Source organism: Halorubrum sp. 48-1-W (assembly GCF_003287355.1).
GTDB lineage: Archaea > Halobacteriota > Halobacteria > Halobacteriales > Haloferacaceae > Halorubrum.
In genome coordinates this window covers 1-54,293 of the sequence record NZ_QMIM01000004.1, presented here as the reverse complement: position 1 = coordinate 54,293, position 54,293 = coordinate 1, and the positions used below count along the sequence as shown (strand labels likewise).

Here is a 54,293-nt window from a genome sequence, read left to right as displayed (position 1 = left end):
TTGGAGACGCTGATCGACGCCGGGTTCCTGGCGCGCTACACGTACGAACCAAGTGAGGGAAAGCGTGATCTCCCCTCTCAATTCTACGGGTTCACGGAGCGGGGCGTCGAGGTCCTCCACGACTACAAGTATCTCCGTGGCCTCCCGGTCGCACGCGCCCTCTACGAAAACACGCGGAAGACCGAGAAAATCGAACGCCACGAATCGGCGCCCCGTCCGGAGCTTCCGGCCGCTGTCGCGGACGCACTCGCGTTCGACGAACCCGATCTCGACGCCGTGGATGGTGGTACAACCAAATAGTTCGTCGTCGAACAGCATCGTTCTCGACGCATGCGTATCGAGCGAATCCCGTTCGGGTGTGTGAACGCTTCTATGACGCTCTCGGTCGCTGGCTTGGGACCCAAGACGGTGGACATCGAACACGTCGTGGACCCCCGGCGGGTCACCGAGGCCGAGGCCGGGGAGGCGTGAGGTTCGGGACTGTGCGGTAGGGGCGCGTGGGCATTGGAAGCGTTCACCGCGCCGGCAACGCCGACTCGCCGAGCGGCTGGGACGTTGGCGGGAGTCCCGATCACGCCGACCCTTCTTCGACGATCTCGAAGTCGTCGATCGTCTTCGTCGAGCGGACGAGCCGCTCGCACACGACGAGCTTCTCCGTGCGGTCCAGCCGGTCCCACGCCAACTCCGCCGGCGGCGACTCCTCGAACGCCCGGAACCGCTCGAACACGCGTTCGTTGAGGAACCGCTCGAAGGAACCGCAGTTCGGGCAGGTCACCGAGAGGTGGGAGGTGTCGAACTCCCGCGTCACGACGTGATCGAGACAGGTCAGACAGCGGTACCGACGGGTTCGACTCATACGTGAACGAAGGCGTCGAACGCGCTAATACCTGCGGTTGCCGGAGAGAACGTTCGGGTCGCGGTCGCCGAGGATCGCAGTCGCCGGATTCGACGAGAAGTCGAACCGAAGGCTCCGTTGAGACCCGTGGTGAGTTACGGATACAGCACATCGTTCTCCCGCGTCTCAACGGTCGGACGGACACGGCGTATCGAACGCTCCTCGACGAACTCATCCGAATGTCTCGCAGTCGGAGCGCTATCGATCTCACCGAACCGCCCGCACCGTCAACACTGTCCGATCGGTCAGTACAGCGACTGTATTAGGCAACAAAACGCTTATTACAATTATCCTATACTTCGACCGTGTGCGAAGAAGAACCCTCCTCTCGTTGGCCGGCGCCTCCAGTCTGAGCGGGTTGGCTGGTTGCTCGTTCGCCTCGTCGTCTTCCTCCTCGCCGCCGATCCCCGATATTGAAGCAACCGAGATCACGGCTCGAGACCGCACCTGTAGCGACTCTCAGGAAGGAACCGCTACCGTTGAGTCGGAAGGCGACGACACGCTCTTGATAACCGGGCGGATCGCGGTTCCGCGAATCCGGGACGCGTTGTATATCGACGCAACGAACGGCGGTGAGTACCAAGACCTCGACGAGACGGCGATAGAAGCCCGCATCGATTTCGGCCCGTCCGACCCGCGCGCAGCTACGGACGTTCCCGAGTGTGCCGGCCGGATCGACTACCGCGCCGAACTAGCTGTGAGCGAGCTACCAACTGAGGTGGTCGTTCGGCATACGGTCGAGGACGAAGACGGCTTTCGACTAGGAACGATAGCCGAACAACCGATCGATTAGCACGTCGCGGAGAGTAGATTCCAGGAACACGAGGGTTCCAACGGAGCCGGACCGAAGGGAAGCCGTCGGGGTCGAAACGCCCCCGACGTCCTCAGAACGAGCCGGACGCCGCGATGACGCCCTCCGCCGCGGCCTCGGCCGCCTCGATGACGGGCCCGAAGCCGGGTAAGAGCAGGACGGTCGCGACCGCCGCGAAGACGACCGCCGCGTACAGCGCGGTCGGCCGCACGTCGATGGCGTCCAGCGCGCTCGCGGTCGCGGGGTCGTCGAGGAACATCGCCCGCACGACCCGGCTGTAGTAGTACAGCGAGATCACGCTGTTGACGGCGCCGAGCGCCGCGAGCCAGAGGAAGCCGTTCTCGATCGCTCCCATGAACAGGAAGTACTTCGAAAAGAACCCGGCGAACGGGGGGAGCCCGGCGAGCGAGAACATGAACACGGCCATCGCCGTACACGCCACGGGCGCGCGCTGTGCGAGCCCGCCGTAGTCCGCGAACGTCCGACCGACCCCCCACCGTTCGGCCAGCGCGACGAAGAGGAACGCGCCGGTGTTCATGAAGCCGTAGACGAGCAGGTGCGCCATCGCGGCGCCCATCACGGCCTCGTTCCCGGGGCTCCCCGACGAGAGCGCCGCCAGCCCGATCAGCGCGTAGCCGGCGTGGCCGATCGAGGAGTACGCCAACATCCGCTTGACTTCCTCTTGAACGGCCGCTGCGAAGTTGCCGAGCGTCATCGTCACCGCCGCGAGGACGGCGAACGCGAGCGCCCAGTCGATGCCGGCCGTGACCGAGGCCCCGAGCGGGAACGCCTCGGTGAACACGCGGAAGGCGACGACGAACCCGGCCGCCTTCGACGCCGACGAGAGGAACGCGCTCACCGGGGCGGGCGCGCCCTCGTACGCCTCCGGCGCCCAGAAGTGGAACGGGACGGAGGCCGTCTTGAACGCGACGCCGCCGACGATCATTACGATCCCGATGCCGGCGATCCCGGCGAGCCCGTCGAGCGACTCGATCCCGCTCGCGACGTCGCCGAGGATCAGCGAGCCGGTCGCCGCGTACACCAACGAGATCCCGAACAGGAACACCGCCGAGGAGAGCGCGCCGACGAGGAAGTACTTCAGCCCCGCCTCGACGCTCCCGCGGTTCTTCTTCAAGAACGCCACGAGCGCGTACGACGGCAGGGACACCATCTCCAGGGCGACGAAGACGACCGCGAGCGAGTTGGCGACCGCCAGAAGCGCCATCCCCGTCGCAGCGAACAGCGTCAGCGAGTAGAACGCCGCCGGCCTCGGGTGGTCGTGGAAGTAGTCGTGGGCGGCCACGACGACGAGCGCCGTCACCGACGCGAAGATCGCGGTGAAAAACAGCGCCAGCGTGTCCACCTTCACCGCGCCCTCGAGCAACGTGATAGCCCCGCCGGTGTCGGCGTGCCCCGTCCCGGCGACGACGAACCAGACGGTGACCGAAAGCGACGCGAGCGCGCCGAGCGCGCTCACGACGGCCATCGACGTGTTCGACCGCTCGTTCGGACGGATCGTGTCGACCAACAGCAACGCGAGGCCGGTGAGCCCGAGCAACAGCGCGGGCGACAGCGCGGACCACGCCGGAAGCGCGTTAGACATCGACGCTCACCCCCTCGACCACGGGCAGCGCGGCATCACGGATCATCTCGAAGAACAGGTCCGGCGCGACCCCGAGCACGACGATCGCCGCGAGCAGGACCGCGAGTGGCGCGACGTCGTGGAACGGGGCGCGACCGACCTCGTAGTCGGTCTCGAGCCGGAACGGCCCGAACAGCGTCTTCTGCATCGCCGACAGCAGGTAGCCGGCGACGATGACGATACCGAACATCGCGAGCGCCGTGAAGACGGGCGCGTACGGGAGCGCCGGCGCGCCGAACGCGCCGACGAAGATGAAGAACTCCCCGGCAAAACCGGCCATCAGGGGGAGCCCCATGTAGCCGAACGCGCCGGCGACGAGGATGCCGACTGTGACGGGCATCCGGTCGGCCATGCCGGCCATGTCGCCGACCATCCGGGTGTGTGTCGCGTTGTAGACGACGCCGACGGCCATGAACATCAGCCCCGAGATGAGGCCGTGAGCGACCATCTGGAACGTCGCGCCGCCGACGCCGTACTCGGTGAACACGACGAGCCCGAGGATGACGTATCCCATCGACGAGACGGACGAGTACGCGACGATGCGCTTGAGGTCCTTCTGTGCGAGCGCCAACATCGCGCCGTAGATGACGCTGATCACGGCGATCGCGGCGATCGGGACCGCGAGCGCGGACGCCTGCTCGGGTAGCATCGTGAAGTTGAACCGGAGCAGTGCGTACGTCCCCATCTTCAGGAGGACGCCCGCCAGGAGCACCGACACCGGCGTCGGCGCCTCGACGTGGGCGTCCGGCAACCACGTGTGGAAGGGAACGATCGGCACCTTCACCGCGAAGCCGGCGAAGGTCGCGAGGAACGCGACCATCGCGATCCGGCCGGGCGAGATCCCGAACCAGGGCTCGAGCCCACCGTCGGCGATCGCCTGGGTTATCTCGGGGAGCCCCAGCGAGCCGATCGAGTCGCCGAGCGCGAACGTCAGCGACATGAACCCGAGGAACATCAGGAGCGACGCCGCGTTCGTGTACACGAAGAACTTGATCGCGGCGTACTTCCGCCGGGGACCACCCCAGACCCCGATGAGGAAGTACATCGGGACGAGGACCGCCTCCCAGAAGACGAACCAGAGGAAGAAGTCGAGCGCGGTGAACACGCCGAGCAGGTTCGCCTCCATGAACAGCATCAGCCCGTAGAACTGGCTCTGACGGGTGTCGACGGGCGTCCACGCGCTGAGTATCGCGAGCGGGACGAGGAACGTGGTGAGCACGACGAGCGGCAGGCTGATCCCGTCGAGCCCGACGAACCACGACACCGTCCGGCCGCCGACCTCGACCCACTCGTACCGCGACTCGAAGGCGATCGTCCCGCCCGTGAGCGCGTTGCCGACCGCGTCGAACCGCGACCAGAGGTAGAGGCTACCGACGAACGGGACCGCGCTGAGCGCGAGCGCGAGCCGGCCCGCCCACGCGTTCGGCGCGAGGAGAACGACGAGCGCGGCGAGGAACGTGAACCCGATGAGCGCCTCGAGTATCACAGGAACCACCCCCCGTTGACGCCGACGAGGACGAGCAACGCGATCAGCCCCAGCGTGAGCATCGCGGCGTACTGGGAGACCAACCCCGTCTGTATCCGCCGAACGCGGCTCCCGCCGGCGAGGCTCACCGAGGAGACGCCGTTGACGACACCGTCGATGATCCCTTGATCGAAGACGTCCGCGCCGCCCGCGACGTCTTCGGTTCGATACGCGATCCAGACCTGGAGTTCGTCGAGGTAGTAGTTGTTGTACAACACGTCCTTGATGCCGCCGAGTTTCGCCGTGTGTTCCGCCGGCGACGCGACGTTGTAGAGCCGCCACGCGAGACCGAGGCCGGCGAGCGCCAGCCCGAGCGAGACCGCCGCGCCGACGAGCACCGTTCCGACCTCGCCGCCGACCAGGGAGCCGCTACTGTACGGCCCGATGTCGGCGTAGTGGTGCGAGGAGAGCCCCGCGATGCCGCCCCACTCGTTGTCGAGCCAGCGATGGAGGTAGTCGATGCCCTCGAGGCCGAGGACCTTCTGGACCGGAACCATGTTGATGAAGCCGGTCACGACCGCGAGCGTCCCGAGCACCGTCAACGGTCCCTTCACGTTCCACCGGACCGGTTCGGGGTCTTCGGCCAGGTCGGTCCGCGGCTCGCCGTGGAAGGTCAAGAACACCATCCGGAAGGTGTAGAAGGCGGTGACCGGCACCGCGAGCAGCCCCATGACGTAGCCGCCGAGGAGCAACGGCTCGTTCAGGCCGTGGACGAGCGCCTCGTAGAGGACCTCGTCCTTCGACCAGAAGCCGGCGAACGGGAAGATCCCCGCGAGCGCGAGCGACCCGGCGAGGAACGTGTAGTAGGTGACGGGCATCCGCGATCTGAGCCCGCCCATGTCCCACATGTCCTCGTTGTGGTGCATCGCGATGATGACCGAGCCGGCGCCGAGGAACAGAAGCGCCTTGAAGAACGCGTGGGTCGTCAGGTGGAAGACCGCGGCCACGTACCCGCCCGCGCCGAGCGCGAGCATCATGTAGCCGTACTGTGAGATGGTCGAGTACGCGAGCACCTGCTTCAGTTCGTCCTTCACCACGCCCATCGTCGCCGCGAACAGCGCGGTGAAGCCGCCGATGAAGGCGATGACCGCGAGCGTCGTCGGCGTCAGCGCGTAGAAGCCGTACATCCGCGCGACGAGGTAGACGCCGGCCGCGACCATCGTCGCCGCGTGAATGAGCGCGGAGACGGGCGTCGGACCCTCCATCGCGTCGGGTAGCCAGGTGTGAAGCGGGAACTGCGCGGACTTGCCGACCACGCCGCCGAGCACGAGCAGCCCGACGACCGTGAACCAGGTCCCGACGTCGAGCCCGCCGGGCGTCCAGACGCCGGCCCCGCCGTCCGCGGCCAGCGCCGCCTCGGCGAGCGCGGGGAACGACCCCTCGCCCGCGAACGCCGCGGTCCCGAACGTCGCGAACACGGCGACGACGCCGACGAGGAAGAAGTAGTCGCCGAAGCGGGTGACGAGGAACGCCTTCTTCGCCGCCGACGGCGGCCCGGGCTCGCGGAAGTGGAACCCGATGAGCAGGTACGAACAGAGCCCGACCAGCTCGAAGAACATGAACGCCATGAGCAGGTTGTCGGCGACGACGAACCCGAGCATCGAGGCCGTAAAGAGCCCGAGCCCGGCGTAGTAGCGCGGCAGTCCCGTCTCGCCCTCGTCGTTCATGTAGCCGAGCGAGAAGACGTGGACCAAGAGCGCGACGAGCGTCACGATGACGAGCATGAGCGCCGAGAGCGGGTCGACGAGCGCGCCGAACGTCAGCTCGAACTGGTCGCCGCCGGCCCACGTGTACAGCGTCTCGTTGTACGCGCGGCCACCGGCGACGGTCGCTGCGATCCACAGCGACAGCAGGAACGAGCCCGCGGTCGCAGCGATCCCGCCGAACGCGCCGCCCTTCGGGAGGTACTTCCCCGCCCCGAGCGCGACCAGGAACGAGAAGAACGGTAACAACACGACGGCCGGAACGTAGGCGAATGCGTCCACCATCTTACCACCTCATCTCCGTCGGAACGGTCACGTCGATGTTTCCGAAGTTGCGGTACAACACCAGGATGATCCCGATCCCGATCGCGACCTCCGCGGCCGCCAGGGCGATCACGAACAGTGCGAACACCTGGCCGGTGAGGTCGCCGTAGTACAGCGAGAACGCGACGAAGTTGATGTTCGCCGCGTTCATCATGAGCTCGACGCTCATGAGGAAGTACAGCGCGTCGCTCCGGGTGAGGATCCCGAACAGCCCGATACTGAAGACCCCGGCCGCCAAGAGGAGGTACCACTGCGGCGGGATAGACGCTGCCACCGCGGCCATCACCGCTCACCCCCGTCGCGTCCGCCGTCGGTGAGCGCCTCGCCGATCGCCGCGCTCACGGAGCCGCCGTCCTCGCGCCGTGCGAGGTAGATCGCCCCGTCGACGGCGACGTCGAGCGCGACCGCGACGATCAGGAAGGCGGCGAGGAAGCCCTCGGAGGGGATCGACGCCACCTCGCCCAGGTTGAACAGGGCATAGCCCACGTTGTGGACGATCGACTCGCCCTCCGGGAAGCCGGCCACCTCCCCGAAGCTCGCCGACAGGAACGTCACGGCCATCACCGCGAACAGCGCGCCGGCCGCGATCGCGGGCAGGATCCGGGTTCCGCCGGAGTCGTCGGTCATCCGCTACTCACCTCCACGTCGTCCGTTCTATCCGATCGCGTGAGCATCACGGCGAACGTGACGAGTATCAGAACCCCGCCCACGTAGACGAGGATCTGCATGGCGGCGATGAACTCCGCCTGTAACATCACGTAGTGCACCGCGACGCTCGTCAGGGCACCGCCCAGAAGCAACGCGGCGTGAAACACGTCGCGCGCCATGACGACCCCCAGGCTGAACGCCAGCGTGACCGCGGCGAACAGCGCGAACGCGATGGTGTCGTAAACCATTGTGTAACCCTCCAATCAGCGTCCCTTTGAAGATTTCGAGATACGCCCGTTACTGGTAGTCGATCTCGCCGTCCCCCTCCCCGATCCACGCGCCGCGATCGGGGTTCCGGGACTCCAGCGGGTCGATACCCTTGTACCACGGGACGTTCTTGAGCTGTTCTTTGTTGTAGACGAACTCGTCTTTCGAGTCCGCGGTGAACTCGAAGTTCTGGGTCAACAGGATGGCGTCGACGGGACAGACCTCCTCACACAGCCGGCAGTAGATACACTGCCCGATGTGGAGGTTGTACTGCTCGCCGTTGCGCTGGTCGTCCTGAACGATCTGGATCGTGTCGTTGGGACAGACGTTCTCACACTGCCGACACCAGATACACCGCTCCTGGCTGAACTTGTGAACCCCGCGGAACCGCGGGCTCACGTCGGGGGCGTCCTCCGGATACTCCACCGTGAAGGTCGACCCGTCCAGTGCGTGTTTCATCGTCGTTGCCATCGATTTCATGAGTCCGATCATATCAGGCGATCACCCCCACGATTACGGCCGTGAGCACCAGGTTCGCGAACGATAACACCAGCATTCCCTTCCAGCCGATCTCGATCAGCTGGTCGATACGGACGCGCGGCAGCGCCGAGCGCGCCCACTGCGTGAACAGGAAGAAGCCCCAGATCTTCACCACGAACCAGAGGAAGCCGATGCTCTCCGGTCCGGGGCCGGCCGCCCCGCCGAGGAACGTCAGGGCGAGGATCGCCCCGCCGAGGAAGATGTGAACGAACTCACCCAGGTAGAACAACACGAAGTACGCGGAGGAGTACTCGGTCTGGTACCCCGCGACGATCTCCGTCGGCGCCTCCGGGATGTCGAACGGGTTTCGACCGATCTCCGCCATGTTCGCCGTGAGGAACAGGACGAACGCGAACGGGTTCACGAAGGCGTACCACGTCGGCACGTCGAAGCCGCCGACGCTGAAGAGGACGTCAGCCTGCGCGGCGGCGATGCCGCTGGTCTGGAGCGTCCCCGCGAATATCACGACGGACATCGCGGTCACGATGAGCGGGATCTCGTACGCGAGGTTCTGTGCCACCGCGCGGAGTCCCCCCAACATCGAGTACTTGTTGTTCGACGCGTAGCCCGCCATCACGAGCGAAACGGACGCGATGGACGCGAACGCGAACACCAACGCCAACCCGACCTCGGGGTCGGCGATCTGGAGGTTCACCGGGCCGAGCCGACCCATCGGGATCACGGCGAACCCGAGCAACGCCGACGCGGGCAGGACGATCGGCGCGAGGTCCCACGTCGGCCGATCGACGCCCTCCGGGACGATCAGCTCCTTCGCGAGCAGTTGGACCGCCGACGCGGGAATGATGAGTAGCCCGAACGGCCCGACACGGTTGACGGCGATCCGGTCGGTGAACGCGGCCGTGATCTTGCGTTTCGCCCACGGGCCGGCGACGCCGGTGAACGCGAGCACGATGTTGCCGACGACCGCGGCGGCGACGAGCGAACCGACCACGTCGCCGAGGACGCCCGACAGCCCGAGCGTCTCCGAGACGAACTGGGGGAAGAGCTGTACCGTTCCCATCAGCGGTCCACCTCCCCGAGCACGATGTCGAGGCTACCCAACGCGGCGATCACGTCGGGGATGTACTCGCCGTTGGCCATCTCGGGTAGCGTCTGGAGGTTCGAGAAGCAGGGCGAGCGGATCTTGAAGCGGGCGGGTTTGTCGGTGCCGTCCGCGCGGATGTAGATGCCGAGTTCGCCCTTGGCCGCCTCGACGGCGCGGTAGATCTCGGTGTCGTCGTCCGGCCGCAGCGTCCGCGGGACGTTCGCCTGGATGGTTCGCTCGTCTTCGGGCCAATCTTCGAGCAGGTCGACGCACTGCTCGATGATCTTCGCGGACTCCTCGACCTCGCGCATCCGGACCAGCAACCGAGAGTAGTTGTCACAGCCGTCCTCGGTGACGACGTCCCAGTCCAGCTCGTCGTAGTAGCCGTACGGGTCGTCGCGACGCAGGTCGTAGTCGACGCCCGACCCACGGACCACCGGTCCGGTCGCGCCGTACTCCTTCGCCACCTCCGGCGGCAGGATCCCCGTGTCGATCGTTCGCATCTGGAATATCTCGTTTGCCGTCACGAGGTCGTGGTACTCCTCGACGGAGCCGGGGAGCTGGTCGAGGAAGTCCCGGGTCTTCGAGAAGAACTCCTCGCGGGGCTCGGGGAGGTCCCAGACGACGCCGCCGAGCCGGAAGTAGTTGAACATCAGCCGCTGGCCCGTCAGGTCCTCGAGGAGGTTCTGAACGCGCTCGCGGTCGTTGATCGCGTACATGAACGTCGCGGTGAAGTCGCCGTTCACGTCGAGCGCGAACGTCGCGAGCGCGAGCATGTGCGCTGCGATCCGGCACATCTCCGCGCCCATCGTCCGGATAACCTGCGCGTACTCGGGGACCTCGATGTCGGCGAGGTCCTCGGCTGCCCGCGCGTACGCCCACTCGTTGAGCAGGCCCCCACCGCCCCAGTCCCAGCGGTCGGGGTACGGCATGATCTGGTGGCGGTAGGTGCCCGACTGGGCCATCTGCTCCTCACAGCGGTGGAGGTAGCCGATGTCCGGCTCCACGTCGATCACCTGCTCGCCGTCGAGGATCGTCTTCAGGTGGAGCACGCCGTGGGTCGCCGGGTGGTGCGGCCCGATGTTGAGGAACATCGTGTCCGACTCGGCGTCGAGATGGTGCTCCTCGAGCGGGTTCGCGTGCGCCGGGAGCGTGGCGATCTGCGGGCGGTCCCTGTCGTAGTCCATCGACAGCGGGTGACCCTGCCACGTCTCGGGGAGGAGGATCCGTCGGAGGTCGGGGTGGTCGTCGTACTCGATCCCGATCAGGTCGTACGCCTCCCGCTCGTGCCAGTCGGCCGTGCGGAACACCGCCTCGCCCGACTCCGAGACCGGACGGTCCTTGTCCGCGGGGACGACGACGCTGACCTCCTGGGTCGGGTCGTCGAACTTCTTCAGGTGGTAGATCGACTCGTACCGGTTCTCGTACTCCTGGGCCGTGACGAGCGACAGGTGGTCGTAGCCCGCCGCCGATTTCAGCCTCGAGAGGGTCTCCTGGACCGTGTCGGGTCGGATCACGAACCCAGGTGCGTTCAGGTGGTCGTCGCGGTCGACGACGAGGTCGCCGAGTAGCGCCTCCAGCTCGTCGGGGGTGCGCTCGGGGACGTCGTCCGTCTCTGGGGTGTCTGGTGCTTCGAGGCTCATGGTGAATCGGCGAAGTTGTACCGCATGACGAGTTCGTCCTCGTCGATCTGGTCGGTTAGCTTCTCGACGAGTTCGTCCCGCTCGAGGTCGGAGAACTCCTCCAGTTCGTACGGCTTCACCGTCACGGGGGCGGCCTCGCCGTTCGCGACGCGCTCCTGGAGCTTGACGACCCCGTAGACGAGCGCCTCCGGACGCGGCGGGCAACCTGGGACGTGGATGTCGATCGGGATGACCTCCTCCGCGCCCTTGATCACGTTGTAGCCCTCCTGGAACGGGCCGCCGGAGATGGTACACGATCCCATCCCGACGACGAACTTCGGCTCGGGCATCTGGTCGTAGACGCGCTTCATCCGCGGGGCGAACTTCGAGACGATCGTCCCGGGGACGATCATCACGTCCGCCTGCCGCGGCGACGCGCGGGGGACCCCGCTACCGAAGCGGTCGAGGTCGTGTTTCACCGCGTACGTGTGCATCATCTCGATACTACAGCAGGCGATGCCGAACTGTAGCATGAACATCGAGGAGCCGCGACACCAGTTCAGGAACTTGTCGAACTTGGTGAGGATGAACGGGGAGGAGCCGAACGCCTCCCGGAGGCGGGAGTTGAACCGGTCACCCTGTCCCTCCATGCGGCTGTCGCGGGTCTCGGTTACCACGCGCGATTCGTCGGTGATGAACGGTTGATCGCTGCTCATGTGTTGAGGTCACGCTCCGTCTTTCTGCTGGCCGCACGGGAACTCCGGGCCCACTCGACGGCGCCGGTCCGCCACGCCCAGCCGAGCCCGATCGCGAGGATCCCGACGAAGGCCAACATCGGCCACAGCAGGTCGCTCATGGGGACGCCCGCCTCGATCGCCGGGCGGTAGATGACGGCCCACGGGAACAGCAACACGGTCTCGATGTCGAAGACGACGAACAACAGCGCGACCATGTAGTACTGAATGTTGAACCGGATCCGCGTTCCGCCCGTCGGCGTCTCGCCGGACTCGTATGTAGTTCTTTTACCGGTCTCAGGCACGCTCGGCCGAAGCAACGCCGAAACCGTCATCATCCCGACGGGGATGAGGAGGCCGACGGCCGCCAAGGCGCCGATCGCTATCCAATCACTCATATAGGTCTCCGTAACGTGCTGGGATTTGAACCGCCCCCTCATAAGCGTTGAGACTCGTGCGCGCGGGCGTTCCGAAGGCCGGTTTCCGGGCGCCGACCTCCGACCGGTCCCCGGGCGACGGCCGCCATCGGGTCTCCCCCGCGAGTACGGCGCGAGCTACGGCCGTGGCGCGCCTCGGGGCAAGAACAGACAACAGCCGGCAGCGGCGAGGGCGAGCGCCGACGACAGGAGGAACACCTCGTCGAAGAAGCCAGCGTCGGCGAGGGCACCGGCGACGACGGGGCTCCCCGCGCCGATGCCCATGTACCCGGTCCGGAGCACGCCGAGCCCGGACCCGCGGACGGTCGACGGGAGGGCCGACGTGAGATACGAGAGCGTCGCCGTCGAGTAGCCGAGCAGGGCGCTGAGCCCGAGCGTCAGAACGCTCAGCCCGGGGAGCGACCCCACGGAGGGGAGGACGGCGAGCGAGACGGTCGCGACCGCCAACACGAGGGGAAGCGTCCGTCGCGCCCCGTACAGGTCGTACGCGCGGCCGGTCACGGGCTTGACCGCGACGCCCATGGCGAAGAAGCCGCCGAAAAGCAGCGTCGCCGTCGTCGGCGCGAGCCCCTTCACGTCGATCAGGTAGGTGGGGTAGAAGCCGGTGAACGCCTGCCAGGCACAGTAGGCGAGCGTCTGGATCGTCGTCACGACGATCACGGGCCGGGTCCGGAGGGCGTCCGCGACGGTCCGGGCCGTCCCGACCGCACGCTGGAGGGACCCGCCCCCGGCCGTCGACGCGGTGTCGGCGGAGGGCGCAGACGGGTCGGCAGAGGGCGGGTCCGCGTCGCCCTCGCCGGCGCCGCCGTTCGGCTTCGGGAGCGTGGCGAACAGGCCGACCGCCGCGAGCAGGAATCCCGGGATCGCGAACGCGAACCCGAACTGCCAGGCAAACGTGACCGCGAGGAAGCCGGCGAACGGCGGCAGGAGGGTGTTCCCGAGGTCGCCGGCCGCCATCGTGACCCCGATCGCGGTCCCGTCGTTGTCGGGGTAGACCGCCGACAGGATGGTGAACCGGGAGACGCCGTACAGCGCCGTGCTCAGCCCGAACAGCGCCGTCGCGGCGAACAACAGCTCGACGACCCCGGCGACGACGACCAACCCGAGGACGGCCCCGGAGACGAGCGTGCTCGCCACGAGCACCGCCCGCTCGCCGAACCGGTCCGAGAGGACTCCGCCCGGGAGCTGACCGACCGCGTACGCCAGCCACAACACGGTGAGGAGGAGGCCGGCCGTCGAAAGCGATATCCCGTAGGCGGTACGGAGGTGCGGGATCACCGCCGGATAGACGAGCCGAACGCCGAGCGAGAGGAACCACCCGCCCGCGACGGCGACCAGGACCGGCGTCCGTGGGTCGTCACGGAGCCCGTCGACGCCCGCCGCGATCCGCCGAACCCGGGATATCACTGTGATTCGAGCGTGGTTAACGGTTCAGTCATAAACCTCGTCGGATCCCGGGGAACCCGGCCGGATTCGGTCGTCACTCCCCGTGTCTCTCGCGGAACCCGTCGATCCCCAGGTCGTGGAGGTCGGCCGAGACGTCGGCGACGCCGTCTTTGAGGTCCTCGTGGTACGCCACCAGCCGTTCTTCGATCTCGTCGTGTTCGCGTGCGAGCACCTGGCCGGCCGACAGCCCGGCGTTGAACGACTTGCCGGCGTCGACGGCGACGATCGGCGCGCCGGTCGGCATCCCGATCACGGAGTCCACGGACTTCTCCTGGACCGGGACGCCGATCACGGGGATCGGGTACGCGATGGAGGCGGTCATGTTCGGGAGGTCAGCCGACTTCCCGCCCGCGCCGGCGACGATCACGTCCAGTCCGCGGTCCGCCGCGGTCTCGCCGTAGGCGTACATGAGTTCGGGGGTCCGGTGTGCGGAGACGACGTAGCTCTCGAAGGTGAACCGCGCTGTCGGCTGCTCGGCGAAGTCGGTCTGCTCGGCGAACCCCAGCTCCGAGAGGGCGTCGTAGGCGCCCTCCATCGTCGGGAGATCGGAGTCCGACCCCATGATTATCCCCACGTCGGGGGTCGTCTCCGGGTCGGCGTCCGCCGCCGCTTCCGTCTCGAGCCGGTCGATGAGGTCCTGGACCGTGGGCATGGATCCGGGATCGACCGGCGGGATGTAAGTCGTTGCGGCTTCGTCCCGCCCGCGGTCGAGACGTCCCGATCACGACGACCCGAGGCGATAGTTTATCACGCGGGCGCTACCTGTCACGGGTATGACCGAGCAGGAGACGATCCACGTCGCGGACGTCAGCGAGGGGATCGGCGGCGACGCGACGGCGGAACCGGAGTCGATCTGCTCGTGAAATATTATGTAGGATAGCATGGAAAGTACTTGCCATGTACGGCACGAAACTCTTCGGACGATCGGGGCGTCGACAGTGACCGGAAAGAACCCTTGGCGGGACGCCGATCGACTCCGATCACTGTACATAGAGGACGACCTCACGACGACAAAAATCGGCGAAACACTCGGTTGTAGTCGAAAAACGATCGAGAATTGGCTAAAAAAACACGGCATCGAGAAATCACAACCGTGGAAAAGCGAGGATCGTCTTCGGTCCCTTCGTCAAAAGGGGATGAGCCAGAGCGATATCGCGGACGAACTGGATTGTAGTCAGGGGATCGTTCACGTATGGTTACGCCGATTCGGAATCGACACGAGTCGCATCCGAACGGACCAGCCGTGGCACGACGAAGAGACGCTTCGCCGGTTGTACGTCGAATCGGGACTAACGATGGCGGAGGTAGCAACAGAACTCGACTGTAGTCGACAGACGATCGAGAAGTGGATACATCGCCATGATATCGAAACACGCACGTACAATCCGGAAACACCCGCAGAGTTACAGACCGAATCGAAGCTCAGATCGATGTATCTCACGGACGGAATGAGCACGTACGAGATAGCGGAGCGGCTTGAGTGTGCCCCCTCGACCGTTCACGGCTGGTTGGGTCACCATGAAATCGAAACGCGTTCGGTCGGGTCACAACCCGGAGAGTTACATCACCGCTGGAAGGGAGGTGTAGACGAGTACTACGGCGATAACTGGATGTGTCAACGTCGGAAGGCCCTTCGTCGAGACGACTACGAGTGTCAGAGATGTGGAATCACTCAGTCGGAACACCGAGATCAGACCGACATCGGACTGGATGTCCACCATCAGCGACCGATCCGAACGTTTCAATCACCAGAGAGCGCAAACACACTCGACAATCTGATGACACTCTGTCGTTCGTGCCACAACACCGTCGAACCGCCGAATACGAAACAAAATGACTGACAAAAAACAAGAGATATCCGTCGGCGTCGATCAAAAGCAGAACGAGGACGTATCGCTCCCGGTGGTGGAACTTCTCACCGGTCGAGGATTCATAACTGGCAAATCCGGATCCGGAAAGAGCAACACCGCCTCCGTAGTTGCCGAGAAACTCCTCAATTCGGCGTTTGGACTCCTCATCGTCGACGTAGACGGGGAATATTACGGATTAAAGGAGGAATACGAGATCCTCCACGCCGGCGCCGACGACGAGTGCGACATCGTCGTCTCCCCCGAACACGCCGAGAAGCTCGCGAACCTCGCGTTGGAACAGAACGTGCCGATCATCCTCGACGTCTCCGGATACCTCGAGGAGGACGTGGCCAACGAGCTGCTCTTGGAGGTCGTCAAACAGCTGTTCGCCAAGGAGAAGCGCCTGAAGAAGCCCTTCCTGCTCGTCGTCGAGGAGTGTCACGAGTACATCCCGGAGGGCGGCGGGATGGACGAGACGGGAAAGATGCTGATCAAGGTGGGTAAACGCGGCCGGAAACACGGCCTCGGCATCGTGGGGATCAGCCAGCGTCCGGCCGACGTGAAAAAAGACTTCATCACCCAGTGCGACTGGCTCTGCTGGCACCGGCTCACCTGGGACAACGACACGAAGGTGGTCGGCCGGATCCTGGGCTCGAAGTACGCGAGCGCCGTGGAGGACCTGGGCGACGGCGAGGCGTTCCTGATGACCGACTGGGACGAGTCCATCCGCCGGATCCAGTTCCACCGCAAGCGGACGTTCGACGCCGGCGCGACCCCCGGGCTCGACGACTTCGAGCGGCCGGAGCTCAAGTCGGTCTCGAGCGACCTCGTCGGGGAGCTCCAGTCCATCTCCGACGAGAAGGCACGCCACGAATCCGAGCTCGCCGACCTCCGCCAGGAGCTCGAGAAGAAGGACCAGCGGGTCCGCCAGCTCGAGCGCGAACTGGAGGAGGCCCAGGACCTGAGCGACATGGCCGACCAGTTCGCCCAGGCGCTCTTGGGCAAGGCGGAGGCACCCTATCGCGGCGGTTCCGGCCGCTCGGTCGCCTCCGAGAAGCGGCGGGCGCAGTCGGGTCTGGAAGCCTACAGGGACGGGGACAGGAGGGAAAACGGAAGCCGGGACGAGGACGAAAGCCGGGACGAGGACGAAAGCCGGGACGAGGACGGAGCAGTCGACACCGATCCGCACGACCGCAGTGACGACTCGGACGACCGCGCTGGCGCCGACGGGAGGAACGACCGCGCCGACGCCGACGGGGCTGTACCCACGGGCGAAGCCGAAACCGGGCCCGGAACCGACGACGCCGAACCCGAGCGGTCGGCCAACGTGGACCCCGTGACGCGCGCGGACGTGGCCGAGGGCGCGCTCCGGTTCGACGACGCCATCGAACTCGGCACCCGGGAGGCGGTCATCGACGAGCTACGCGGGCGGATCGAGTCGCTCCTGGAGCTGTCGCGCGGGATGTTACAGCACTACCGACGCGAGGGCGTCTCCGATCCCGTGGCCGCCCACATCGACGCCGGCGGCGACGGCGACGCGGGTCACGCCTACAGCCGGCACCGCCCGATCCGGAAGGCCGGGCTGATCCGTCACGCCGGTCGCGGCCGCTACGCGTACGCGGTCCCCGACCTGATCCGCGAGGCATACGCCGACCGCCTCGACGAGGAGTCGGTGCGGGAGGTCGTCCGCGCGGTCGAAACCGCGTTCGTCCCGCCCGGCGAGCGGTCGTATCCGCCGGACGCGACCCCCGAGGAGGTCGGCGGGCGGGACGACGCGTCGACCGGGTCGGACCGCCGATACACGGGGGGCGATCGGGGGGACGGGGTCACCGGACGCGACGGAGACGACGAGGGGAACACGGGTCGGCCGGCGGAGTCGAAACTGAGCGAGGCGGCACGACGGCTCGCCGAACGGGGCCGAAGCGGCGACGAGTGAGCGAGGTCGGTCGCCCGGGAGGGAAGCTATCGATCGCCCCGGAAGAAGCTCGCGACCGCCGACCGGACCGCCGACCAGACGTCGTCCGTCGTCTCCGAGCGTTTCTCGGAGAGCTTTCGGTCCTTTTCCGAGAGGAGCCGTTCGTAGCGCTCGATCACGTACCGGAGGTGTCGGTCCTTGCGTTCGATCTCGGCCTCCAGCCGCTCGATCTCGACGTCGGACCGGTCCCTCCCGTCCGGGGAGCGATCCCCGCTGCCGGACCGGCTAGGGTCGCGGTCCGGGAGGAGGCGTTCCCTCCGATCCGACGGACCGGTCCGTCGGTCCACGGCACGTTCCCGGTCCCCCGGATCGCTTCGAGCCGCCGAGATCGGGTCGAGGGGGGTTCCAGGCGCGTGTCGCTCGCTACCGCTCGATTCGCCTCGATAGTGGACGTTCTGGACGGGGGGACCGAGGATCATGTGTCGAGATAGCATGTACCTGATCCACGGGGATAAATGTCAGTCAGACGAGCGTCATCCCCCCGTCGGATACGCAACCGCCCACCGTTTCGACGACCCTCAAGCGGGTTTTCGACCCTGCCGACGAGGTCCGCTCACGAGTCTCGGCGTCGTCGAGACGGCGAGTAGTGGCCGATGTCTCCGGGTCGATGGGCCGGCAGTTCGGAGGGGCCGTCCCGCGCCGACGGGAATCGACGGCAGATATTTTTCCGTAGAATTCCGAGTTGCGGTATGACCGATACCGTTCTCGTTCCGTTCGAACTCCCCGATCCGGAACCGGTCTCGCCCGTCCTCGTGGATGACTTGGCGTCGCTCGACATCGTGGTCATGGGTCACTTCGCGGTGCCCGAACAGACCCCGTCCGAGGCGGCTCGCGAACAGTTCGAAGCGGAGGCGGAGACAGCGCTCGAGGAGGTCGCGGAGCCGTTCCGTGCGGTGAGCCAGTCCGTTCGCACCCGCCTGGTGTTCGGGAAGGACCGGGCAGCCGCGATCGATCGGGTCATGATCGAGGAGGACTGCGCGGCGGAGCTCACCCCGGCGCCGACGGAGGGGATAGACCGGATCCTCGTCCCGGTGCCGGCGGTCCCCGATCTCTCCCGACTCCCCGCGTTCGTCAACGTACTCTGTGAGGACGCGACTCGGGAAGTCACGCTGTTCCACGTGGCCGAGGGAGGTGAGGCGATTGAGCACGCCGAATCGGTCGTCGCCGAGACGCGCGCGGGAATGATCGAGTCCGGGTTCGATACGGACCTGATCGACACCCGCGTCGTCGAGGGCGACGAACACGACGAGGAGATCCTCCGGGTCGCGGAGGAGTACGACGCCGTCGTCATGTACCAGGCGGAATCGCGCCTGGGCGACCGGATATTCGGGACGCTACCGGATCGGATCGCCGACCGAACGGGCGACCCGGTGATCGTGGTCCGGCGAGACTACGGAGACGACTCGGCGAGTCGAGACGAGCGATCGGCGTAACGGTGTGATCGAAGCCGGGACTGAACCCGGGGACGGACCCGCGACCCTGTCCGGACCCGCACGCGCTAGGAGGGAACGGAGTCCGAGAACGTGCTCAGCGCTTCGTCCTTGGGGACCCCCTGCGGGATCAGGGTGACGACGTCGTCGGCCTCGATGACGGTCCCGTCCTCGGGTTGAACGATCGCGCCGTCCCGTTCGATCGAGATCAGGATCACCTGTTCCGGCAGGAGGTCCTCCTCTCGAGCTGTCTCGAGGCTCAGCCCGACGATCGGTGCCCCTTCGGTGACGGCCACCTCGAAGACCTCGGTGCCGTCGCCGAGGGTCACGAGTCCGGTCGCTGTCGTCGACCCGGAAACGTCCTCGGGGCCGAACGAGGCGTACGGGCTCCGTATCTCCGTCTGAACGAGCTCCTCGTCTTCGATCCGGATGTCGAGCTCCGAGAGCGCGCGTGCGATCTCCCGGAGGTCCCTGGTGTCGTTACCGACGGCGACGACCTGGAGGTCGCGCCGCCCGGCCATCAGTACGCGGACGTTGATCACGCCCGGGATCGACTGAGCCGCCAACGCCAGTCGTTCGCGCTCGGCGGCAGGGACCGTACACATGTACAGCGACGTCAGTCGCCCGCCCGCCCGCTCGAAGTCGATGGTCGCGGTGTACCCCTGGATCACGCCGGCCTCCTCCAGCTGTTCGATCCGGTTCCGGACCGTTCCCGCGGAGACGTTCAATCCCTCGGCGATCATCGGCGCGGAGGTGTTCCGTGCGTCCTCCATCAGCGCGTGGATGATGCGCCGATCGATCTCGTCTAGCCGGTACGTCATACCTGGACCTCCACGAGGACGGCGCTTATCGGTTGTGTCTCAGGGATCGTCCGGTCGAGACGACCGACAGCGGTCGACCGTCCGGTCATTCGGGCTCCGTCGAGGCGAGTCCATCGTCCTTCTCGCCACGATACTCGTGGACGATCGTCCCGAGCGCGCCGGTCCTGTCGGTCCGGGAGCGCCCGTAGGCGAAGTAGATCAGGGTGCTGCCCGCGATGATCCCGACCGCGCCGAGGATCGGCACCGTCCCCATCTGTGTCAGGAGCCCGATCCCGGCCAGGAACCCGAAGACCTGGACGTACGGGTACCCGGGGGAGGTGAACTCGGGTTGATACGAGGGCACGTCGGCCTCGCGGAACGCGACCAGCGCCAGGTTGATGATCGAGAACACGAGGATCTGGAACGCGCTCGCCAGTTTTGCCAGTTCGACCACCGGTACGAACGCGATGAGGAGCACTAACACGGCGCCGGTGAGAAGCACCGAATTGCGCGGCGTCTTGAACCGGTCGTCGATCCGCCGAAGCCGTGGCGGCAGGAGGTCGTCGCGGCTCATCGCGAGCGGGAACCGCGAGGACGACAACACGCCGGCGTTCGCCATGCTCGTCAGTGCGACGACCGCGATGACGGAGATGACGACGACGCCGAACCCCCCGAAGAGCGCCCCCGCGCCGTCGGCCATCGGGGTCAACGACGCCGTACCGCCGGGACCGCCGGTTTCCAGCGTCTCCGGGTCGCTCAAGCTGATCACCGCACCGACTACGGCCACGTACAGGACGGTCATGATCCCCATCGAGCCGAGCATGGCCCGCGGAAGGTTCCGAGCAGGGTTCTTGACCTCTTCCGCAACGCTGGCGATCTTCGTGACGCCGGCATAGGAGACGAAGACGAACGCGGACGCGGTGACGATCCCGCTCGTCCCGTGCGTCGTGAAGGGAGTGAACCGACTCGTGTCGATCAGCAACCCGGCGTTGGTCGTGTACGCGGTCAGCCCCACGAGGACCAGGCTAACGACGAGGGCCTGGACGCGACCGCTCAGTTTCGTTCCGGAGACGTTAAGCACGATAACGAACAGGCCGAGTCCGAGCCCGACGTACGTTACCGCAGCCTGTGAGATCGGCGCGAAGAGCAGAAGGTACGCGCCGAGACCGACGAGGGCGAACGAGCTCTTGAACACCAGCGAGAACCACGCACCGATCCCGGCGATGGTGCCGAACAACGGGCCCAGCGCACGGTCGATGTAGAGGTACGTCCCACCGGACTCCGGCATCGCCGTCGCCATCTCGGCCTTCGACAACGCCGCCGGGAGGACGACGATCGCGGCGAGGACGTACGCCAGTATCACCGCCGGTCCAGCCTTCTTGTACCCGAGCGCCGGCAGGACGAAGATCCCGCTGCCGATCATCGCGCCCATGCTGATCATCATCGTCGGATACAGTCCCAGACTCCGATCCAGGTCGTGTCCGGCCATCGATACCGGTGATAACGGTCCTATCCTATTAGGTATTCTGATTCAGTAATATATGGCCCCTTATTTTTCGGTATCAGTAATACACGGGGCTCGAGAGCACCGGGACCGGATCAGTGGTGACGGGACCGGATCAGTGGTGACGGGACCGGATCCGTCGTGATAGAACCGAATCCGTCGTGACGGGACCGGGTTGTCGAGAACGCGGATCGGTCCGTTCGCGTCGGTCGCTCGGACGCGACGTCAACGCGAAGGGCGGGCCGTCCGGTGACTGTCGGTTCCCGAACGACGTTTCGAAACGTGACCGCAGGAGCGACCGTATCGGTCGGAGGGTGGCTACTCGGAGCGTTCCCGCTCCACGTCGGCTTCGGGGGGTTCGACCGTCGACGCGTCCGCTTCGGTCTCGGGATCCGATCGAGCGTCGTCCGCCTCGGCCGCCTTGCGTGCCCGATCGGCGGCGAGTTCGCGGTCGATGTCGTCTTCCACGTACGCCATCGATTCGACGGTGACGACGTTGCCGCCGCCGGGGTCGACGACCATCACCTCCTCGCCCTCCTCGATGGTCCCCTCGATCGAGCGGGCCGAGTAGTGCGGGTTGAAGCCTCCCCCCTCGAGTTTGACCTGCCCACCGCGGGGAGTCACCGTCTCCGAGACGGTCCCGAGTTTCCCCTTCAGGCTGTCGCTGTCGCTGGTCTGCGGCTGTCCCTTGCCGCCGTAGAGGTCGAACTCGCGGTAGCCGTAGAACGCGGCCGCGCCGACCACGAGAGTGAGCACCGCCATCACGAACGTGATGACCCCGCCGGCGAGGCCGAGGGTCGCCAGGAGCAACCCACCGAGGCCCGCACCGATGAGCGCGATGCCGACGACGATGAAGTTCGCGCCCGGCGCGATCGCCTCCGCCATCGCCAGCAGGAGCCCGACCGTCAACAGCAGGAGGGGGAGGGTGTCGGGACCGAACAGGTCCGCCTGCAGGAGCACGTCCATACCACCCCGTACGGCTGGGAGGCGGATAAGTTGTGGTACGACGGGACACGGGGTCGGTCCTCCGCAGCGTGAGCCGACCGGGGGGGGCGTTGGGACGGTCCCGACGATCTCCTGTCGACGAACCCCTGTCGACATTCCGTATCGACGACGTACACCCGGTTCAGAACCCGAACACGAACACGCCGACGACGAGCGCGACCCCGAGCACGACGAAGACGGCGTGTTCGACGTCGATCGACCCCGGCTCGATCGGCTCGCTCTCGGGCGTCGACGTGTCCTCGGTGATCCCGTCCGGCCCCACGTCGTCGAGGCCGAACCGCCACTCGCGGTCGTCCTCGCCGTCATCACGGACCTCGTTCGCCCGACTGCGGGTGTCGTCGCCGCTCATACCCGCGGTAGGGGCGTGCCAAATAAATGACTGGCGGGCGCGACTCGAGCGGAGGCGGCCCCGTCGGCTTACACTCGAGCGGACACGGCCCCGTCGGCTTACACTCGAGCGGACACGGCCCCGTCGGCTTACCGCCGACGGGCGGGCGCGATCACGTCGCCGTCGTACACGACGCCACGCTCGCCGTCGAGCGTCAGCGTGGTCCCGTCCGCCACGGAGTCGGGAAGCGTCACGCCGGAGACCATCGGCACGCCCAGCTCGCGGGCGACGACGGCGGGGTAGCCGGTCATCCCCGGGCGGGCGTCGACGATCCCGGCGATCCGGTCGAGGTCCCCGGTGAACTCGCCCTCGAAGTCGAGATCGAGCGCGACGATCGACCCGTCGGGGACCGTAGAGAGGTCGCCGTCGTCGCTTCGGTGGACCGGCGCGGCCACGCGGCCGGCGACGATCGCCTTCCCGGTGGCGATCGTCTCGGCCGCGATGTGGACCTTCAGCGTGTTCGTCGTGTTCGTCCCCTCCAGCTCCGTCAACATCCCCGAGAGGACCACGAGGGTGTCGCCGGAGGCGGCCGCGCCGGTGTCGAGCGCGGCGTCGACCGCGTTGTCGAGGACGTCCTCCATGTCGTGGGCGTAGTCGGTGGTGACCGGCTGGATCCCCCACGACAGCGCGAGCTGGCGGCGCACGCGGTCGTTCGGGGTGGTCGCGACGACCGGCACGCCCGGGCGGAACATGGCCGTCTTGCGGGCGGTGTAGCCGGACTCCGAGACCGCGACCACCGTCGACGCGCCGATGTCGCGCGCCAGGTAGCGCGCCGAGCGCGCAAGCGCCTCGGTCCGGGAGCCGGCGGCGGCGGTCGGCACCCGCTGTTCGCGCGTCTCCGCGTACTCCCCGCTGGTCTCGACCTCGCGGACGATCCGGTCCATCGTCTCGACGACCCGGATCGGATGGTCGCCGATGGCGGTCTCGCCGGAGAGCATCACCGCGTCGGTCCCGTCGAGGACCGCGTTGGCGACGTCGGAGGCCTCGGCACGGGTGGGTCGGCGCGAGCGGATCATCGAGTCGAGCATCTCGGTCGCGGTGATCACCGGGACGCCCTCGTCGACGCAGGTGCGGATGATCCGCTTCTGGATCATGGGAACGTCCTCCAGCGGACACTCGACGCCGAGGTCGCCGCGGGCGACCATCACGCCGTCGGCGGCGTCGACGATGCCCGTCAGGTTCTCGACGGCACCGGCGCGCTCGATCTTCGCTATCACCGGGACGTCGTCGCCGCCGTACTCCTCGAGACGGTCGGCGATCCGGTAGACGTCGTCGGCGTCGCGGACGAACGAGGCGGCGACGAAGTCGGCGTCCGCGCGCGCGGCGAGCCGGAGCTCCGCCTCGTCCGCCGGCGTGACGAGATCGACGTCGATCGCGACGCCCGGGAGGTTGACCCCCTTCCGGGAGCCGAGTTGGCCGCCGGAGACCACCCGTGCGACGACCGAGCCGTCCGCGTCGACCCGCTCGACGCGACACTCGATCCGACCGTCGTCCAGCAGGACCGTGTCGCCGGGGGACGCGGCACCGATGGAGTGGGTGAGCCCCACCCGTTCGGGCGTCGCATCCGACCCCTCGTGGAACGTCACTTCGGAACCCGTCGCGACCGTGATCGGACCGTCTATCTCGGCAGTGCGGACCTCCGGTCCCTTCAGGTCGACCATCACCGCGAGCGGGTCGTCGATCGCGTCGTCCACGGTGCGGACCAGCTCGATGACGTCCTCACGATGGGCCGTCGTCCCGTGGCTGGCGTTGAGTCGAGCGACCGACATCCCCGCGTCCGCGAGGCCGCGGATCGTGTCCCGGTCGTCCGACGCCGGACCCAGCGTACAGACGATCTTGGCGTTGCGCATACCGCCGGTTTCGGCGGAGGGGCGCAAAAAGGCACAGGGTTGAGTCGGAATCGAGTGAACGTTCGTGACCGTCCCGTTCGTGCCTGGCCGTCCGCTCCGCGATCCGAGCCGGTTGCTATCTCTCTACGAGGAGCAAATCCCGCCGTTCACGGCGGAGAGGATGTCACCGTTTTATTTCCTTCCACTCCTGACGGGAGGCAGATGCGCCGTCGCCGTCTCCTCGTCGCGACCGCGGCCGTCTCGCCGCTCGCCACCGCCGGGTGTAGCGACGATCCGGACGAGGAGATATTGGAGCCACGAGCGCGCGTCGTCGAGAGCGAGCTCGTGCGGGAACACGAGGGGACGGACGAGGAGACGGTCGCCGTCGAGGGCGTCGTCGAACGGACCAGCGACGAGCCGATCACGTACCTCGAGGTTCGGGTCCGCTTCCTCGACGCGGACGGCGAGGTGTTGGACAACACGATCGAACAGGTGCCGGACGTCTCCGAAGGCGACCGCTGGGAGTTCACCGTCGTCTTCCCCGACGTCGGTGAACGCGCCGCGCTCGTCGCCGACCACGAGGCGGAAGTCGTCAAGAATCCCTGAGATGGACCACGAGACGACCGCCAACGGGGTCAGACCGTTCCACGAGAAACGACTCGCGGGCCCGAAGTACGAGAACCGGCCCGTTGGCCCGAAGTACGAGAACCGGCCCGTTGGCCCGGGGTACCGGTCGTGACGCAGGGATCGGGGCCGGACGTGATCACGGACGACGGCGGGCGGCCGCCACCGGACCCGACCCCCTCGACAGAGGTGCGCGAGGACACGACCGACACGACGGTGCCGCCCTCGAACACGGGGGATCAGACGATGGCGGAGCAGGGCGGCGTCACGTTCGCCGGCGAACTGATCAAGAAGGGGTTCGGGTTCCTCGTCGTCGCCATGATAACCCGGCTCGTGAGCCCCGGCGTCTACGGGCTGTTCGTGTTGTCGACGTCGGTGCTCCACCTCACGCAGGTGTTCGCCAGCGCGGGGTTACACCGAGCGATCGACTACTTCGTCCCGCAATACCTCGAGCGTGGCGAGCCCGGTCGGGCCCGCGGCGTGACGGTACAGGTGTTCGGCCTCCTGCTTCTCACCTCGACGGTGACGGCGGTCGGCGTGTTCCTCGCCGCGGAGACGCTCGCGACGGCGTTCGACGAGCCGGGGATCGCGACGGGGCTCCGACTGCTCGCCGTCGCGCTCCCGCTGTTGGCGGTTTTCAACGGACTGATGGCGTCGTACAGCGGTATCAAGCGTCTCAGGTACCGCGTGTACGTCCGCGACATCACCAGGCCGACGGTGCGGCTGCTCGCGACCGTCGGCCTGCTCCTCGTCGGCTTCGGCCTTGTCGGGATCGTCGGCGGCTACGTCGTCGGCCTCCTCGTCGGGATCACCCTCGGGGTCGTCCTGCTGGTTCGACAGGACGTGCTGCGGGGCGGCGAGACGACGTTCACGCCCGTTCGCGAGGTCCTCTGGTACGGCGTGCCGCTCGCGCTCGCGGGCGTCATCTACGTGGTGATGGGACAGGTCGACTACTTCGTCGTGGGCTACTACATGTCCTCGGACGACGTGGGTATCTATCGGATCGGGTACATGCTCGCAGCGAACCTCCTCGTCTTCTTCTCGTCGCTCGCGCCCGTGTTCAAGCCGCTGATCGCCGAGCGACGGCACGACCACGACGCGGTGACCGAGCGGTATCGGACCGCGACGCGGTGGGTGCTCGCCCTCTCTTTGCCGGTGGCCGCCGTCCTCGTGCTCGGAGCCGAGGCGTACCTCTCGCTCGTGTTCACGCCGCAGTACACGGCCGCGAGCGGCGTCGTGCTCGCCTTGGTCGTCGGCTACCTGGTGAGCGTGACCGCCGGTGGTCCCGGGGGCACGCTCCTCCAGGGGCTCGGCTACTCCCGAATGGTCTTTCTCAACTCCACGCTGCTTTTGATCGCCAACGTCGTGTTCAGCGTCCTGCTGGTGCCGCGGTACGGTATCCTCGGCGCGGGGGTCGGAACGATGCTCGCGCTGATGCTCTCCGGGACTGCCGCACTCCTCGAGGTGTACTACTACCGGGGGATCCATCCGTTCACGCGCGAGCTCGGCCTCGTCGTCGCCGCGTGGCTTCCCGCGCTCGCGCTCGGCGCGCTGGTCGTCACGCTCGTGTCGAACGACCTGGTCGTGGCCGTCGTCCTTCCCCTCGTCGTCATCGGAACCTACGTTCCCGCCGGACAGGCGCTCGGCGTCGTCACTCCCGCGGACGTCGATATCGCCGAACGGATCGTTCCCCGGTCGGTCGTCGATCGGCTCCGGCGCGTCGCCGAGACGTAGCGGGGACGGGACGGCCGGCAGACCCGTCACGCCGACGGCGACTCGAGAGCGTGGTGTCCGGTACGACGGAACCGTTCAGTGCGCCACGGCGACCGCGATCACCGTCGAGAGGACCCCGACGACGAGGAACAGCCGGTTCGCGTGGGGGCTCTTCGCCGGCGTCAGATCGAGGGAGTAGTGTGCCGACGACAGGGGTCGAAACGGGCGGATCCCCATCGGTGTGATCGCGTCCCCGGCGATGTGAGAACACAGCGACAGCGTCACCGTACCGGCGACGAACGCGGGCGTCCACGCCGGGAGCGCCCGGAAAACGCCGCCCGCGGCGAGCGTGACGGCCGCGAGAACTCCCACGAGTAGTCCGACGGCGACCGCGAACGCGACGGTGTGTGTCGCCCCCCGATGCGGGATCGGGAGCTTGTGATCGGCGTCAGGCAACGTGGCGGAGGCGACGGCGAGACCGCCGCCGAGGAGCGTCAACCCGGGCTCGCCGATCGCGAGGGTGACCCCTACAGCCGGGGTGTACGCAAGCAGGGCGATGCCGACGTGCCCACGCCAGTACATGCCCCTCCTCCGTCGATATCGAATAAAAAGGCGTCGCCGGAGCCCGCGGGCGCGAGACGAGCCGCCACACAGCAGTAAGTGTCATTAGGAACGAAATATATATGGCCACACTACTACTTCGGACGGTCGAATGGACGGTTCCGCCGAGGTCTTCTCGCACGACGCGCTCGCGTTCTCCGTGCTCGACAGCGAGGTCAGGCTCGCCATCCTCGATTCGCTGTACGAGCGGACGGTCGCGTCCGGACCGCTGGCGGGCAACGCCACGTACTCGACGATCAAAGCCGACGTGGACGTCGAGGACAGCGGCCGGTTCAGCTACCACCTCGACAGGCTCACCGACCAGTTCGTCACGAAGACCGAGAGCGGGTACCGGCTCGCGGAGCCGGGTCGGGAGGTGGTCCGGCTTCGCCGAACCGGGGTCCTCACCGAGGACCCGACCGTCGAGGCCGAGCCGGTCGACGGTGCGTGCTACTACTGTGGGAGCGGTATCCAGGCCTTCTACCGCAGGGGCTACCTCGTGACGTGGTGTCCGGAGTGTCCCGGGCTGATCGAACACGAACTCGTCGCCGACGGGACGCTCGCGTCGCTCTCGTACCCGCCGGCGGGCGTGACGGGGGTCGACATCGAGACCGCGTTCGAACGCTCCCACCGCCGGGCGGCACAGGCCTTCAGGGCGATGGCCGACGGCTTCTGTCCGAACTGCGGCCACGACGTGACGGCGACGCTCCCTCCCGCGGAGGGCGGGGATCCGGGGGACGACGGATACGGGTTCCGCCACGTGAACCACGACGGGATGGTCCGGTTCGCGTGTACCCACTGCGGCCAGCGGCGCATCTCACACCCGCTCTACGCCACCGACGACCGGGGCCCGATGGCCGACTTCTTCGCGGCGAACGGGCTCGACCCGGGGTGGGACCGGATCGCCGCGGTGATGCCATGGTCGGTCACCGGCGACGGGGACGAACTCGTCTTCGAGGCGCCGGGCGGAACCCGGTTCCGCGTCGACGACGAACTCGAGGTCCGACGGGAGTAGCCACCCCGACACACGAGGAGTAGCCGTCCCGGCACGCCGGGAGCCCCCGCGGATCGCCCCGGCACTTTAGCCGGTCGGCGTCGAGGACCGCCCATGACCGGGATCGACGCTGCGGCGCACTATACGCGCCACGCCGGGTGCTACGACCGGATCGCGACCGACGCGCCGTTCGTCACGGGACTCCGTCGGCGGATCGTCGACGCGCTCGACCCGGGGCGCGGCGACGTCGTCGTCGAGATGGGGTGTGGCACCGGCGCGAACCTGGCGTTGCTCCGCGACCGGGTCGGCCCGGGCGGGACCGTGATCGGGGTCGACATCTCCGCCGGGGCGCTCGAACGCGCCCGTGACCGGATCGAGCGGGCGGGCTGGCGGAACGTCCACGTCGTCCACGCGGACGCGAACCGGCCGCCCCTGCCGGTCGAACGCGGGACCGACGACGACGTGGCGGACGTGGGCGGACGACGACCGATCGCGGGCGGACGACGACCGATCGAGGCCGACGCCGTGCTCGCGACGTTCCTCACGGGCATGCTCGACGACCCCGCGGGCGCCGTGGACGGGTGGTGCCGGCTCGTCGGCGGCGCGGGAGCCGAGGGTGGGCGTCGACGGCGACGGGGGCGTCTCTGTGTCGCGGGGCTCGCACGGAGCACCCGGCCGGTCGGTCGCCTCCTCAATCCGGCCTTCGCTCTGGCCGTCCGGGCCACAGCTCCGCCGGGACGGGACGGGGGACGCGACGACGGGAGCGGCCGCGACGGAGGGGTGGGGCGAAACCGCCGGGCGGTCGAGGTCCTCGACGAGCGGGCGCTGGCCGCCCACCGACGGGTCCACGAGCGGTGTTCGGACGCGACCACGACGCGGGCGCTCGCGGGGTTCGCGCGGATCACCGCGGGGACGGTCGACCGGAGGTGACGGGGGCCGTCGACTCGAGCCGATTCAGTCGTCCGCGGGGGCGGGCCGCGAGGAGAGCCGCACGTCGCCGGCGTCGACGCCGAGCTCGTCGAGCGCGGCCTGTGCGGCGCGCTTGCCGGAGACGAGCATCGCGCCGAAGGTCGGTCCCATCCGCGGGAGCCCGTAGGCCGTCGCGACCGCCATGCCGCTCGCGACGAGGCCGTCGTGGACGACGCCGGTGTGTTCGACGACGGCGTCCTCGCTCTCGCCGACCCACATCGAGTCGTGGCCCGGCGAGTCGTGGCCCGGCGCGCCGTACTCGTCGTCGCCCGTCGCGTCCATTCCCACGTCGTGTTCCCTGGCGTGTTCGATGCCGGGCGCGGAGAACACGCCCCGCTCGTCGAGCTTGCTGATCGCGACCGCGTCGTGGCCGGTGGCGTCGATCACGACCTCGGACTCCACCGCGATCGGGTCGACGCAGGTGATCTCCCGCGGGAGCGCGTGGACGGGCGTCCAGTTCATCACGATCCCGCCGACGCGGTGGTCCTCGCGGACGACGAGGTCGGTGAACTCGGTCATGTTCTGGACCTTGACCCCCGCGTCGCAGGCGGCCTTGATCAGCCCCGAACACGCCTCCGGTCCGTTGGCGACGTAGAGGTCCTCGACGCCGTCGGCGGGTTCGAAGCCGACGTCGAGGTCCGCGAGCACCTCCTGGGCTGGGTCGCGGACGGTCACCGTGTTCATGAGGAAGCCGCCGAGCCAGAAGCCGCCGCCGAGGTAGTTGTTCTTCTCGACGACCATCACCTTCACGCCGCGGTCGGCGAGTTCCTTCGCAGCCATCAACCCGGACGGTCCGCCCCCGATCACGATGGCGTCGCTCTCGGAGAACTCGAGGAACTCCTCGGACCAGTCCTGCCCGATGGCGCGCGTTACGTCCGCCTCGCTCACGTCGCTGAAGCCGTCGAACTCCATGGTACGACCGAGTAATATCACTTAGTTATATTAATCGTTGTGGTCGACGTGGTCCGAGTACCGGTCCGATTCGCGGTGCGGTGGCGTGCGCCTCCGAGCGCCCGCGGGGCGCGAGGAGCCCGCGCGAGGGAGGCCGAGGTGACCCGCCGGCAGTTCCGGCGGGTCACCGAGGCCGAGGCTGGGGAGGCGGGAGGTGCGGTGCTGTGCGGGGCGGGATTCAAAGGGGCAGCCGCGAGGACGACGGCGGCCGAAGTAAGCACTGGAAGGAGCGAGTGAAACGAGCGACTGAAGCGCACAACGAGGCCTCCGAGTCCTCGCGGCTGGGGCTTTGGCGGTGTTCACCGCGCTAGCAACTGCGCATCGCCGAACAGCTGGGGCTTTGGCGGTGTTCACCGCACTAGCAACTGCGTATCGCCGAACAGCTGGGGCTTTGGCGGTGTTCACCGCGCTAGCAACGACCCGTTCTACTCGCTCCGATCTCCGCTCGATCGACGAACCGTCGCCAGCGAACGACGGTTCCCTCGAGAACACATCCGAGAAACGGGAGTTCGAGACCGAGGAACGGATACGCCACGGAGGCGCACGGACGTGGCCGACTCGTAGCCTTTTTACGCACGCTGGGGGTATTCGAGCACACTATGGCTGAGGACAAGGCACGAAGCACCGGTAGCGCGGGCCGATTCGGGGCCCGGTACGGCCGCGTCTCGAGAAAGCGGGTCAAGGACATCGAAGCGGAGATGCACAACGCGACCGTCGACGGCGACGACGTGACGCGCGTCGGCACCGGCATCTGGGTGAACGAGGAGACGGGCGAGACGTTCACCGGCGGGGCCTACCGCCCCGAGACCCCCGGCGGCCGGACCGTCCGCCGCTCCATCCGCGCCGCGCTCGCCGACGAAGAAGAATGAGTTACAAGTGTTCCCGCTGTAAGCGCGACGTCACGCTCGACGAGTACGGCGGCGTCCGCTGTCCCTACTGTGGCCACCGTGTCCTCCTGAAGGAGCGCGGCGGCGACATCAAGGAAGTCGACGTCGAGTAACCGGACCCCCGCCGTGACCGACCGCGACGCGTCGACGACCGACCCCGCCGACCCCCTGCCGGCGACCGACGCCGACCGCGACCACCGGGCCACCCTCTCCTTCGAGTACTCCGACGAGACGTGCGCGAGCGTCGTCGCCGACGCGCTCGCGCCCGAGGTCGGCGACCTCGACGAGTCGCGCTCGCGGGCGACCGTCTCCCGGGACGGGGACATCGTTCACGTGCGCGTGGCCGCCACCGACCTCGTCGCGCTCCGGGCGGGGATGGTCAGCTGGTCGCGGCTGGTCGCGGTCGCCGAGGGAGTGAGCCGGGACCGATACGTCGACCGATAGCGCGCCGATCGGTCTCACGTCGACGGATCGGATTCTGGCCGTTTCGGACCCTCTCTTTCCCATGTACGGCGGTTATCGCGCTCGGCGGAGAAGTCGGGGGTTTTTCCCTCCGGGCCGCCTCGGTCCGCCCATGCAAGGGAACATGCCGCCCGAGGCACAGGAGAAGATCGAGGAGCTTCAGGACCTTCAGGAGACGGCCCAGCAGGTCGCCCAGCAGAAGGAGCAGGCGAAGACCGCGCTCAACGAGTCGAAGACGGCGCTCGACGCCCTCGAGGACGTCGACGAGGACGCCGGCATGTACCGCGAGATCGGCGAGGTGCTCGTCGAGACCGACTACGAGTCCGCCTACGACGACCTCGAGAACAAGGTCGACTCCCTCGAGGTCCGCGTCGAGCAACTCGAGAAACAGGAGGAGCGCGTCCAGGAGCAGTTCGACGACCTCCAGGGCGAGCTCCAGCAGATGCTCCAGGGCGGCGCCGGCGGCGGCCCGATGGGTCCCGGCGGCCCGGGCGCGGGCGGCGCGTAACGACCGATGAGCGAGGACGCGTCGAGCGACGGGACAGCCGACGCCGACCCCACCGACGAGGAGGTCGTCCGGACCGCCGCGGAGGCTGCCGAGGGCGTCGTCTTCGAACACTACGACCAGTCGGCCGTGACCGACCTCGACGTCACGGTCACCTTCGAGGCGGGCGTCCTCGACGTGGACGTCTACCTGAACGCCCCGGACGGCCCCGACGACCCCGACCCCGAGACGGTCGCCGAGGCGGCCACGACCGCCGCGGGCGACGCCGTCGACGAGCTGTTCGAGGAGTAGACTGCGGACGGGGCCTCCCCGCCCGCGATTCGTTTCACGCCCAGCGGACGCTTCGTTACACGTCGAGCGGACGCGCCGTTCCGTGCGCGCCACTGCGCTCACGTGAGGAAGAACAACAGCACGCTCACCGACATGGCGAACAGCGTCACCGCCGCCGCCAGCGCCGCTCCGAGCGAGAGCGCGGCGTTGGCCTGCGTCGCGAGCGTCTCGGTGCGGTCGTTGCCGAACACGGTCACCGTCGTGCGTTCCGTCCCGCCGGCGACGGCGACCGGCTCGAGGTCGTCGCGTGCGTCGACCGCGAGCGACCGGACCGTCTCACACAGCGCGTCCGCGTCGATCTCCTCCCCGACCCGGTTGTCCGCGCGGGTGCGGTTGACGACGTGGTTGTCGGTGGTCATCACCTCGACGTGGTCGACGCCGGTCGCCTCGCGGACGGCCGAGAGCAGGTCCCCCCGGAGCCCCGGAACCATGTTGTTGCCGTCGATGAGGACGTAGGCGGCCTCGACGCCGGCGACGCGCGTGACCGCGACGCGGACGCCGAGCGGGCCGATCCCCTCCTCCGGCGTCCACTCCGTCGGGTCCCACGCCACGCCGAGTTCCGTCCGGCCGCGGTCGGCCTCGGCCGCCGCCTCGCCGGCGGTTCCGGCGGCGTCGTAGAGATCGTAGGAGCGTTTCGACCCCGGCGTGACGTGCCCGAGGTCGGGTCCAGCCCCCGACAGCCCGGCGTGACAGTTGTGACCGTCGACGAGGAGGACGTCCTCCAGGCCGTCCGTCCGGAACTCCGCGCGCGCCGACTGGCCGACCGCGAAGTCGACGTCGTCGGCCGACCCCGGCGCGAACGTGGAGACCGCGAGCCCGGCGTCGCCGAACCGCTGGGCGAGCATCGACGACTCGCCGGCCTCGATCGAGACCGGGACCGTCCCGTCCCGCCGGAACGTCGCGCCGGCGAGCGCGCGGTCGGCCGCGTCGAGGACGCAGTCGACCTCCGTCTCGGAGACGAGGTTGAAGTCGTGGCCGGCGGTCGCGTGCGGCGGGAACCCGATCCCCTCGGCCGAGAGCGCGACCCGGCGCGGGAGGTCACCGCCGCCGATCTCGCCCAACGGACCGGGGTGGATCATCGGCAGGACGAACCGTGCCTTCTCCTCGCCGAGTCGGTCGGGGTCGACCGTGCCGCCGTCGGCGGTCACGTCGTCCCGGCTCCCGTCGCCTCCAGCCCCGCCGGCGTCACCGTCGCCTCCAGCCCCGCCGGCGTCACCGTCGCCTCCAGCCCCGCCGGCGTCCAGGGTCCGGAACGACAGCACCGAGACGGGGACGACCGCCTCCTGGCCGAGCCGCTCGAAGAACCGCTCGAGGTCGCGGGACTCCTCGGCAGCGTAGCCGATGAACCCGCGGATGAAATCCAGCACGGAGACGTCGAGCGCGCGCCGCCACGGGCGCTCGACCGCGACGAGGAACGCCCAGACGGCGACCGCATAGAGCAGACAGAGCGCCCCCAAAAGCAGGAAGTGGTCGATGGTCACCGCGTCGAAGACAGGCGGCCCGTGGTCGGTACGCGAGAGGAACACGACGTACGCCTCGTAGGCGGACCCCCCGTCGATGAGCAGGCGCGCGGTCCCGCCGTACACGAAGAGCAGGACCGCGGCCACGACGGTCTGGACCGACGCGGGGACGCTGGCGACGGGCAGGGAGACCCGCGAGACCGCGAGGACGGCGAGCAGCCGGAGTGCGAAGATGGACGCGAGCGCGACGACGAGCGCGTCGAAGACGAACCGCTGGGAGAGCCCGAAGAGGGCGGCGAAGACGCCGGCGACGACGAGCACGACGACCACGAACAGCTCGCATAAAAGCGCCAGGAGCGCCGACCGGTTGTACGTGAGTCTGCCGCCGAGCGCGCGGTCGATCGTCGTCGTCGTGAGCGCGGCGACGACGGTGGGCGCGCCGAGGAAGACGATCCCCTGCCAGGCGTCCTGGCCGACGAGCAAGACGGGGTACCGCGACCCCATCGTCGACGCGGAGTCGAAGACGGCGATCCCCGTGAGCCCGCCGAGGAGGACGGCGAACGCGAGCGTGCGCGGCCACCGCGGCGCACGAAAGATGAACTTGGAGAGCCCGGCGAGTCGCCCCTGTGTCGCGGTCACGGCTGTTCGATCCTCGCGCGCGAATAAAAGTCCCACCGGCTTCCGAATACGGACACGAAAAACGGCGTCTCTCGCCAGCAGGGAGTCGAGAGACCGAACGCCCGAAACGTCCTACGCCGACTCGCAGATCGCGAGGAAGTTCTCGAACACTTCCTCGCCCTCGGCCGTGTGAGCGACCTCGGGGTGCCACTGGACCCCGTACAGACCCTCCTCGACGTTCGACATCGCCTCGATCCCGCAGACGTCGGAGGTCGCGGTGTGGGAGAACCCGTCGGGCAGCCCCTTCACCTCGTCGGCGTGGGAGGCCCACACCCGGGTGTCGGGCGCGAGCGACCCGACGAGCGGGTCCGCGTCGTCGACGATCTCCACGTCGACGTCGGCGTAGCCGCCGTAGTCGCCCTCGCCGACGCGCCCGCCGCGCTCGTCGGCGATCACCTGCATCCCCAGACAGATCCCGAAGACGGGGACCTCGAGGTCGAGGTACTCGCGCGCCCGGCCGATCCGGTCCATGTCGGGGCCGCCGGAGAGGACGACCCCGTCCGCGTCAACCTCGGCGGGCGGCGTGTCGGCGTCGAGTATCTCCGTGTCGACGCCCATGTCCCGGAGCGCGCGCCGCTCCAGGTGGGTGAACTGGCCGTGGAGGTCCAAGACGACGATCCGTGTCATGGGGTCGATCCGCGGGGCCAGCACAAAAACGGCTCGGAACCGACCGCAGATACGTGACGGTTCTCGGCTGTTGGAGGACGAAACGATCCATATCTATGAATCATATCCCGGTCGACGACCCGGATCACCGCTCCAGCGGATCGGTCTTCGTGAACTCCCGGAGGAGGACCGTCGCGTACGACCCGCTCGGGAGCGCGAACGCGAAGGCGGGGTCACCCCCCTCGAACGTCACGTCGAGGTCGGTCCGGACCTGGATCGCCCGTCGCGTGCCGGTCGAGTCGAACTCGCCGGGGAGGTCGAAGTCGGCGGGCTCGATCCCGGCGTCGTGAAGGACCGCCCGCGCGATCTCGCCGGGCTCGCCGTCGGCGAGCTCGGTGTCGGTGCCGACGAGCGGCGCGGTGACGAACGCCCGACCGCGCGCGCAGTGTCGCGCCATCACCGGCACCCGGTCCGCCGTCACCCGCTGTTCGCGGTCGGGGTCGGGCGCGTACAGCTCCTCGGGCGCGTCGCGGTCGGCGAAACACGCCACGTCGCCGGCGACGGGGCGGTGGAAGGACAGCCCGCGACGCAGCCGCTCGCTCACGATCCGGTTGAACAGCGCCGACTGGGCCGCGTTGACGAAGAGCCGCTGGAGGTTCGAGGGCACCGCCTCGAGCGCGTGCCGCCAGTCGTCGTCCGCGGGCGGCACGGCCGGGTCGACGTCCCGCTCGGCGAGCCGTGAGAGCATCCCGCGCTCGAACCGGAGCTTTCGCGGCATCGCCTCGAGACAGCCCCCCCAGTCGCCGTCGCCGGTACCGTCGGCGACGACGCCGGGGGCGTGGCCGTGCTCGGGCGCGTTCGCGCCGTCGACCGCCTCGACCCCGAACGCCTCGTCGACGCGGTCCCGTCCCGCGCGGGTGTCGTCGGGTTCGGCCGGGGAGGGGTTGCCCGCGTACAGCCGGACCGCCTCCCGGAAATCGCCGCGGACGACCGCGAGACCGACGAGGTGCGTGACCGGCCGGACGCTACCGAACCGCTGTTGGCCGAAGTAGTTGGGGACCGCGACCGGCGCCGCCGGGTCGTCCGGCTCCGCGCCCGCGAACGCCCGGAGGTCGCGGGCGACGGCCGCGACGCGCTCCTCGCTCTCCGCGACCGCGTCGGCGACGCGGACCTCGAAGGCGTTGCCGGCGAGGTCGCCGAACGACAGCCCGCGACCCGCCCGCCCGATCGGCTCGATCTCGACGCCGCGGATCTCGGGGAGGTCGTCGGGGTCGACACTGCGAAGCGTGAACAGCTGGGTCGTCACGGCGCGTTTGTCCTTCGTGCCCGCCCACGAGACGCGCTCGCGGCTTATGCCCATCGCGTCGGAGACTCGGCGCGCGAAGTCGTTCGTGTCCCAGTTCCGGAGCGTGGCGCGGACGACGAGCTCGGGGTACCCGCCCCGGTCGGATCCGAGCGGGTCCGGCTCGAACGCCTCCAGCTCCGTCACCCGGAAGTCCTCGGGCCGCTCGCGGAGCCGGCCGCCGATCCCGGGGGCGCCGCTAACGAAGTAGTCGATCCCGACGGCGCGCTCGACGGGGTGGGCTTCGCGAGGGGGGCGGGTCGCAGCCGGGTCGGCGGGGTCGTCGGTGTCAATGTCGTCGCTGTCGTCGACCATTCAGTAGAGGGGGAGGTCGCCCGTGACGCGGTCGACGAGGTCGTCGCCCGCGGGGCCGACGGCGAGCGCGGTGACCGTCCCCGGCTCCAGCTCGGTGTGGCCGGCGTCCCGGATGATCGCGTACGGGATCCCCTCCGTGTCCGCCTTGTCCGCGAGCTCGAACAGTTGGCTCTCGGAATCGGCGCCGAGGACGATCTTCTTCTGTCCCGACCCCTTCCACTTCGTACGGCTCCGACGACCCGTGTCCTTGTAGGCCGAAAGCGACGCGTGTGCGACCTGTGCGGCGAGTTTCCCCTCGCCCATCCCGAGGTCCCGGCGGGCGACGATCGCCTGTTTCATACCGACCGTGAGCCCCGCCGCGGGTATAGCTCTGTTCTCTCGGACGGGTCGGGTGGCTCCCCGGACGTGTCGGGTGGCTCCCCGGACGTGTCGGGTGGCTCCCCGGACGTGTCGGACGGTCGACCGAGCGACCGAATCGCCGGGATTTATTGGCCGGTCTCGACGACTCTCGGCCGCGTCGTCCCCGCGACGCTTGGTTCCCATGGATCTGGACGAGTTCGCGCGCACGAGCGCGCCAGAACGCGACGGTAACGAGTTTCGAAAGGAGAACAACCGGCTGCTCGGGGTTCCGCTCGACGGGACCGTGACGGTGAAGGCCGGCTCGATGGTGGCGTACACCGGCGACGTGACGTTCACGGGCAAGGCCTCCGCCGAGGGCGGCGTCACCGGCTTCCTCAAGGACGCGGTGAGCAGCGAAGGGACGCCGGTGATGGAGGCGGAGGGGAGCGGCTACCTCTACGTCGCCGAGCAGAGCAAGAAGGTGCGGATCCTCGACCTCGACGCCGGCGAGTCGATCTCCGTCAGCGGCAACGACGTGCTGGCGTTCGAATCCTCCGTCGACTACGAGATCGACACGATCGGTAGCGTCTCGGAGGCGGCCGCCGGCGGGCTGACGAACGTGTATCTCACCGGACCCGGACAGGTCGCGATCTCGACGCACGGCGACCCCGTCGTGTTGGAGCCGCCGGTCTTCACCGACCCCGACGCGACGGTCGCGTGGAGCAGCGACCTCTCTCCGTCGGTGTCGATCAACAAGACATTCGAGTTCGGCCAGACTTCCGGCGAATCCATCCAGATGGAGTTCACCGGCTCCGAGGGGTTCGTCGTGGTACAGCCCCACGAGGAGTAGCGGGTCGACCGAGGGCGCCGACGGTTTCCGGGAGTCTTTAGGTCGCGCCCCGCCCCTCTCCCAGCATGATCCTGTCGGACGCCGACATCCTCGACCGACTCGCGGAGGGGGACCTCGTGGTCGAGCCGCTCGCGGACGTCGACCAGCAGGTCCAGCCCGCGAGCGTCGACCTCCGGCTCGGCGAGCGGTTCTTGGAGTTCCAGCGCACCAACATCCCGTGTATCCACCCGACCGAGGCCGACGAGGTCGGCGAGTACGTCACGGAGACGACGGTCCCCGAGGGCGAGGAGTTCATCCTCCACCCCGGCGACTTCGTGCTCGGGACGACGACCGAGCGCGTCGAGATCCCCGACGACCTCGTCGCGCACGTCGAGGGCCGGTCGTCGCTCGGCCGGCTCGCGATCGTGGTCCATGCAACTGCGGGGCTGTGCGACCCCGGGTACAAGGGCCAGATCACGCTCGAACTGTCGAACCTCGGCACTGCCCCGGTCGCGCTCTCACCCGGGATGCGCGTCTCACAGCTCACGTTCACGGAGCTGAAGTCGCCGGCTGACCGCCCGTACGGTAGCGAGCGCGGCTCGAAGTACCAGGACCAGGACGGGCCGCAGGCGTCCCGGATCGGCTCGGATCCGGAGTTCAACGACCGCGACGGGGCGGAGGGTGAGACCGAATGAGGTTCATCGAGGAGGTCGTCGTCGACGAGTTCCTCCCCACGGTGCGCTCGATGCTCGCCGAGGACCTCCGCGAGCGCGGGTTCACCCAGCGGGAGGTCGCCGACGCGCTCGGCATCTCCCAGTCGGCCGTCTCGAAGTACGCCCACGGCGACGTGGCCCGCCACGATCGGATCGTCGCCGACGAGCGCGTGCGCGACCTCGTCGAGCGGGTCGGCGAGGGCCTCGCGAGCGGCGACGTGAGCCCGGTCGCGGCGCTCGTCGAGATCGAGGTGCTGATCCGACGGCTGGAGGAGGGCGACCTCCTCGCGGAGCTCCACGAGGAGGCGATGCCGGAACTCGCCGCCGCCGACGTGGACTTCTCCGTCCACGACCCCGACAGCGGGCTCCGCGAGCGCGAGACCGTCCTCGCGTCGGTCCGGCGGGGACTCCGGACCCTGACGAACGCCTCCGGGTTCGCCGGGCTCATCCCGAACGTCGGCGCGAACGTCGTCGAGTGTCTGGCGGACGCGGGCTCCGTCGACGACGTGGCCGCCGTCCCCGGACGGCTCGTCGACGTGAAGGGGCGGGCGATGGTGCCCGGGGAGCCGGAGTTCGGCGTGAGCGAGCACGTCGCGACCGTCCTGCTCGCTGCCCGCGAGGCCGGCTCGTCGGCCCGCGGGGCGGTGAACCTCCGGTACGACCCCGACCTCGTCGCGACGCTCGCCGAGTCGCACCCGACCGTCGAGTTCGACGCGGAACGCGGGACGCGGGAGGCGGTCGTCGACGCGGTCGCGGACGCGGACCTGCCGGACGGGACGGACACGATCGTCGCCTATCAGACCGGCGCGGTCGGCGTCGAGCCGATCCTGTACGTCCTGGCGCCGACCGCGCCGGAGGCGGCGCGGGTCGTCCGGACGCTGTTGTAGGCGGCGGTCGGACCGCGTCGGGGAGCCGAGTCCCCCACCCGGAAACCAGCGGGCTTTTGGCCCGTATCCACGACACATGAGACACACAGCCACATGAGCCACGACGACTTCCCCACGGACCACCCGGCGGTGGTGACCTGTGGACTGCCGTACGCCAACGGCGACCTCCACATCGGACACCTCCGCACCTACGTCGGCGGCGACGTCTACGCCCGCGCGCTCGAACGGCTCGGCCAGGAGACCGCGTTCGTCTCGGGCTCCGACATGCACGGGACGCCCGTCGCGGTCAACGCGGAACGGGAGGGCGTCTCCCCCGAGGCGTTCGCGCTCGACTGGCACGAACGGTACGCCGAGACGTTCCCGAAGTTCAACGTCGCGTTCGACAACTACGGCCACACCCACGACGAGACGAACACGGCGGTCACCCAACAGCTCGTCCGCGACCTCGAGGAGGGGGGGCACGTCTACGAGAAGGAGATCATGGTCGCGTACGACCCCGTCGACGACCAGTACCTCCCGGACCGCTACGTCGAGGGGACCTGCCCGTACTGCGGGGCGCACGCCCGCGGCGACGAGTGCGACGAGGGGTGTCAGCGCCACCTCGAGCCCGGCGAGGTCGAGGACCCGGTCTCGACGATCAGTGGTAACCCGGCGGAGTACCGCGAGCGCACCCACGAGTTCTTCGAGGTCTCCGCGTTCTCGGAGTACCTCTCCGGCTTCCTCGACCGGCTCGAGGGCACCTCGAACGCCCGGAACCAGCCCCGCGAGTGGATCGAACAGGGGCTACAGGACTGGTGTATCACCCGCGACATGGACTGGGGGATCGACCTGCCGGGCGAGAACCCGCAGGACCTCGTCCTCTACGTCTGGGTCGACGCCCCGATCGAGTACATCTCCTCGACGAAACAGTACACCGAGCGCGTCGGTTCGGACGTCTTCGACTGGGAGGCCGTCTGGAAGGAGGGTGCGGACGACGAGCACCCCGAGGGCGGCGAGATCGTCCACGTGATCGGCCGCGACATCATCCAGCACCACACGATCTTCTGGCCGGCGATGCTGGAGGCGACGGGCCACGCCGAACCCCGAGCCGTGATGGCGAGCGGGTTCGTCACCCTCGGCGGCAAGGGCTTTTCCACCAGTCGCGACCGCGCCGTCTGGGCCGACGAGTACCTCGAGGAGGGGTTCCACCCGGATCCCCTGCGCTACTACCTCGCGACCAACGGCGGGTTCCAACAGGACGTCGACTTCTCGTGGGAGAAGTTCCGCGACCGCGTGAACACCGAGCTCGTGGGCACCGTCGGTAACTTCCTCTACCGCTCGCTGCTCTTCGCGCACCGCAACTACGAGGACGCGCCGATCGCGGACGCGACGAGCGAGGAGGTACAGGAGCGCATCGAGGAGGCGATCGCCGACGTGGAGACAGCCGTCAACGACTACTCCGTGCGCGCGCTCGGCGATGCCGTCACCGACCTCGCCCGCTTCGGCAACGAGTACATCCAACACAGCGAGCCGTGGAACCTCGTCGACGACGACCCCGACGAGGCTGCACGGGTGATCCACGACTGCGTCGCGATCGCGAAGGCGATCGCGGTGCTCTTCGAGCCGATCGCCCCCGGGAAGTGCGAGCGCCTGTGGGACCAGCTCGGCGAGGAGGGCTCCGTCCACGACGTCACCGTCGAGGCCGCCCGCGAGGCTCCCGAGGGCGACCTCTCCGAGCCGACCGAGCTCTTCGAGAAGGTCGAAGACGACCGCGTCGAGGAGCTGAACGCGAAGCTGGAGGCGCGCGTCGCCGAGGCCGATGCGGACGGCACTGACGGCGACGAGACCGGGGACAGTGAAGACGACGAGGACGGCGAAACGGACGACCCCGCGACCGACGACCCCGCGACCGACGAACCCACGACCGACGACCCCGCGACCGACGACCCCGCGACCGACGACCCCGCGACCGACGAACCCATGACTGACATCGACCCGATCAGCGACGAGCGCATCAGCTTCGAACAGTTCCAAGAACTCGACGTCCGCGTCGGCCGGATCGAGGACGCCGAGGGGATCGAGGGCGCGGACGACCTGCTGAAACTCCGCGTCGACCTCGGCGTAGAGACCCGTACCATCGTGGCGGGGCTCAAGGGCCTCCACGCGGTCGAGGACCTCCCCGGAACGAAGGTGGTCGTGCTCGCCAACATGGAGAAGGCGGACCTGTTCGGCGTGGAGTCGAACGGCATGGTGCTCGCTGCGGGCGAGGAGGCCGACCTCCTCACCACCTACGAGGACGCGGAGCCCGGCACGAAGGTCCTCTAGGGCGCGTACGGGCCGTCACTCCCGTTCACCGACCGTCGGTTCCACCGTCAGGCGTCGAGGACCTCGACGAGGTTCCCGTCCGGGTCCCTGAGGAACAGGATCGTCGTCCCGCTCTCGGTCGTCCGCGGTTCGCTCAGCGTCTCGACCGCCGGATCGAGGTCGTCGTGGAACGCCTCCACGTCGTCGACCGAGAGCCCGAGGTGCGTCGCGCCCGGTCGGTCGAGCGACCGCTCCGGCATCGGTTCGCCCCCGGGGTCGTACTCGACGAGTTCGACGCGGACGCCCTCGGCCGCGAGGTGGGCGAACGCGGCGGACGCGCCGGCGACGTCGACCGCGTCGGCGAACGCCTCGCCGCCCACGGAGAACTCGGCGACGACCTCGAGCCCGAAGGTATCGGTGTAGAAGGCGACGGCGCGGTCGAGCTCCGAGACGGTGACCCCGACGTGGTGTGCGGTTGGGTCGGACACGCCCGGAGCGTCGGGGACCGGCGAGAAAACGGTGTCGACCCGAAACGCGGCGGCACGTCGTTCCCCGACGCCGGAAGGACGCCTGATTCGGCCAGCTACCGCCACTCCTCGCGCGGCACGCAGTCCACCGCCCGCACCGTGATCCACCGCGTCGTCCGCTCGTCGGGGTCGCGGTCGGCCTCGAAGAACGTCACCTCGGCGTCCGGGGACCCCTCACCCGCCGATCGGCAGACGATCTCCGGCCGCTCACTGGGAACACGCATCGGTGACGTGGACATACATGATTGTTCATGGTCCATCGGATAATACTTGTTGGTTCGGCTCCATTGGTAACGATCGGCCGAGAAATTCACCGAATTACATATATCCGATCCAGAAGTGATCGGGCGTTCTCGTGTTCGGGCTACAGACGGACCGGAACGCCGCGTTCGTCGAGGTAGGCCTTCGTCTCCTCGATGGAGTAGTCGCCGAAGTGGAAGATCGAGGCGGCGAGCCCGGCGTCCGCGTTCGCCTCGGTGAACACCTCGTACATGTCCTCGGGACCGCCACAGCCGGAGGAGGCGATGACGGGCGTGGAGACGGCGTCACAGACGGCTTTCATCAGCGGGATGTCGTACCCGTCCTTCGTGCCGTCCATGTCGATGGAGTTGACGAACAGCTCGCCCGCGCCCCGCCGCTCGGCCTCCTTCGCCCACGAGACCGCGTCGACCCCGGTTCCCTCGCGGCCGCCCTTCTTCGTACACTCGAACCACACTTCCTCGCCGTCGGCGTCCTCGTAGAAGTGCTCGCCGGCGTCGTCGTGACGTCGCCGTGCGTCGACGGAGATCACGATACACTGGCTACCGAAGGCGGCCGCGCCCTCCTCGATCAGTTCGGGTCGCTCGAGCGCACCGGTCGTGATCGACACCTTGTCCGCGCCCGCGCGGAGCGTCTCCTTGATGTCGGCTTTCGTCCGGATGCCGCCGCCGACCGTGAGCGGGATGAAACACTCGTCCGCGACCGCGTTCACCACGTCGAGCATCGTCTCGCGCCCCTCGGCGCTGGCGGTGATGTCGAGGAAGACGAACTCGTCGGCGCCCGCAGTGTTGTACTTCTTCGCCAGTTCGACGGGGTCGCCCGTGTACTCCAGGTTCTCGAAGTTGACCCCGGTGTAGACGGCGGCGTCGCCGTCGTCGTCGAGGTCGACGTCGATACAGGGGATGATCCGTTTCGTGAGTCCCATTCGTTACCGACCGTTGGCGACGCGGGAAGTAAAGGCCGCGGGACGAGGCGGACGTCTCCGCGCGACGGCGACGTCGCCAGTCGCAGTGGGGACGCCGCCGTTCACGACGGCCCCTCCCGCACGTCGTACCGGGCCACCGCGCGGTCGGCTCGCGTCGAGATACCGTTCGGGTTGCGCGCGGGGCTCCGGTCGCGCGCGCGGGCCACCAACCCGTCGGAGCCGCCGGAGAGGACCCCGGCCACCACGTCGCGACCGTTCGCGACCCATCCCGACGGCGTGGCCTCGCCGCGGACCACGTCGCGGGCGACCGACGCCGCGTCCGTGACCGCGTGCTTGCCGGTTCGAAGGACCGCGGACGGGCGGATGCCGTAGTTCTTGACGAGCCGGTACGCGAGCGCCCGGTACTTCCAGCCCCAGTCGCGGGCGGTCCGGCCGCCGTCGGCCGCGGTCGGGTTCGGCGGTTCCTCGCGGACTGCGACCGTGTCGCGCCAGGCGACCTCGCGGTCCATCCGCGCGAGCCGGTGGGCGGCGTCGCGCGCGCCACCGACCCGGAGGTACTCGTCGAAGCCGTCGAGATCGCGGAGCGCCTCCCGCCTGAACGCGACGTTCCCCCCCGCGAAGTACGTCACCGACCGACCCGCGATCCGACGGCGCTCCGGGCCGTCGGCGTCCCCGACTGCTCGTCCGTCGCCGTCTCTATCGTCATCAGTCCGGGCGTCGACTCCTCGGTCGTCCTCGTCTCGACCGCCGTCGCCGTCTCGGCCAACGTCGTCCCGACCGCCGGCGTCGTCTCGACCGTCGTCGTCCTCCCGGCCGTTCGGTCGGACCGGTCCGGTTACCACGTCGGCGTCGACGAGCCCCTCGCGGACCCCCTCGAGCCACGATTCGCCGATCCGCTTGTCGTAATCGACCAACGCGACCGCGTCGCCGCCTGCCACCTCGATGCCGGCGTTGCGGGCGACGTTGACGGTGCGGTCGGAGATCTCGACCAGCACGTCGACGTCGTCGCGGTCACGCACCATTCCCGTGGTGCCGTCCGCGGACGGACCGTTGACGACGATCACTTCCGTGTCGGGCGCGTGCGCCGCCAACGCGTCGAGGCAGGCGGCTAACCGGTCCCGACCGTTGAGCGTCGGGACGACGACCGACAGGTCCATACGCGTGACCATCGGGTCGAGGGTAAAAAAAGGGCTCCGTGGTGAGACGGCGGGTTTACGCCGTCGAACCGAGCTAGACCGTCAGGAAGTACACCTGCTTGCGGGCGTCCTTGAAGCTGTAGCGGGAGTCGACCAGCTCCTCGTCCTCCAGGCGGTTGAGCGCGTAGCGAACGGTACGGTCGGGGAGCAACGACTCCTCGGCGAGTCCGCCCTGCGAGAGGGGCGCGTCGCCCTCCAGGACCTTCGCGACGAGCTTGGCGCTCGGCGGAAGCTCGCGCAGACGGTCACGGTATTCGGTCTCGGTGAGACGGTCCTGATCGGCTGACCCCACGGGACTGGTACTCATACGTTCGGGAGACTCCCCCGATCGGTGGTAAAGGTTGTCTACATATAGGGGCATACGATCGGTATTATATAAGGTAATAATAGTACTGCCGCCGGGCTCGAACCTGGGAGACGCGAACGCGTCCCGACCGACGCCCGGTCGATTCCGTCGACACGTATCCAGTACGGTTTTAGTCGTTCGGCGTCCACCGGAGACAACGTGAAGGGTCAGGACTGGTATCAGGCCGACGAAGTCGCCGAGGAGTACGAGGACCTCCGCTTTTCCGGCGGCGGGGCCCTCATCGACCGGCGCGAGAAGGAGGCGGCGCTCTCCGCGCTCGGACCGATCGACGACGGCCACCGGGTGTTGGAGGTCGCCTGCGGAACCGGCCGGTTCACGACGATGCTCGCGGACCGGGGCGCGGACATCGTCGGGCTCGACATCTCCAGGGAGATGCTCGAGCAGGGGCGCGAGAACGCGGCCGACGCGGGGCTCTCCGACACCGTCGAGTTCCTTCGGGGTGACGCCTCGAGGCTACCGTTCCCCGACGACCACTTCGACTCGGTGGTCGCGATGCGCTTTTTCCACCTGATGGACGATCCGCTCGAGTTCATGCTGGAGCTCCGTCGAGTGAGCAACGAGCAGGTGTTCTTCGACACGTTCAACGCCCGCAGTCTCCGGGTGCTGTACACGTGGCTACTGCCGATGGGGTCGCGACTCTACTCGGAGCGGCAGGTCGCGGACCTGCTCGGGAACGCCGAGATGACCCTCGCGGGCGAGGAACACGACTTCGTCCTGCCCTACGGGTTCTACCGCGGGCTTCCGAGCGTCGTCGCCAAACCGTTCCGGGTCGTCGACGAGCTGATCGGGAACACGGTCCCCGGCGACTACGTCGCCTCCGTCTCCTACTGGGACGCCCGGGTCGCGGACGAGTAGTCCCGCGGACCGTGGACGGGCGGATCCCGCGGACCGCGTTCGTCGGCCCGCCTAGACGTCCTCGTCGATCACTTCGCCGACCGCGAAGTTCGATTTCACTTCCGTCACCTCGATCTTCACGCGCTCGCCGACCTCCGTGCCGGGGACGATGATCACGTAGCCGCGCTCGACGCGGGCGATCCCGTCGCCCTGCTTGCCGAGGTCCTCGATCTCGACGTACCGCATCTCGCCGGGTTCGACCGGCGGCTGCGGGCCGTTGTCGGCCGACGTGCTCGTCTCGTCGCGGTCGACGGGCCCGCTGTCGGTCCCGTCCCGCTCGATGAGCGCGACGCGGTAGGTCTCGCCCGGCTCCAACGAGCCGGTGTCCACCTCGCGGCGCGGTACTTCTACGACGTACTCGCCGTTCTCCTCCCGGAGTTCGGCACTGAACAGACAAAGGAGCTTCTCGGAGATTTCCATGATATACTCCGGTCGATCCGTCGAGACGGGTTACCATAGTTGTACCGCCGCCGAGTCGTGCCCGCGACCGTCCGCTGTGGTCCGGTCGCTCCTCGGCCCGCCCCACTCCCGGCAACCGCCGCCAGGGGACGAACGCCTTTGTGACGCCCCGTCGAACCGCGTTCCATGACCGAACTGGAGTTCCGCCACGGAGCCGTCTCGCCCCCGATCGTGACGCCGTTCGACGCCGACGGCGACGTCGACGCCGACACGCTCGCGAGCCACGCCGGGACGCTCGTCGACGCCGGCCTGGATGGGATGGTCCCCTGCGGGACGACCGGGGAGTTCGCCAGCCTCTCCGACGCGGAGTACCGAACCGTCGTCGAGACGGTCGCCGAGGCCGTCGACGGCCGGGTTCCCGTGATCGCGGGCGTGGCCGACACGACCGTCCCGAGCGTGCGCGAACGGCTCTCGGTCGCCCGCGAGGTCGGCGCCGACGCGGGCCTCGTGACGCTCCCGTACTACCACACCTCGACCGCGCCGGAGGGCCAGCTGGCGTTCCTCGAGGCCGTCGCGGACGGGTCGCCGCTCCCGCTCTTCTTATACGACATCCCGTCGACGGTCGGCGAGTCGATCGACCCCGGCGTGGTGGGGGAGCTCGCGACCGAGCACGACGCCGTCGTGGGCATGAAAGACACGAGCGGCGACCTCTCGTCGCTCGACGCGAAGATCCGCGCGACGCCGGACTCCTTCACCGTCTTCCAGGGATTCGACTCCCAGCTGTACCCGAGCACCTCCCTCGGCGTCGACGGCGGGATTCACGCCCTCTCGCAGGTGATCCCCGAGGTGTTCGTCGCGCTCGGCGAAGCGATCCGCGCCGGCGACGACGACCGCGCATTGGCGCTCCACCGGCGTGGGATCGCCCCGCTCTTCGACCGGTGTGCGGACCACGGCTTCGCACCCGCGACCAAGGTCGCGGCCGCCCACCGCGGGTTCGTCCCCAACCCGGCCGTCCGTCCGCCGCTGACGCTCCCGGACGAGGCGGCCCGCGAGGCGATCGCGGCCGACGTCGACGCGGCGCTTGACGCGGTGTGAGACGGCCTGACGCGGTCGGGGCCGTCGTCACTCCCCGTCGATCGGCGCCCCGTCCGCGTTCTTCGGCCCCTCGGAGTCGAAGACGACGACGTCGCCGTCGGCCCGGTCGACGGCGGTCGGATCGTAGCCGTCACGCACCGCGATCGCCTCCTCCAGCTCGCGGACCGCCCGCTCTCTGAGCGCCGCCGCCAGCGCCTCGGCGTCCGTCCGGGAGATGTCCCTGCCGAGCCCCTCACACTCGTGGGCCCGGACCATCCCCTCGCCGTCGACCGCCTCGCCCATCGGCTGGCTCGTCCCGCCGAGCGCGACGCTGAAGGGGTAGGTCCGGCAGATCAGCGGCCGGGAGTCGTGGACCGTACACGCCCCACTGCCGTCCGTCTCCTCGTAGAAGGTACAGTCGCCGCAGTCGTCGGTCGCGAGCGCCCACTCGAAGGTCTCGCCGACCGGTTCGCCGTCCTCGCTCGCGACGAGCCCGTACGGCATGGGGCGGGCCACGTCACGCCAGTCGTACGCCTCGCCGAAGGCGTCCTCGGCGGCGTCGGCCACCGCCCGGACCTCGTCGGGGAAGACCGTCGCGGTGTGCGGTTCGCGGGCGGGTTCGCCCACGTCGCCGTCGTCGCCGTCGTCGCCTCCCTCGCCGTCGTCGCCTTCCTCGCCGTCGTCGCCGTCGTCGCCTCCCTCGCCGTCGCTACCGTTCGCGCCATCGGCGGGTGCGCCCCCCGGCTCGTCCGGCGCGTACCCCGTACAACAGCCGCCACAGCGCGTACACTCGAAGCCGATCGACTCGATCGCGTCGGCCAGGTCGCCGACGTCGAGCTCGCGGGCGCGGGCGAGTTCGGTTTCGAGCGGTTCCATGCCCCCGGTTGCGCGCCGATCCGGTTAACGGCGTCCCTCCGAACCGGGCCGACATTACCGTCGTCACTCCTCGGAGATGCCGAGCGGGTCGACGTCCATCTCGGAGACGCCGAGCGGGTCGACGTCCGCCTCGGAGGTGGGGCCGGAATCGCGTTCCGACGCCGAAGCGATCGCCCTGTTTGCCGAACCGGGTCCGGCGATCGGAACCGGCACGCCGGCGCCGTCCGTCGCCCGCTGTCTGACGCGCGTCGGTTTCAGCCACTCGGTGGCGCCGCCGCGGTCGGACCAGAGCGCGTAGAGGCTCCGGAGCAACACGACGTCCTGAAACTGCTTGTACCCGAAAAGCGAGAACGGCGCGAGGACCGCGAGCCGGAGGTCTTCGCCTTCGATCTGGATCGCAAGCGCGGACAGGAGCACCTGGAGGAGAACGAAGAAGACCGCCAGCTGCAACAGGAGTCCGCTCCCGCCGACGAAGACCGAAGAGACGATGAGCACCAACACGAGGAGGCCGAGCAGTGGAAGCGCGGACATCGAGAGGAAGATGTACGGGAACGCCACCCGGTGGAGGACCCCGAACCGGGAGTCGACGAACACCTCCCGGTGTTTGAGCACGGTCTGGAGGTTCCCCTGGAACCAGCGGCGGCGCTGGGCGTAGAGGTCCCGCCAGGTGTCGGGGCCCTCGGTGTACACGATCGCCTCGCTGGCGTGGATCGCGTACCCCCGCTTGAGGATCTCGATCGTCAGATCGAAGTCCTCGGTCACGGTGTCGGCGCTGTACCCGTGAACTTCGTCGAGAACGTCGCGACGGAACGCCCCGAGCGAGCCGGGGACGACGGTGACGGCCCCGAAGAGGTCGAACGCACGCCGGAACGTGTTGATCCCGACGACGTACTCCAGCGCCTGGAGGTTCGCCACTAGCGATCCGCGGTTGTCCACCTTGACGTTGCCGGCGATCGCGCCGACGCCGTCGTGGCGCTCGAAGTCCCGGACCAGCTCCGTGATCGCGTCGGGGTGGACCGTCGAGTCGGCGTCGACGGAGACGACGAGCTCGGTTTCGGTGTGCTCGAGCGCGGCGTTCAACGCCGCGTGTTTCCCGCCGTTCGCCGTCCGTATCACTCGCGTCTCCTCGCCGGCCTCCGCGCACGCCTCCGCGTACGTTCCGTCCGTGCTCCCGTCGTCGACGACGACGACGGAGAGGACCCCGGGATACGTCGAGGCGTGGATCGACCGGAGACACCTCCCGACGTAGTGTTCCTCGTTGTAGGCGGGGACCAACACCGTCACCGCCGGCCACGCGGCCGGTTCGGGGGTGACGCTCTGGTGGCGGACCTTCTGGAACAGCGCGAGCGGCACCACGAGCCAGTAGTAGAGGAAGACGAAGAGCAAGCCGAGCATGAACACCACGGCGATCGGCGTCAGGAGCGCCCGGAAGTGGTACCCCACGACCCCGACGACGACGAGCGGGAAGCCGATACCGAGGACGATCGGGACCCGATCGAACCGTTCCGGGAGCCATTCCGGGCGACCGAGCAGGTACACCGCCCCGCTGAAGTACACGAGCGCCATCGCGCCGACCGCGACGACGAGGACGAGAAGCTCCGGGGGAAGCAACAGCGCCAGTCCGAGGACGGCGACCGCGATCAGTACCAGAACCGACATTATCTGCCACGTGAAAGTCCCCCGAAGATACATATCGACCTTCCAGATGCGCCCGGGGGAGATAACCGTGTCTACCCGTCCGTCCGCCGTCCCCCGATCCCGTCACGATCCGGCCGAACGAAGCAGGCAAATACGATCGGTCCGTACCGGCGGGACGTGAGAGAGTACGAGCGGAAGGGGCTCCTCGAGCGCGTCGAGCGCGAGGCGGCCACGATCGGCGCGGACATTCCCGAGGAGATCGAGGTCCAGGGGGAGCCGATCGACCTCCAGTCGTTCGTCTTCGAGATCAAGCGTCGCGAGACGGTCCCGCCGGGAGAGCGCGACCGCGTCGAGCGCGCGAAACGGAACCTCCGCAGGGAGCGGCTGGAGCGGCTCGAACGGATCGAGGAGAACGAGGTGAGCTACGAGCGCGGCGAGGAGCTGGCGGCGTCGATCATCGGGATCGACCGCGCGCTAGAGGCGCTGGAGGGGTTGAACGCGCCCGACCCCGAGACGGAGGCGAAACGCCAGGAAGCTGCGGACCGGAAACGCTGGATGAACTTCCTCAAGAAGGCGCTCGGCAGGGAGGACGCCGGCGGCGGCCGTACGCGCTTTTGACTGACGGCCCGCCCGTCCCGGCTCAGTTCCCGGTGAAGTCGATCCGCGAGTCGCCGCCGTCGTCGTCCCGCCGGCTCGGACCGCGCCGGACGAACTCGTAGGCGTCGTCCGCGAGGTACACCGTGTCGCCGTCGACCGCCACGTCGACGCGTTCGAGGAAGGCACCCTCACAGGGCCCGAAGTTACAGTAGCCGGTGTCGCCCTCGAAGGTCGCGCCGTGTTTCTGACAGAACACCTCCCCGTTCCGGACGAACGCGCCGCCGTCCTTGTCGAGGCGCACGTCGGTCCAGTGTTGACAGTAGTTTCGGAACGCCGAGACGTCGCCGTCGAGCCGGAGCAGGACCGCCTCGGCCTCCACGCCGTCGTCGTCCACGCCCACGTCGCCCTCGCTTTCCGCGACCGAGTCGGGGTCGACCGGACGGAGCGTCACGAGAAGCGTGCTGTCCTCCGGCACCTCGTCGAGGGCGGCGATCCGCCGGTCCGCGTCCATACGAACCGGTAGCCTGCGTCGGATTTGAACGTTGCGCGTCCGCGTCGAATTCGAACGTTGCGCGTCGGTCGAAAGCGTTCAGATCCCCAGCCACTCGTCGTTGCGGACCTCGTACCCGTTCGCCCGGCAGAACTTCGCCGCCCGCCGTCGGACGTCCCGGGAGCCGGGGATCTTACCCGTATCGCGGATCCGCTCGACGATCCAGTCGGCGACGACCCGGATGCCCTCGTCCTCGTCGACGACGTCGATGGCCGCGAGCTCACGGAACGTCCGCTCGTAGGCGTCGCGCTGTGACGTTCCCAGCTCCGCGTCCGGGAAGTCGTCGGCCGCCTCCACGACCCGTTTCATCGCCATGGCGACGGTCGGGCGCCGTATCCGCGCCCCGACATCGGCCGGCGAGTCGAACGTCTCCACCTCCGCGTCCGGGAGGAGCTCCGCGATCGCGTGGGTGCCGAGGGCCGACTCGATCTCGCGATCGCCGACCGTCGAGACGATCTCCGCCCCGGTGGCCGGGAACGCCACCGGTTCGAGTTCGGTCTCGAAGTAGGCGAGCTCGGAGGCGTCGACCTCCGGCTCGGCCTCGTCGCCGCGTTCCAACTCCGCGGCGATCTCGCGCTCGCGCTGGCGTCGCTCCTCGTCGTGGGCCTGTTTGTCTCGGCCGCTCTTGTCGTCTGCCATACATGAACTACGGGCTCGAGTCGGATAGTCCTATGGTCCAGACGCGGTACGCGTCCGGCACTCACGGCCGCTCGTCGCCGTAACACGCTGTCTCCACGCGCCGGTCGAACAGCCGCGAGAGCAGCGTCGTGAGCGGGCCGGCGACGCCCGCCCCGTCGCCGTCGACCGCGATCCCGTCCACCGCCCGAACCGGCCGGACCTCCCACGTCGCGTTCGCGAGGAAGACCTCGTCGGCCTCGCGGACGTCGCTCGGCGTGTAGCTCCCCTCCGTGACCGGGATCGCCTCCTCCTCGGCGACGTCGATCACCTCGGAACGAGCGACCCGCGGGACGACCGGGCCGTCGAGCGAGGGCGTCTTGAGCCCCTCACGGTCGGCGAAAAAGAGTGTCGAGTCCGCGCCGCCGGCGACGTGCCCGTCGGCGTCGAGCAACAGCGCCTCGTCCGCGCCCGTCACCCGGAGTTCGAGCCGCGCGAGGACCTCGTTCACCCGCGCGTGGGTCGTCGCGTCGGCCGGAACCGCCCGGTCCGACGTCTTTCGAGTCTTGACGGTCTGGAGCGTCGCCGGCGCGTCGAACGCCGGATCCGATCCGACCCCGCCCATCGGTAGCGGGCGGGCGGTCACGACGACCGTCGGGTCGCCCTCGACCCGGGGATCGAACCGGTCGACGGCGCGCTCCCCGCGACCGGGTCCGCCCGCCGGGCGGCCGCGCGTGATCGACACCGCACAGACGGCGTCCGTCAGGTCGTTCGCAGCGAGCGTCTCGTCGATCCGGTCTCCCAGCTCCGCGTCCGACAGCCCGTGGTCGATCGAGAGCGCCTCACAGCTTCGGGCCAGCCGCTCCGCGTGTCGGTCCCAGCGGAACACGCGTCCGCCGTAGGCTCGCACGGTCTCGCGGGCTGCGTCGCCGTAACGGAACCCGCGGTCCTCGACGTGGACCGTCGCCGACTCCGCGGCCACGATCTCGCCGTCGACGTGGTACCGGCGGTCCGGACCGTCGGTCATCGCCGCTGCCGGCCCGGATCCTCGCGGGGAGTCACCTCAGAACTCCTTCGCGCGGTCGACCCACTTGACTGCGCGCTTCTCGCCGATGCTCGCGCCCTCGGCTACCTCGGCGGGGTCGGCGGCTGCGAGGTCCTCGACTGTCTCGATCCCGATCTTCCCGAGCCGCTCGCCGTACGCCGGGCCGATGCCCTTGAGCCGGTCGACGGGCTCGCCGTCGACTTCCTCGTCGGCTTCGTCCGCTTCGGTCCCGTCGGCTTCGTCCGCTTCGGTCCCGTCGTCTTCGTCCGCTTCGACCTCGTCGTCGCTACTCTCGTCGCTCTCGACGTCGGCGGCGTTCTCGTCCTCGTCGGCATCGGATCCCTCCTCCTCGAGCGATTCCTCGGCAGTGGGGTCGGGCGCGTCGGCCTCGTCCTCGTCGAGCCCGGCGGCGGCGGTCTCGTCGTCCCCGATGGCTTCGGCTTCCGTAGCCTCCTCCGCAGTGAGTTCCGCCTCGTCTCCGTCGTCCGCCTCCTCGGCGACGGCGCCGGTGGTTTCCGTACCGGCGGGTTCGCTCTCCGTCTCGCTCCCGTCGCCCGGTTCGCTTTCGCCCGTGTTCCGTTCGACGGTCACCGTCGTCTCCCCGCTCTCGTCGTCGGACGAGTCGCTTCCGAACCCGAGCTTCTCCTTGATCTTCTTCAGCAGGGCCATTAGGGTCCGATACACGTGCCCGATATTTAAAGGCCCGCGACGGACGCAAACGAGGACCTACAGCGAAAGCGAACGCGGACGGTCAGGGGTGGGGTTTCGTCGCGGTGGTCGGGGTCGGTCTCCCGCGGTGGTCGGGGTCGGTCTCGCTGTGATTAAGTCGTCGCGGGCACACGATCGGTCATGTCGATCATCGACGCGGTCATGTGGTCCGTACACGTCGGGTTCGCGGTGCTCTGGACGGGAAGCGTGCTGTTCGTCGCGCTCGCGGTCGTACCGCCGGCGACCCGTGGCGACATCGGCGGCGACGCGCTCGCTGCGGTGGTCGGTCGGCTCCGGTGGATCACGCGGATCGCGGCGCTCGCGTTCCTCGCGTCCGGCGGGCACATGGCCGGGACGCTGTATACCGTCGAGACGCTCACGGGAACCGGCCGGGGGCACCTCGTGCTCACGATGCTCGCGCTCTGGTTCGTGATCACGGGGCTCGTCGAGGTCGCGAGCGGGAAGCTCCTCGACGGGGTCGACGCCGGCAAGCTCCGGGAGCCCGCGCGCGACGCGAAGCCGTTCTTCTACGGGGCGGCCGGGCTCTCGGTCGGGCTGATCCTCACCGCCGGCCTGCTCGCGAATCCGACCGGAGTGTGAAATCGACCTGTCACACTCCCCGGTGGCGCGCCGGTGAGCGCCCGGAGGGCGCGAACCGCCCGCGAGGGAGTCGACCGGCCGGAGCGACGCGGAGGCCGGTCGACGAGGCTGGGGAGG

61 protein-coding genes and 1 pseudogene (1 of these 62 running past the window's edge) are annotated in these 54,293 nt (G+C 68.5%); 24 read left to right on the top strand and 38 right to left on the bottom strand.

Annotated features, from left to right (window positions below; translation table 11 throughout):
* Both DQW50_RS03060 and DQW50_RS17795 read left to right on the top strand, forming a co-directional pair.
* Positions 1-300, top strand: the 3' portion of a protein-coding gene (locus DQW50_RS03060) for an ArsR family transcriptional regulator (protein ID WP_112077840.1). The gene continues 189 nt to the left of window position 1, outside the view; the window shows 300 of its 489 coding nt (coding positions 190-489); the start codon falls outside the window, past its left edge; the stop codon is at positions 298-300.
* Positions 301-330: 30 nt separating this feature from the next.
* On the top strand, positions 331-471 hold the full coding sequence (locus DQW50_RS17795; protein WP_157964839.1) for a hypothetical protein: 141 nt from the start codon (positions 331-333) through the stop codon (positions 469-471).
* 100 nt (positions 472-571) lie between these two features.
* On the opposite strand, the gene DQW50_RS03055 is transcribed toward DQW50_RS17795, so the two are convergent.
* On the bottom strand, positions 572-856 hold the full coding sequence (locus tag DQW50_RS03055; RefSeq protein ID WP_112077839.1) for a hypothetical protein: 285 nt from the start codon (positions 854-856) through the stop codon (positions 572-574).
* Between the two features lie 143 nt (positions 857-999).
* Between DQW50_RS03055 and DQW50_RS18820 the strand changes: the two are divergent.
* Positions 1,000-1,131, top strand: a pseudogene (locus DQW50_RS18820) (IS5/IS1182 family transposase); the annotation flags it as partial.
* A gap of 71 nt (positions 1,132-1,202) precedes the next feature.
* Positions 1,203-1,688, top strand: a complete 486-nt coding sequence (locus tag DQW50_RS03050; RefSeq protein ID WP_112077838.1) for a hypothetical protein — start codon at positions 1,203-1,205, stop codon at positions 1,686-1,688.
* Positions 1,689-1,779: 91 nt separating this feature from the next.
* On the opposite strand, the gene DQW50_RS03045 is transcribed toward DQW50_RS03050, so the two are convergent.
* The 13 genes from DQW50_RS03045 to purE form a co-directional block, all read right to left on the bottom strand.
* Positions 1,780-3,309: an NADH-quinone oxidoreductase subunit N gene (locus DQW50_RS03045; RefSeq protein ID WP_112077837.1), complete on the bottom strand. Its 1,530-nt coding sequence runs from the start codon at positions 3,307-3,309 to the stop codon at positions 1,780-1,782.
* Positions 3,302-4,834: a NuoM family protein gene (locus tag DQW50_RS03040; RefSeq protein WP_198664587.1), complete on the bottom strand. Its 1,533-nt coding sequence runs from the start codon at positions 4,832-4,834 to the stop codon at positions 3,302-3,304. The genes DQW50_RS03045 and DQW50_RS03040 overlap by 8 nt, the downstream gene beginning before the upstream one ends.
* A complete protein-coding gene (gene nuoL, locus DQW50_RS03035) occupies positions 4,831-6,861 on the bottom strand; it encodes an NADH-quinone oxidoreductase subunit L (RefSeq protein WP_112077836.1) in 2,031 nt (676 codons plus the stop codon). The genes DQW50_RS03040 and nuoL overlap by 4 nt, the downstream gene beginning before the upstream one ends.
* Position 6,862: 1 nt before the next feature.
* A complete protein-coding gene (gene nuoK / locus DQW50_RS03030; protein ID WP_112077835.1) occupies positions 6,863-7,183 on the bottom strand; it encodes an NADH-quinone oxidoreductase subunit NuoK in 321 nt (106 codons plus the stop codon).
* On the bottom strand, positions 7,183-7,527 hold the full coding sequence (locus DQW50_RS03025) for a hypothetical protein (protein ID WP_112077834.1): 345 nt from the start codon (positions 7,525-7,527) through the stop codon (positions 7,183-7,185). The genes nuoK and DQW50_RS03025 overlap by 1 nt, the downstream gene beginning before the upstream one ends.
* On the bottom strand, positions 7,524-7,796 hold the full coding sequence (locus DQW50_RS03020; RefSeq protein ID WP_112077833.1) for an NADH-quinone oxidoreductase subunit J: 273 nt from the start codon (positions 7,794-7,796) through the stop codon (positions 7,524-7,526). The genes DQW50_RS03025 and DQW50_RS03020 overlap by 4 nt, the downstream gene beginning before the upstream one ends.
* Before the next feature lie 49 nt (positions 7,797-7,845).
* Positions 7,846-8,307, bottom strand: coding sequence for an NADH-quinone oxidoreductase subunit I (locus tag DQW50_RS03015; protein ID WP_112077832.1), 462 nt, complete (start codon positions 8,305-8,307; stop codon positions 7,846-7,848).
* Position 8,308: 1 nt separating this feature from the next.
* Complete coding sequence (locus DQW50_RS03010) at positions 8,309-9,376, bottom strand: complex I subunit 1 family protein (RefSeq protein WP_112077831.1); 1,068 nt, start codon at positions 9,374-9,376, stop codon at positions 8,309-8,311.
* A complete protein-coding gene (locus DQW50_RS03005) occupies positions 9,376-11,043 on the bottom strand; it encodes an NADH-quinone oxidoreductase subunit D (RefSeq protein WP_112077830.1) in 1,668 nt (555 codons plus the stop codon). The genes DQW50_RS03010 and DQW50_RS03005 overlap by 1 nt, the downstream gene beginning before the upstream one ends.
* Positions 11,040-11,738 (bottom strand): NADH-quinone oxidoreductase subunit B, encoded by a 699-nt coding sequence (locus tag DQW50_RS03000; RefSeq protein ID WP_112077829.1) that lies wholly within the window; start codon positions 11,736-11,738, stop codon positions 11,040-11,042. The genes DQW50_RS03005 and DQW50_RS03000 overlap by 4 nt, the downstream gene beginning before the upstream one ends.
* Positions 11,735-12,154 carry an NADH-quinone oxidoreductase subunit A gene (locus DQW50_RS02995; protein WP_112077828.1) on the bottom strand — a complete coding sequence of 140 codons (420 nt, stop codon included), beginning with the start codon at positions 12,152-12,154 and terminating at the stop codon, positions 11,735-11,737. Before DQW50_RS02995 ends, DQW50_RS03000 begins: the two co-directional genes overlap by 4 nt.
* Positions 12,155-12,310: 156 nt before the next feature.
* Positions 12,311-13,597, bottom strand: coding sequence for a nitrate/nitrite transporter (locus DQW50_RS02990; RefSeq protein WP_394338565.1), 1,287 nt, complete (start codon positions 13,595-13,597; stop codon positions 12,311-12,313).
* Between the two features lie 76 nt (positions 13,598-13,673).
* On the bottom strand, positions 13,674-14,291 hold the full coding sequence (gene purE / locus DQW50_RS02985; RefSeq protein ID WP_112077826.1) for a 5-(carboxyamino)imidazole ribonucleotide mutase: 618 nt from the start codon (positions 14,289-14,291) through the stop codon (positions 13,674-13,676).
* A 229-nt stretch (positions 14,292-14,520) separates the two neighbouring features.
* Here purE and DQW50_RS18815 point away from each other — a divergent pair, with 229 nt between their 5' ends.
* The gene (locus DQW50_RS18815; protein WP_112077825.1) at positions 14,521-15,480 is read left to right on the top strand and encodes a helix-turn-helix domain-containing protein; all 960 of its coding nucleotides are present in this window, start codon (positions 14,521-14,523) and stop codon (positions 15,478-15,480) included.
* Complete coding sequence (locus DQW50_RS02975) at positions 15,473-17,425, top strand: helicase HerA domain-containing protein (protein ID WP_241964316.1); 1,953 nt, start codon at positions 15,473-15,475, stop codon at positions 17,423-17,425. Before DQW50_RS18815 ends, DQW50_RS02975 begins: the two co-directional genes overlap by 8 nt.
* 26 nt (positions 17,426-17,451) lie before the next feature.
* On the opposite strand, the gene DQW50_RS02970 is transcribed toward DQW50_RS02975, so the two are convergent.
* Positions 17,452-17,898 (bottom strand): hypothetical protein, encoded by a 447-nt coding sequence (locus DQW50_RS02970; protein WP_127341306.1) that lies wholly within the window; start codon positions 17,896-17,898, stop codon positions 17,452-17,454.
* Positions 17,899-18,153: 255 nt separating this feature from the next.
* On the opposite strand from DQW50_RS02970, the gene DQW50_RS02965 reads away from it, so the two are divergent.
* On the top strand, positions 18,154-18,897 hold the full coding sequence (locus DQW50_RS02965; RefSeq protein ID WP_112077823.1) for a universal stress protein: 744 nt from the start codon (positions 18,154-18,156) through the stop codon (positions 18,895-18,897).
* Between the two features lie 65 nt (positions 18,898-18,962).
* On the opposite strand, the gene DQW50_RS02960 is transcribed toward DQW50_RS02965, so the two are convergent.
* The 5 genes from DQW50_RS02960 to pyk all read right to left on the bottom strand — a co-directional run bounded on the left by DQW50_RS02960 (position 18,963) and on the right by pyk (position 24,441).
* Positions 18,963-19,715, bottom strand: coding sequence for a winged helix-turn-helix transcriptional regulator (locus DQW50_RS02960; protein ID WP_112077822.1), 753 nt, complete (start codon positions 19,713-19,715; stop codon positions 18,963-18,965).
* A gap of 85 nt (positions 19,716-19,800) precedes the next feature.
* Positions 19,801-21,183 carry an APC family permease gene (locus DQW50_RS02955; RefSeq protein WP_112077821.1) on the bottom strand — a complete coding sequence of 461 codons (1,383 nt, stop codon included), beginning with the start codon at positions 21,181-21,183 and terminating at the stop codon, positions 19,801-19,803.
* Positions 21,184-21,516: 333 nt separating this feature from the next.
* Positions 21,517-22,164: an NfeD family protein gene (locus tag DQW50_RS02950; RefSeq protein WP_112077820.1), complete on the bottom strand. Its 648-nt coding sequence runs from the start codon at positions 22,162-22,164 to the stop codon at positions 21,517-21,519.
* Positions 22,165-22,324: 160 nt separating this feature from the next.
* Positions 22,325-22,552, bottom strand: coding sequence for a hypothetical protein (locus tag DQW50_RS02945; protein ID WP_112077819.1), 228 nt, complete (start codon positions 22,550-22,552; stop codon positions 22,325-22,327).
* Positions 22,553-22,680: 128 nt separating this feature from the next.
* Entirely contained in the window at positions 22,681-24,441 is a 1,761-nt protein-coding gene (pyk, locus tag DQW50_RS02940; RefSeq protein WP_112077818.1) for a pyruvate kinase, read from the bottom strand.
* Positions 24,442-24,642: 201 nt separating this feature from the next.
* On the opposite strand from pyk, the gene DQW50_RS02935 reads away from it, so the two are divergent.
* Together DQW50_RS02935 and DQW50_RS02930 are read left to right on the top strand one after the other, a co-directional pair.
* The gene (locus tag DQW50_RS02935; protein ID WP_112077817.1) at positions 24,643-25,026 is read left to right on the top strand and encodes an FxLYD domain-containing protein; all 384 of its coding nucleotides are present in this window, start codon (positions 24,643-24,645) and stop codon (positions 25,024-25,026) included.
* A gap of 129 nt (positions 25,027-25,155) precedes the next feature.
* Positions 25,156-26,778 (top strand): flippase, encoded by a 1,623-nt coding sequence (locus tag DQW50_RS02930; RefSeq protein ID WP_241964315.1) that lies wholly within the window; start codon positions 25,156-25,158, stop codon positions 26,776-26,778.
* A gap of 75 nt (positions 26,779-26,853) precedes the next feature.
* Here DQW50_RS02930 and DQW50_RS02925 read toward each other — a convergent pair whose 3' ends face one another.
* Complete coding sequence (locus tag DQW50_RS02925) at positions 26,854-27,339, bottom strand: metal-dependent hydrolase (protein WP_112077816.1); 486 nt, start codon at positions 27,337-27,339, stop codon at positions 26,854-26,856.
* A gap of 130 nt (positions 27,340-27,469) precedes the next feature.
* Between DQW50_RS02925 and DQW50_RS02920 the strand changes: the two genes are divergently transcribed.
* Both DQW50_RS02920 and DQW50_RS02915 read left to right on the top strand, forming a co-directional pair.
* Positions 27,470-28,372, top strand: coding sequence for a helix-turn-helix transcriptional regulator (locus DQW50_RS02920; protein ID WP_112077815.1), 903 nt, complete (start codon positions 27,470-27,472; stop codon positions 28,370-28,372).
* Between the two features lie 93 nt (positions 28,373-28,465).
* Positions 28,466-29,281 (top strand): class I SAM-dependent methyltransferase, encoded by an 816-nt coding sequence (locus DQW50_RS02915; RefSeq protein ID WP_112077814.1) that lies wholly within the window; start codon positions 28,466-28,468, stop codon positions 29,279-29,281.
* A 24-nt stretch (positions 29,282-29,305) separates the two neighbouring features.
* Here the strand turns inward: DQW50_RS02915 and DQW50_RS02910 are convergent, their stop codons facing one another.
* Complete coding sequence (locus DQW50_RS02910) at positions 29,306-30,232, bottom strand: sulfide-dependent adenosine diphosphate thiazole synthase (RefSeq protein ID WP_112077813.1); 927 nt, start codon at positions 30,230-30,232, stop codon at positions 29,306-29,308.
* A gap of 638 nt (positions 30,233-30,870) precedes the next feature.
* Here DQW50_RS02910 and DQW50_RS02900 point away from each other — a divergent pair.
* The 5 genes from DQW50_RS02900 (at position 30,871) to DQW50_RS02880 (ending at position 32,416) form a co-directional block, all read left to right on the top strand.
* Positions 30,871-31,140: a 50S ribosomal protein L37ae gene (locus DQW50_RS02900; protein ID WP_112077811.1), complete on the top strand. Its 270-nt coding sequence runs from the start codon at positions 30,871-30,873 to the stop codon at positions 31,138-31,140.
* Complete coding sequence (locus tag DQW50_RS02895; protein ID WP_007994536.1) at positions 31,137-31,271, top strand: DNA-directed RNA polymerase subunit P; 135 nt, start codon at positions 31,137-31,139, stop codon at positions 31,269-31,271. The genes DQW50_RS02900 and DQW50_RS02895 overlap by 4 nt, the downstream gene beginning before the upstream one ends.
* Positions 31,272-31,326: 55 nt before the next feature.
* A complete protein-coding gene (locus DQW50_RS02890; protein WP_112077915.1) occupies positions 31,327-31,602 on the top strand; it encodes a KEOPS complex subunit Pcc1 in 276 nt (91 codons plus the stop codon).
* Between the two features lie 142 nt (positions 31,603-31,744).
* The gene (locus DQW50_RS02885) at positions 31,745-32,128 is read left to right on the top strand and encodes a prefoldin subunit beta (protein ID WP_112077914.1); all 384 of its coding nucleotides are present in this window, start codon (positions 31,745-31,747) and stop codon (positions 32,126-32,128) included.
* Positions 32,129-32,134: 6 nt separating this feature from the next.
* On the top strand, positions 32,135-32,416 hold the full coding sequence (locus tag DQW50_RS02880; protein WP_112077810.1) for a DUF3194 domain-containing protein: 282 nt from the start codon (positions 32,135-32,137) through the stop codon (positions 32,414-32,416).
* A 98-nt stretch (positions 32,417-32,514) separates the two neighbouring features.
* Here the strand turns inward: DQW50_RS02880 and DQW50_RS18065 are convergent, their stop codons facing one another.
* The 4 genes from DQW50_RS18065 to pth2 form a co-directional block, all read right to left on the bottom strand.
* The gene (locus tag DQW50_RS18065) at positions 32,515-34,554 is read right to left on the bottom strand and encodes a DUF2070 family protein (RefSeq protein ID WP_198664585.1); all 2,040 of its coding nucleotides are present in this window, start codon (positions 34,552-34,554) and stop codon (positions 32,515-32,517) included.
* A gap of 111 nt (positions 34,555-34,665) precedes the next feature.
* Positions 34,666-35,220, bottom strand: a complete 555-nt coding sequence (locus DQW50_RS02860) for a GMP synthase subunit A (RefSeq protein ID WP_112077809.1) — start codon at positions 35,218-35,220, stop codon at positions 34,666-34,668.
* Between the two features lie 124 nt (positions 35,221-35,344).
* Positions 35,345-36,856, bottom strand: a complete 1,512-nt coding sequence (gene truD, locus DQW50_RS02855) for a tRNA pseudouridine(13) synthase TruD (protein ID WP_112077808.1) — start codon at positions 36,854-36,856, stop codon at positions 35,345-35,347.
* Positions 36,857-37,195 (bottom strand): peptidyl-tRNA hydrolase Pth2, encoded by a 339-nt coding sequence (gene pth2, locus DQW50_RS02850; RefSeq protein WP_112077807.1) that lies wholly within the window; start codon positions 37,193-37,195, stop codon positions 36,857-36,859. It lies immediately after the preceding gene.
* A gap of 202 nt (positions 37,196-37,397) precedes the next feature.
* Between pth2 and DQW50_RS02845 the strand changes: the two genes are divergently transcribed.
* The 4 genes from DQW50_RS02845 to metG all read left to right on the top strand — a co-directional run bounded on the left by DQW50_RS02845 (position 37,398) and on the right by metG (position 41,928).
* Positions 37,398-38,045: an AIM24 family protein gene (locus DQW50_RS02845; RefSeq protein ID WP_112077806.1), complete on the top strand. Its 648-nt coding sequence runs from the start codon at positions 37,398-37,400 to the stop codon at positions 38,043-38,045.
* 65 nt (positions 38,046-38,110) lie between these two features.
* Positions 38,111-38,719 (top strand): dCTP deaminase, encoded by a 609-nt coding sequence (dcd, locus tag DQW50_RS02840; protein WP_112077805.1) that lies wholly within the window; start codon positions 38,111-38,113, stop codon positions 38,717-38,719.
* Positions 38,716-39,624, top strand: a complete 909-nt coding sequence (locus DQW50_RS02835) for a thiamine-phosphate synthase family protein (RefSeq protein WP_112077804.1) — start codon at positions 38,716-38,718, stop codon at positions 39,622-39,624. The genes dcd and DQW50_RS02835 overlap by 4 nt, the downstream gene beginning before the upstream one ends.
* A 93-nt stretch (positions 39,625-39,717) precedes the next feature.
* A complete protein-coding gene (metG, locus tag DQW50_RS02830; protein ID WP_112077803.1) occupies positions 39,718-41,928 on the top strand; it encodes a methionine--tRNA ligase in 2,211 nt (736 codons plus the stop codon).
* A 47-nt stretch (positions 41,929-41,975) separates the two neighbouring features.
* Here metG and DQW50_RS02825 read toward each other — a convergent pair whose 3' ends face one another.
* The 5 genes from DQW50_RS02825 to DQW50_RS02805 all read right to left on the bottom strand — a co-directional run bounded on the left by DQW50_RS02825 (position 41,976) and on the right by DQW50_RS02805 (position 45,120).
* Positions 41,976-42,395, bottom strand: coding sequence for a VOC family protein (locus DQW50_RS02825; protein ID WP_112077802.1), 420 nt, complete (start codon positions 42,393-42,395; stop codon positions 41,976-41,978).
* A gap of 95 nt (positions 42,396-42,490) precedes the next feature.
* Entirely contained in the window at positions 42,491-42,673 is a 183-nt protein-coding gene (locus DQW50_RS02820; protein ID WP_112077801.1) for a hypothetical protein, read from the bottom strand.
* 125 nt (positions 42,674-42,798) lie between these two features.
* Positions 42,799-43,617 (bottom strand): imidazole glycerol phosphate synthase subunit HisF, encoded by an 819-nt coding sequence (gene hisF, locus DQW50_RS02815; RefSeq protein ID WP_112077800.1) that lies wholly within the window; start codon positions 43,615-43,617, stop codon positions 42,799-42,801.
* Between the two features lie 101 nt (positions 43,618-43,718).
* Positions 43,719-44,774 carry a glycosyltransferase family 2 protein gene (locus tag DQW50_RS02810; protein ID WP_112077799.1) on the bottom strand — a complete coding sequence of 352 codons (1,056 nt, stop codon included), beginning with the start codon at positions 44,772-44,774 and terminating at the stop codon, positions 43,719-43,721.
* Between the two features lie 73 nt (positions 44,775-44,847).
* Positions 44,848-45,120: a helix-turn-helix domain-containing protein gene (locus tag DQW50_RS02805; RefSeq protein ID WP_112077798.1), complete on the bottom strand. Its 273-nt coding sequence runs from the start codon at positions 45,118-45,120 to the stop codon at positions 44,848-44,850.
* A 198-nt stretch (positions 45,121-45,318) separates the two neighbouring features.
* Between DQW50_RS02805 and DQW50_RS02800 the strand changes: the two genes are divergently transcribed.
* On the top strand, positions 45,319-46,035 hold the full coding sequence (locus DQW50_RS02800) for a class I SAM-dependent methyltransferase (protein WP_112077797.1): 717 nt from the start codon (positions 45,319-45,321) through the stop codon (positions 46,033-46,035).
* A 51-nt stretch (positions 46,036-46,086) separates the two neighbouring features.
* Here DQW50_RS02800 and DQW50_RS02795 read toward each other — a convergent pair whose 3' ends face one another.
* On the bottom strand, positions 46,087-46,494 hold the full coding sequence (locus DQW50_RS02795) for a TRAM domain-containing protein (protein ID WP_112077796.1): 408 nt from the start codon (positions 46,492-46,494) through the stop codon (positions 46,087-46,089).
* Between the two features lie 165 nt (positions 46,495-46,659).
* Between DQW50_RS02795 and DQW50_RS02790 the strand changes: the two genes are divergently transcribed.
* Positions 46,660-47,568: a dihydrodipicolinate synthase family protein gene (locus DQW50_RS02790; protein ID WP_112077795.1), complete on the top strand. Its 909-nt coding sequence runs from the start codon at positions 46,660-46,662 to the stop codon at positions 47,566-47,568.
* 27 nt (positions 47,569-47,595) lie between these two features.
* Here the strand turns inward: DQW50_RS02790 and DQW50_RS02785 are convergent, their stop codons facing one another.
* Entirely contained in the window at positions 47,596-48,423 is an 828-nt protein-coding gene (locus DQW50_RS02785; RefSeq protein WP_112077794.1) for a YkgJ family cysteine cluster protein, read from the bottom strand.
* Positions 48,424-48,486: 63 nt separating this feature from the next.
* Positions 48,487-50,082 (bottom strand): glycosyltransferase, encoded by a 1,596-nt coding sequence (locus DQW50_RS02780; protein WP_157964838.1) that lies wholly within the window; start codon positions 50,080-50,082, stop codon positions 48,487-48,489.
* 156 nt (positions 50,083-50,238) lie between these two features.
* On the opposite strand from DQW50_RS02780, the gene DQW50_RS02775 reads away from it, so the two are divergent.
* Positions 50,239-50,679, top strand: a complete 441-nt coding sequence (locus DQW50_RS02775; RefSeq protein ID WP_112077792.1) for a DUF5788 family protein — start codon at positions 50,239-50,241, stop codon at positions 50,677-50,679.
* A gap of 22 nt (positions 50,680-50,701) precedes the next feature.
* Here the strand turns inward: DQW50_RS02775 and DQW50_RS02770 are convergent, their stop codons facing one another.
* The 4 genes from DQW50_RS02770 to DQW50_RS02755 all read right to left on the bottom strand — a co-directional run bounded on the left by DQW50_RS02770 (position 50,702) and on the right by DQW50_RS02755 (position 53,537).
* Entirely contained in the window at positions 50,702-51,169 is a 468-nt protein-coding gene (locus DQW50_RS02770; RefSeq protein WP_112077791.1) for a Rieske 2Fe-2S domain-containing protein, read from the bottom strand.
* A 78-nt stretch (positions 51,170-51,247) separates the two neighbouring features.
* Positions 51,248-51,847, bottom strand: coding sequence for a hypothetical protein (locus tag DQW50_RS02765; protein WP_112077790.1), 600 nt, complete (start codon positions 51,845-51,847; stop codon positions 51,248-51,250).
* Positions 51,848-51,908: 61 nt separating this feature from the next.
* The gene (locus DQW50_RS02760; RefSeq protein WP_112077789.1) at positions 51,909-52,850 is read right to left on the bottom strand and encodes an aminotransferase class IV; all 942 of its coding nucleotides are present in this window, start codon (positions 52,848-52,850) and stop codon (positions 51,909-51,911) included.
* 36 nt (positions 52,851-52,886) lie between these two features.
* On the bottom strand, positions 52,887-53,537 hold the full coding sequence (locus DQW50_RS02755; RefSeq protein ID WP_112077788.1) for a helix-hairpin-helix domain-containing protein: 651 nt from the start codon (positions 53,535-53,537) through the stop codon (positions 52,887-52,889).
* Between the two features lie 180 nt (positions 53,538-53,717).
* On the opposite strand from DQW50_RS02755, the gene DQW50_RS02750 reads away from it, so the two are divergent.
* Positions 53,718-54,176: a transporter gene (locus DQW50_RS02750; protein ID WP_112077787.1), complete on the top strand. Its 459-nt coding sequence runs from the start codon at positions 53,718-53,720 to the stop codon at positions 54,174-54,176.
* Positions 54,177-54,293 lie beyond the last annotated feature (117 nt).

Excerpts from the sequence above, each read along its gene's own strand:
- DQW50_RS02810 (WP_112077799.1), bottom strand. The coding sequence starts at position 44,774 with ATGGACCTGTCGGTCGTCGTCCCGACGCTCAACGGTCGGGACCGGTTA.
- DQW50_RS03045 (WP_112077837.1), bottom strand. The coding sequence starts at position 3,309 with ATGTCTAACGCGCTTCCGGCGTGGTCCGCGCTGTCGCCCGCGCTGTTG.
- DQW50_RS18815 (WP_112077825.1), top strand. The coding sequence starts at position 14,521 with ATGGAAAGTACTTGCCATGTACGGCACGAAACTCTTCGGACGATCGGG.
- DQW50_RS02895 (WP_007994536.1), top strand. The coding sequence starts at position 31,137 with ATGAGTTACAAGTGTTCCCGCTGTAAGCGCGACGTCACGCTCGACGAG.
- nuoL (WP_112077836.1), bottom strand. The coding sequence starts at position 6,861 with ATGGTGGACGCATTCGCCTACGTTCCGGCCGTCGTGTTGTTACCGTTC.
- DQW50_RS02885 (WP_112077914.1), top strand. The coding sequence starts at position 31,745 with ATGCCGCCCGAGGCACAGGAGAAGATCGAGGAGCTTCAGGACCTTCAG.
- pyk (WP_112077818.1), bottom strand. The coding sequence starts at position 24,441 with ATGCGCAACGCCAAGATCGTCTGTACGCTGGGTCCGGCGTCGGACGAC.
- DQW50_RS03025 (WP_112077834.1), bottom strand. The coding sequence starts at position 7,527 with ATGACCGACGACTCCGGCGGAACCCGGATCCTGCCCGCGATCGCGGCC.
- DQW50_RS02935 (WP_112077817.1), top strand. The coding sequence starts at position 24,643 with ATGCGCCGTCGCCGTCTCCTCGTCGCGACCGCGGCCGTCTCGCCGCTC.
- hisF (WP_112077800.1), bottom strand. The coding sequence starts at position 43,617 with ATGGGACTCACGAAACGGATCATCCCCTGTATCGACGTCGACCTCGAC.
- purE (WP_112077826.1), bottom strand. The coding sequence starts at position 14,291 with ATGCCCACGGTCCAGGACCTCATCGACCGGCTCGAGACGGAAGCGGCG.
- DQW50_RS02805 (WP_112077798.1), bottom strand. The coding sequence starts at position 45,120 with ATGAGTACCAGTCCCGTGGGGTCAGCCGATCAGGACCGTCTCACCGAG.
- DQW50_RS02795 (WP_112077796.1), bottom strand. The coding sequence starts at position 46,494 with ATGGAAATCTCCGAGAAGCTCCTTTGTCTGTTCAGTGCCGAACTCCGG.
- DQW50_RS02785 (WP_112077794.1), bottom strand. The coding sequence starts at position 48,423 with ATGGAACCGCTCGAAACCGAACTCGCCCGCGCCCGCGAGCTCGACGTC.
- DQW50_RS02770 (WP_112077791.1), bottom strand. The coding sequence starts at position 51,169 with ATGGACGCGGACCGGCGGATCGCCGCCCTCGACGAGGTGCCGGAGGAC.
- DQW50_RS02910 (WP_112077813.1), bottom strand. The coding sequence starts at position 30,232 with ATGGAGTTCGACGGCTTCAGCGACGTGAGCGAGGCGGACGTAACGCGC.
- DQW50_RS02755 (WP_112077788.1), bottom strand. The coding sequence starts at position 53,537 with ATGGCCCTGCTGAAGAAGATCAAGGAGAAGCTCGGGTTCGGAAGCGAC.
- DQW50_RS03010 (WP_112077831.1), bottom strand. The coding sequence starts at position 9,376 with ATGGGAACGGTACAGCTCTTCCCCCAGTTCGTCTCGGAGACGCTCGGG.
- DQW50_RS02820 (WP_112077801.1), bottom strand. The coding sequence starts at position 42,673 with ATGTCCACGTCACCGATGCGTGTTCCCAGTGAGCGGCCGGAGATCGTC.
- DQW50_RS03055 (WP_112077839.1), bottom strand. The coding sequence starts at position 856 with ATGAGTCGAACCCGTCGGTACCGCTGTCTGACCTGTCTCGATCACGTC.
- DQW50_RS02960 (WP_112077822.1), bottom strand. The coding sequence starts at position 19,715 with ATGACGTACCGGCTAGACGAGATCGATCGGCGCATCATCCACGCGCTG.
- DQW50_RS02845 (WP_112077806.1), top strand. The coding sequence starts at position 37,398 with ATGGATCTGGACGAGTTCGCGCGCACGAGCGCGCCAGAACGCGACGGT.
- DQW50_RS03015 (WP_112077832.1), bottom strand. The coding sequence starts at position 8,307 with ATGATCGGACTCATGAAATCGATGGCAACGACGATGAAACACGCACTG.
- DQW50_RS17795 (WP_157964839.1), top strand. The coding sequence starts at position 331 with ATGCGTATCGAGCGAATCCCGTTCGGGTGTGTGAACGCTTCTATGACG.
- DQW50_RS02925 (WP_112077816.1), bottom strand. The coding sequence starts at position 27,339 with ATGTACTGGCGTGGGCACGTCGGCATCGCCCTGCTTGCGTACACCCCG.
- DQW50_RS02780 (WP_157964838.1), bottom strand. The coding sequence starts at position 50,082 with ATGTCGGTTCTGGTACTGATCGCGGTCGCCGTCCTCGGACTGGCGCTG.
- DQW50_RS02950 (WP_112077820.1), bottom strand. The coding sequence starts at position 22,164 with ATGGACGTGCTCCTGCAGGCGGACCTGTTCGGTCCCGACACCCTCCCC.
- DQW50_RS02975 (WP_241964316.1), top strand. The coding sequence starts at position 15,473 with ATGACTGACAAAAAACAAGAGATATCCGTCGGCGTCGATCAAAAGCAG.
- DQW50_RS02900 (WP_112077811.1), top strand. The coding sequence starts at position 30,871 with ATGGCTGAGGACAAGGCACGAAGCACCGGTAGCGCGGGCCGATTCGGG.
- DQW50_RS03000 (WP_112077829.1), bottom strand. The coding sequence starts at position 11,738 with ATGAGCAGCGATCAACCGTTCATCACCGACGAATCGCGCGTGGTAACC.
- DQW50_RS02860 (WP_112077809.1), bottom strand. The coding sequence starts at position 35,220 with ATGACACGGATCGTCGTCTTGGACCTCCACGGCCAGTTCACCCACCTG.
- pth2 (WP_112077807.1), bottom strand. The coding sequence starts at position 37,195 with ATGAAACAGGCGATCGTCGCCCGCCGGGACCTCGGGATGGGCGAGGGG.
- DQW50_RS02790 (WP_112077795.1), top strand. The coding sequence starts at position 46,660 with ATGACCGAACTGGAGTTCCGCCACGGAGCCGTCTCGCCCCCGATCGTG.
- DQW50_RS02995 (WP_112077828.1), bottom strand. The coding sequence starts at position 12,154 with ATGAGTGATTGGATAGCGATCGGCGCCTTGGCGGCCGTCGGCCTCCTC.
- DQW50_RS02880 (WP_112077810.1), top strand. The coding sequence starts at position 32,135 with ATGAGCGAGGACGCGTCGAGCGACGGGACAGCCGACGCCGACCCCACC.
- DQW50_RS02760 (WP_112077789.1), bottom strand. The coding sequence starts at position 52,850 with ATGACCGACGGTCCGGACCGCCGGTACCACGTCGACGGCGAGATCGTG.
- DQW50_RS03005 (WP_112077830.1), bottom strand. The coding sequence starts at position 11,043 with ATGAGCCTCGAAGCACCAGACACCCCAGAGACGGACGACGTCCCCGAG.
- DQW50_RS02920 (WP_112077815.1), top strand. The coding sequence starts at position 27,470 with ATGGACGGTTCCGCCGAGGTCTTCTCGCACGACGCGCTCGCGTTCTCC.
- DQW50_RS02965 (WP_112077823.1), top strand. The coding sequence starts at position 18,154 with ATGACCGATACCGTTCTCGTTCCGTTCGAACTCCCCGATCCGGAACCG.
- DQW50_RS02835 (WP_112077804.1), top strand. The coding sequence starts at position 38,716 with ATGAGGTTCATCGAGGAGGTCGTCGTCGACGAGTTCCTCCCCACGGTG.
- DQW50_RS02945 (WP_112077819.1), bottom strand. The coding sequence starts at position 22,552 with ATGAGCGGCGACGACACCCGCAGTCGGGCGAACGAGGTCCGTGATGAC.
- metG (WP_112077803.1), top strand. The coding sequence starts at position 39,718 with ATGAGCCACGACGACTTCCCCACGGACCACCCGGCGGTGGTGACCTGT.
- nuoK (WP_112077835.1), bottom strand. The coding sequence starts at position 7,183 with ATGGCCGCGGTGGCAGCGTCTATCCCGCCGCAGTGGTACCTCCTCTTG.
- DQW50_RS02765 (WP_112077790.1), bottom strand. The coding sequence starts at position 51,847 with ATGGCAGACGACAAGAGCGGCCGAGACAAACAGGCCCACGACGAGGAG.
- DQW50_RS02915 (WP_112077814.1), top strand. The coding sequence starts at position 28,466 with ATGACCGGGATCGACGCTGCGGCGCACTATACGCGCCACGCCGGGTGC.
- DQW50_RS02970 (WP_127341306.1), bottom strand. The coding sequence starts at position 17,898 with ATGCTATCTCGACACATGATCCTCGGTCCCCCCGTCCAGAACGTCCAC.
- DQW50_RS02750 (WP_112077787.1), top strand. The coding sequence starts at position 53,718 with ATGTCGATCATCGACGCGGTCATGTGGTCCGTACACGTCGGGTTCGCG.
- dcd (WP_112077805.1), top strand. The coding sequence starts at position 38,111 with ATGATCCTGTCGGACGCCGACATCCTCGACCGACTCGCGGAGGGGGAC.
- truD (WP_112077808.1), bottom strand. The coding sequence starts at position 36,856 with ATGGTCGACGACAGCGACGACATTGACACCGACGACCCCGCCGACCCG.
- DQW50_RS02955 (WP_112077821.1), bottom strand. The coding sequence starts at position 21,183 with ATGGCCGGACACGACCTGGATCGGAGTCTGGGACTGTATCCGACGATG.
- DQW50_RS03020 (WP_112077833.1), bottom strand. The coding sequence starts at position 7,796 with ATGGTTTACGACACCATCGCGTTCGCGCTGTTCGCCGCGGTCACGCTG.